The organism is Azospirillum sp. TSH100, from assembly GCF_004923295.1.
Lineage (GTDB): Bacteria > Pseudomonadota > Alphaproteobacteria > Azospirillales > Azospirillaceae > Azospirillum.
Window position 1 is genome coordinate 340,633 of sequence record NZ_CP039637.1, and the last position, 57,671, is coordinate 398,303.

The window sequence follows — 57,671 nt, forward strand, 5'->3', positions numbered from 1 at the left end:
GTCACCCTCGGCACCGGCGGCAACACCGTGATGTTCTCGGCTGTCGAAACGCTGACGGGTGGCGCTGGCGTTGACGTCGCCACGCTGAGCACCTCCGGCAGCACGATACTGGTTTCGGGTCTGGAAACCGTGGTCGGCGGCAGTGGCACCGACGTCATCCTGCTCGGCACTGCGGGCAACTCTCTTACGATCTCGGCGATCGAGACGCTGACAGGTGGTACCGGCACCGACATCCTCACGTTGGGCACCGGCGGCAACACGCTGAACGTCATCGGCATCGAGAGCCTGAGCGGTGGTGGCGGGATCGACATCGTGGCGCTGGGCACCGGCGGCAACACGATGCTGGTCTCGGCCGTCGAAACGCTGACCGGCGGGAGCGGCACCGATATCATCACCCTCGGTACAGCCGGCAACACAATGCTGATCTTGGCCGTCGAGACACTGACGGGTGGTACCGGCACCGACGTCGTGACGCTCGCCTCCGGTGGCAGCACTTTGCTGGTGTCCGACATCGAGACAGTGACCGGCGGGGTCGGGAGCGATGTCATCACACTTGGCACGGCCGGCAGCACAATGCTGGTTTCAGTCGTCGAAACGCTGGTTGGTGCTTCCGGCACCGACGTGATCACGCTTGGCACCGGCGGCAACACCGTGCTGACAGTCGGTATCGACACGCTGGTTGGCAGCACCGGGATCGATGCCGTCACCCTTGGTACTTCCGGCAACACCATGGTGGTGTCGGCCGTCGACACGCTGACGGGCGGGACCGGCACCGATGTCGTCGCGCTCGGTGCCACCGGCAGCACAATGCTGGTGACCAGCATTGAGACGCTTATCGGCGGTACGGGTACCGATGTCGTGACGCTCGGCACCAGCGGCGCCACCTTGCTGGCAACCGGCATCGAGACGCTCGTCGGTGGCTCCGGCACCGATGTCGTCATCATCGGCACCACCGGGGCGACCTTTCACGCCGTCAATATCGAAACCGTCATTGCGACCGGGCAGACTCTTCATCTGAGCGGGCTGGAAACCCTGGTCAATATTCTGAGTGCCGACGTTCTCATTTTGAACGACGGCGGCACCACCGTGTCGGTCTCCACCCAATACAAGACCATTCTCGGATCGTCGGGGTCCGATGTGGTCACGCTTGGAAGCAGCGGCAGCACGGTGCTCGTCGAACGTCTTGAAACCCTGACCGGGTCGAACGCCAGCGATGCCGTGATCCTCGGCACGTCCGGCATGACGTTGTTGGCAACCCTTCTCGAGACGATCATCGGCGGGGTCGGCACCGATGTCATCATGCTGGGCGGCACCGGGAGTACCCTGCTCGTCGATCGGTTGGAGACGTTGAGCGGTGGCAGCGGCAGCGATGCCGTCACGCTGGGGAGCGGCGGCATGACCCTGCTCGTCAATGCCATCGAGACCTTGGTCGGGTCTTCGGGCACCGATGCCGTGACACTCGGTGCGGCCGGCAGCACTCTGCTCGCCAACCTGCTGGAGACGATCGGCGGCGGCACAGGCTCCGACCTGCTCGTCCTCGGTTCGGCCGGCTCGACCGTCTCGGTGTCGGGCATCGACGTCCTGATCGGTGGCATCGGCACCGATGTCGTCACCCTTGGCACGGCCGGCGCCGCTGTACTGCTGCGCGGTATTGAGACACTGGTCGGCAACGGCGGCACCGACATCGTCACGCTTGGCGATACCGGCAGTACCACGCTGGTTGCGGCTCTCGAGACGATCATTGGCGGATCGGCCATCGATCTGATTGTACTCGGCACAACCGGCAGCACCCTGTTTGCAACCGCTCTTGAGACATTGGTCGGGTCTTCGGGCACCGATGCCGTGACACTTGGTTCGGCCGGCAACACCTTGACCGTCTTGGGCTTTGAAACGATCGGCGGTGGCGGCGGCACCGATATCGTCACATTGGGCACGACCGGCAACACCCTGCTGCTCTCGATTGTGGAGACGATCACCGGTGGTGCCGGCACCGATGTCGTGACACTCGGTGCGGCCGGCAGCACTTTGCTCGCCAACCTGCTGGAGACGATCACCGGCGGTATGGGCTCCGAGTTGCTCTTCCTCGGCTCGGCCGGCGGCACGGTCCTGGTGTCCGGTCTGGAACTGCTGATCGGCGGTGCCGGCACCGATATCGTCACGCTGGGTCCGGCAGGCAGCACGCTCGTCGTCCGTGGTCTGGAGAGTTTGACCGGCGGCTTGGGATCCGACGCCATCACCATTGGCGATACCGGCACCACAATGGCGGCTTCGGGCATCGAGACGCTGGTGGGCGGTTCAGGGACTGACTCCATCGTGTTGGGCACGGCAGGCGGCACCCTGCTGGTCCAGGGACTGGAAACCCTTACCGGCGGTAGCGGCACCGATGTGGTTGCCATCGGTTCGGCCGGCGGCACTTTGCTCGCCGACCTGTTGGAGACGATCGCCGGTGGCGTGGGCTCCGATCTGATCCTCCTTGGCTCAGCCGGTTCGACGGTCACGGTCTCGGGCATGGATATCCTGATCGGCGGTGCCGGAACCGACGTGGTCACCTTCGGTTCCGTTGGCAACACCGTCCTGCTGCGCGGCATCGAGACGCTGACCGGCAACAGCGGCATCGATGTTCTGACGCTGGGCGACACCGGCAACACGGCGATGGTGTCGCTGTTCGAGACGATCGTCGGCGGCACCGGCATCGACGCCATCCTGCTCGGCAACGCCGGGAACACGCTCGCGACGTCGGGCCTGGAGACGCTGGTCGGCGGCTCCGGTCTGGATGTGGTGACGCTGCTGGGGTCCGGTGGCGGCACGCTGCTGGCGAGCGGCATCGAGACGCTGATCGGCGGTTCCGGCCTGGACGTGGTGACGCTGGGGACCGGCGGGACGACGGTGCGGATCATCGGGATCGAATCCGTCACCGGCAACAGCGGGCGTGACGTCGTCCACCTGTCGGAGGGTGGCGGCACCTTCGTCGTCAACCTGCTGGAGACGCTGGTCGGCAGTTCCGGCTCCGACGTGGCGGTGGTCGGCGAGCTTGGCGGCGGCTCGACCCTGCTGATCGCCGGGTTGGAGATCCTGGTCGGCAGTTCCGGCTCGGATGTGGTGACGCTCAGCGACGACGGCAACACCACGCTGCTGCGCATGCTGGAGACGCTGACCGGAGGGACCGGTCTGGATGCCATCACCATCGGCAACCGCGGCTCGACCATGGTGGCGTCGAAGCTGGAGACGCTGGTCGGCGGCTTCGCGCTCGACATCATCACACTGGGCACCGGGGGCAACACGCTGCTGGTGTCGCAGCTGGAGACGCTGACCGGCGGGGCGGGGCTGGACATCGTGACGCTCGCCACCGCCGGCTTCGACAATGCTGCGGACATGAACCGGCTGTCGGGCACCAGCGGCAACACGCTGCTGGTCTCCGGGCTGGAGACGCTGATCGGGTCGAGCGGGACGGACGTGGTCTATCTCGGCTCTGCCGGCACCACGCTGCTGGTGTCCGGGCTGGAGATCCTGGTCGGCGGGGCCGGCAACGACGCGGTGACGCTGGGCGACGGCGGCAACACCGTCCTGCTGCGCGGCATCGAGACGCTGACCGGCAACAGCGGCATCGATGTTCTGACGCTGGGCGACACCGGCAACACGGCGATGGTGTCGCTGTTCGAGACGATCGTCGGCGGCACCGGCGTCGACGCCATCCTGCTCGGCAACGCCGGGAACACGCTCGCGACGTCGGGCCTGGAGACGCTGGTCGGCGGCTCCGGTCTGGACGTGGTGACGCTGCTGGGGTCCGGTGGCGGCACGCTGCTGGCGAGCGGCATCGAGACGCTGATCGGCGGTTCCGGCCTGGACGTGGTGACGCTGGGGACCGGCGGGACGACGGTGCGGATCATCGGGATCGAATCCGTCACCGGCAACAGCGGGCGTGACGTCGTCCACCTGTCGGAGGGTGGCGGCACCTTCGTCGTCAACCTGCTGGAGACGCTGGTCGGCAGTTCCGGCTCCGACGTGGCGGTGGTCGGCGAGCTTGGCGGCGGCTCGACCCTGTTGATCGCCGGGTTGGAGATCCTGGTCGGCAGTTCCGGCTCGGACGTGGTGACGCTCAGCGACGACGGCAACACCACGCTGCTGCGCATGCTGGAGACGCTGACCGGAGGGGCCGGTCTGGATGCCATCACCATCGGCAACCGCGGCTCGACCATGGTGGCGTCGAAGCTGGAGACGCTGGTCGGCGGCTTCGCGCTCGACATCATCACGCTGGGCACCGGGGGCAACACGCTGCTGGTGTCGCAGCTGGAGACGCTGACCGGCGGGGCGGGGCTGGACATCGTGACGCTCGCCACCGCCGGCTTCGACAATGCTGCGGACATGAACCGGCTGTCGGGCACCAGCGGCAACACGCTGCTGGTCTCCGGGCTGGAGACGCTGATCGGGTCGAGCGGGACGGACGTGGTCTATCTCGGCTCTGCCGGCACCACGCTGCTGGTGTCCGGGCTGGAGATCCTGGTCGGCGGGGCCGGCAACGACGCGGTGACGCTGGGCGACGGCGGCAACACCGTCCTGCTGCGCGGCATCGAGACGCTGACCGGCAACAGCGGCATCGATGTTCTGACGCTGGGCGACACCGGCAACACGGCGATGGTGTCGCTGTTCGAGACGATCGTCGGCGGCACCGGCGTCGACGCCATCCTGCTCGGCAACGCCGGGAACACGCTCGCGACGTCGGGCCTGGAGACGCTGGTCGGCGGCTCCGGTCTGGACGTGGTGACGCTGCTGGGGTCCGGTGGCGGCACGCTGCTGGCGACCGGCATCGAGACGCTGATCGGCGGTTCCGGCCTGGACGTGGTGACGCTGGGGACCGGCGGCACGACGGTGCGGATCATCGGCATCGAAACCATCATTGGCGGTACTGCAAGCGATGTCATCACCGTGGGGTCTGGAGGCATCACGGTACAGGCCAATGCCCTTGAAACCATTGCCGGCGGCGAAGGCTTCGATCTGGTCTTCCTGGGTAGCGCCGGCAGCACGCTGCTGGCCTCGGCTCTCGATATTCTGGTCGGCGGCGCCGGTCGGGATGTCGTCGCGCTGGGGTCGGACGGCAACACGCTGCTGCTGCGCAGCATCGAAACACTGACCGGCGGAGCGGGCAGCGATACCGTCACCATCGGCGATACAGGCACCACCATGCTGGTGAGCGCGATGGAGACGCTGACCGGCGGGGCCGGTCTGGATGTCATCACATTGGGCTCGGGCGGGAGCACGCTGGTTGCGTCGCTTCTCGAAACGCTGACCGGCGGAGCGGGCAGTGACGTGATCACGGTCGGTACCCTGGGTGCAACCCTGGTGGCGAACGCGCTTGAAACCCTGCTGGGCGGCACTGCATCCGAGCTCGTATTCCTTGGTTCTGGCGGCTCGACGATCACGGTGGCGGGCATCGATACGCTGATCGGCGGCACCGGCACGGATGTCGTGACGTTGGGTTCGTCGGGTAACACGGTGCTGTTGCGCGGCATTGAAACGCTGACCGGCAACAGCGGTGTCGATGTTCTGACGCTGGGCAATACGGGCAACACGGCGACGGTATCGCTGTTCGAGACGTTGATCGGTGGGCTGGGCAGCGATCTGGTCACCCTCGGTTCGGTGGGCAACACGCTGGTGGTGTCGGGCATCGAGACGCTGATCGGCGGCACGGGCACCGACATCGTGACCATCGGCACCGCCGGCGGCACGCTGCTGGCTCTCGGCATCGAGACGCTGATCGGCGGCACGGGCCTTGAGGTGATCTTCACCGGTTCGGCGGGTGCGACCCTGACCGTCTCGGGCGCGGACTTCGTGGTCGGCAACACCGGCACCGACGTCCTGACCCTGGGGGCGACCGGCAACACCACCACGATCCGCGGCATCGAGACGCTGATCGGCGGTGCGGGCACCGACGTCGTGTTCCTGGGCGACACCGGCAACACGATGACGCTCGGCACCGACATCGAGGTCCTGGTCGGGGGCGCCGCGACCGATGTGCTGAGCATCGGCGTGGCGGGCGCCACCCTGCTGACCCGCGGTGTCGAGACCCTGATCGGCGCGGCCGGTACCGACGTGGTCACGCTGGGCGACACGGCGAACACGATCACCGTGTCGGGCATCGACACCCTGACCGGCGGTGCGAGCACCGACATCGTCTTCACCGGCTCGGCCGGCGTGACGATGACGGCTTCGGGCGTCGAGTTCCTGGTCGGCGGCACCGGCACCGACGTCGTCACCCTGGGCTCCTCGGGCAACACCGTCATCACCCGCGGCATCGAGACGCTGTCGGGCGGTGCGGGCGGCGACGTGGTGATCCTGGGGGACACCGGGGACACGATGACGCTGGGCACCGGCGTCGAGATCCTGGTCGGCGGCACCGGCATCGACGTGCTGACCATCAGCGCGTCGGGCGCCACCCTGCTGACCCGCGCGGTCGAGACGCTGGTCGGCGCGGCCGGCACCGACGTGGTCACGCTGGGCGACACGCCGAACACGATCACCGTGTCGGGCATCGACACCCTGACCGGCGGTGCCGGCACCGACATCGTCTTCACCGGCTCTGCCGGCGTGACGATGCTGGCGTCTGGCGTCGAGTTCCTGGTCGGCGGCACCGGTTCGGACGTCGTGACCCTGGGTGCGTCGGGCAACACCGTCATCACCCGCGGCATCGACACCATGATCGGTGGTGCGGGCAGCGATCTGGTCCTGCTGGGTGACACCGGCGTGACCATGCGTGCGGAGAGCGGCATCGAGATCATCGTCGGCGGCGCGGCCACGGATGTGGTCAGCCTCGGCGACGGCGGCTCGACGGTCCTGCTGCGCGGCATCGAGACGCTGGTCGGCGGCACGGGCAACGATGTGATCACCACCGGCAACACCGGCCTGACCATGTCGGTCTCGGGCGTCGAGACGCTGATCGGCGGCCTGGGCACCGATGCGATCACGGTGACCGGCGGGTCGATCCGCTTCCAGGGTGGTACTGGCGACAGCATCAGCCTGGCGTCGGGCAATGGGGGTTCCGGTGGCGGCACCGATACGGTGGTGTACTCGTCCTTCAGCGACATCGCTGCACTGGGCGCGAACACCGGCTTCATCTCGGTGTCGAACTTCCAGTCGGGCACCGACAAGGTGCAGCTGACGGATGCCGCCCGGACGACGGCGGACAGGAATGGCGACGCTTCGCTGACCACGGCGACCGCGGCGACCAACGGGGTGAGCATGACCGACGAACTGGTCAGCCTGTCCTCGGCGGTCAGCGGCAGCCTGACGGATGCGAACCTGGCCAACTTCCGTACGGCTCTGGGTACGCTGACGAACGCGTCGGCTGGTGCGGGCATGCTGGTTCTGGCCAACAACGGCACCAGCTCCGCTCTCTACCAAGTGGTCGACACCAACGGCGACGGCCAGGTGGCCGCGTCCGAGGTGCGTCTGCTCGGCGTCTACAACAGCACGGTGCTCTCGCTCTCCGACATCAACCTCGGTTGATGCCGGTCGGCTTGGGGGCCCTCAGACAAGTCGCCGCTCCGGCCCGCGCCAGCGGGCGGTGCCGTGCAGATGGCTGAAGGCCGCAGCCTGCGACAATGGGGCGGCGGCGGCCAGCAGGCCGGCGAGATGGCCGACGGCGAGGCTGGCGCCGCCCATATGCGGGTTACCGTCCGTCCGGCGCATGCAGGTGCCGAAAGCGTTCGGTAGGACCGAAACCTCGCCGGGGGCGCAGCGGGCGTCGCCGGTGGCGGGGATGACGCCCGGATAGGCGGCGGGCCACACCGGACCGCCGCGGGCCGGTCTGGCGGCGACCAGCAGCAGGCCGTGCGACAGCGCCTCCTCCACCGCCACACGCATAACCGTGCGGTCGGCGGGCAGGCCGAGGCTGAGCGTCGCCAGACGAGCGCCACACCCGATGGCCCAGCGCAGGGCCGCCGCCACCGCGGCGGGGGAGGCGCTGATGCTGTCGTGGAAGATCTGGGCGTCGAGCAGTTCCACCGCAGGAGCCCGTGCCAGGATGGCGGCAGCGACGGCGCTGCCGTGGCCGATGCGGTCGGGCGTGGGCTGGACCTGTTCGACGCCGGGGGCGTCGTCACGGCGGTGGAAAGCCGTGCGGTCGGCGACCGGGAGGCCGGGCAGGGTGATGCCGCTGTCGATCACCGCGATGCGCATGCGGCCTCCGGGGTTGCGGCGACGTGTTCAAGGCGGCCGGCCTCCAGCCGGTACACCGCATCGCAGCCAGCCAACGCCTCTCCGCGGTGGCTGATGACCAGACGGGTGCGGCTGGCGAACAGGTGGTCCACGTCGGCGATCAGCCGCTCCGCTGCCGCCGGGTCGAGGGCGGAAACCGGCTCGTCGAGGATCAGCAGGTCCGGTTTGCGCAGCAGGCATCGCGCGAGCGCGATCCGCTGCCGCTGCCCGCCGGACAAGGCAGAGGCCCAGGCACCGACCGGCGTGTCCAGTCCGCGTGGCAGGCCGGCGATCCAGCCGCTGAGCTGGGCGGCGGCCACCGCCTCGACAAGCGTGTGTCTGTCGAGCGCCGCGCTCTCGGCGGCGGTCAGGCCGAAGCGCAGGTTGTCGGCGATGGTGCCGGGCAGCAGTGGCGCGTCCTGGCTCAGCACCGCCACCCGGCGGCGCAGCAGCGTGGGGTCGAGGTCGCGCAGGTCGACTCCGTCCAGCGTGACGCGGCCCCGCTCGGGGTCGTAATGGCGGTGCAGCAGGTCGGTCAGGGTGGATTTGCCGACGCCGGATGGACCGAGCAGCCCGACCTTGGCCCCCGCCGGGATGGTGAGGGAAAGTCCGTCGAGCACCGGCCGGCCGGTACCATGGCCGAAGACCACGCCATCGACCGCCACCGTGCCACCCCGTCCGGCCGGGGCGACCGGCCGGAGCGGCGCAGGGACAGCGGGGGATTCGGACAGAAGCTCGCCCAGGCGATCCAGCGAGACGCGGGCGCGCTGCGTCCCGACGATCAGGCCGAGAAGGCCCTGCACCGGACCGGTGGCGCGGCCGAGATAGGCGGAGAAGGCGATCAGCGCGCCGAGCGTCAGCTCGCCGTCGATCACCCGCAGGCCGCCCCACAGGAACACTGCGGCGGTCCCCGCGGATCCCAGCAGGCCCGGCACGCCGCCGGTGACGATGCCGACCATCTGCTGGCGCAGAAGCTGGTCCAGGCAGTCGCGGTCGAGGGCGGCGAGGCGGTCGGCCTCCTGCCGCTCGGCGCCCAGCGACTGGATCAGCTTCATCGCGGACAGGCGTTGCACGAAGAAGCCGGTGAGCGCGGACATGGAGTCGCGGAGCGCGCGGGCGCTGCCCTCCACCCAGGGGCGGGTGCCGCGCAGGAACACCGCCTGCGCCGGCAGCAGCAGGAAGGCGATCAAAGTCAGCGCTGGGTCAATCAGCAACATCAGCGCCACCGCCCCGGCCAGGGTCAGCAGCGCATTCAGGGCCGACAGCGGAGCGTCGACGGCGAAGCGCTGCACCTCCGCCAGATCGCCGTCGAGCCGGCCCAGCACGTCGCCCGCCGACCAGCGGGCATAGAAGCGTGGTGGCAGCGTTTGCAGGTGGCCGTACACATGCTCCCGCATCGCGAACAGCACGCCGGCCGACGCGCGGGTGTAGACCAGCCGGTTCGCCCCCGACAGCAGGGTCGAGACCAACCCCGCAGCCATCATGCCCAGTGTCAGCAGCACCAGCAGCCGGGCGTCGCCCGCCGCAAGACCATCGTCGACGATGCGCTTGGTCAGCCAGGGCTGCGCCAACCCGATCCCGGTTCCGGCCAGCGACAGGGTGACGCAGACGACCAGGCGGTGCCGGTGTGGCCGGACGAAGCCACCTACCCAGCGCAGGGAATAGGGCATGGGGGAGCCTGTGGGTGAGGGTATGAACATCGCGCCCTCTTCCCGCCCCGGGAGAGGGCATTTGTCTAGCGCCGGATCACCCGCAGCGACGCGATGCCCTGGTCGGGGCAGCCGGCGATCTCCACCTGACCGACGCGGTCGAGCGTGTCGGTGCCGTAGACGCCGATGTCGCAGGCGGTGCCGCCGACATAGACCTCCTTGCCGTCGCTGGAGACGTTGATCGAATAGTAGGTGTGCGGCAGGTCCACCCGCTTCACCAGCTTGCCGCCGTCGGTGTCGATCTTCGACAGCTGGGTGTAGACGGAATAGGCCTCCGTCCGTTTCACCGGGCTGACGACGGATGAGAAGATCACCGCGCTGGTGTCCTCGAAATCCCGCATGTCCATGCGGCCTGTGGCGAGGTCCAGCGTCATCAGGCCGGTGCGGAAGGCCCCCGGATCGGTCGCCGCCAGATCGGTGCGGGTGGTGAAATAGGGGGTGGAGAGGGTCGCCGCCTGCTCGAACTGCGGCCAGATGTCCAACACGTCGGGCGGGCTGTGATTGGCGCGGGTCCAGTTCAGCACCTTGTGCGTCTCCTTCACCGCCCCCGTCTTCGGATCGAGCCCGTAGAGATCCCAGCCGAGCGCCCACAGAGTCCCGCCATCCTTGGAGAAGGCGAGCACGGCGACGCGACGGGGCGCCGGCAGCAGGCGCACCGGCTTGGCGCCGACGCCGTCGCCGGTGTTGTAGACGGCGATGCGGGTGTCCTCCACCCGGTACTCGCCGGGCAGGATGCGCACCGGCGCCTGGAAGACGTACAACTCCTTGCCGTCGGGGCTGACATCCATGCCGAACAGGCTGCGGACGCGAAGATCCGCGCTGGAGAAATCGGCGCGGAAGACCTGCCTACCGCTGTCCAGCTCGATGCCGGAAACGCTGCCCATGTGGTTGTTGACGACATAGGCGACGCGGCCGTCCGGCGAGGGCACGATGGTGCCGGGCGCCACCCCGCCGCCGGGGATGGTCAGCACCCGCTTCACCTTGCGGGCGGCGGCGTCGACCAGCACCAGCTTGTCGGGCTTGGCGCCGGTCAGCAGATAGTCCTTGGCCGCGGCGGGACAGGCGGCGAGCAGCAGGACGGCAAGAACACCGTCCAGACGGGATGCGGTGCGGCGGCTTTTCATCGGACGGACTCGGTTTGCATGGGGCTTCATGGCGCTCAGTCCTTCGGGAACACCGACTGGAGGGCGCGCCAGTCGTTCTGGGCGGAGGCCGCCTTGGCGTTCCAGTCCGGGTAGCTGTTGATGGTGTCGGGCACCTGCGCCGGCCACCAGCACGGGTCGGAGCAGCCGTAGAGGTCGGCCTCCATCGGCGCACAGAGGGCGGCGACGCTGCCGAAGGGATCCACCTCCCAGCCGGGATCCATGGTGGAGGCGCAGCCGACCACCACCTGCATCGCCACCACCTCGTCCAGATGGCCGTCCTCGACGGCCTGATCGACCAGACGGGCCTTTTTGTTGATGGGCGTCAGATGCTTCATTTGATCCCCCTGCGCGGTGCGACGTGGCGTTCGATGAACTGCGGATTGGCGACCATGATTTCCGCATAGGCGCGGATGCCGAAGTCGATCCAGTCGCGCATCAGGTTGCAGTAGTGATAGGCCGGGTGGGCCGGATCGGCGTAGCGGGCGTAGGATTCGTGATAGCAGCCGCCGGCGCACAGCTTGCGGATCCAGCAGGTCTCGCAATCGGTGCCGGTCCGGTTCGCCATCCCTTCCAGGAAGCTGCCCAGGCTGTCCTTGGCGATGCCGTCATCGACATTGCCGTAGGTCGGCTGCGACGATCCGGTGAAGCGGTGGCACAGATGCAGGTCGCCCTCCTTGTCCACCGCCAGCATGCCGAGCCCGGCACCGCAGGGTAGCGACTTGGTGGTTCCCTCCGCCAGATCGGTCATCAACTGGTGCATGTTGGAGAAGCCGGTGTTGACGCCGCGCTTCGCCGCCTCGACATAGGCCAGCCCCAGCATCTTCATGTTGTCGAAGACGGTCGCCAGCTCGTCGCCGGTCAGGTTGAAGGCCGACATCGCGCCGGAGGTCACGGGAGAGAATCCCACCTCGAAGAAGCCCAGATCGGTCTTCAGATGGTCGTGGATCGCCACCACGTCGGTGACGCCGGCGGTCAGCGTCACCCGCGCGCCCACCGGGCGGGAACGGTAGCGGGACAGAAGCATCCGCGCCTTCGCCGCCACCACGTCGTAAGAGCCTTTGCCGCCGACTGTGCGGCGGTTGCGGTCGTGCAGTGGCTTCGGCCCGTCCATGCTGATGGTGATACCGAAGCGGTGGGCGTCGAGCCAGTCGACGATCTCCTCCGTCAGCAGGACGCCGTTGGTGGTCAGCGAGAAGTCCATGCGGACGCCGGTCTCCCGCCCGCGCTGTTCGGCATAATCGACCACCTGACGGATCAGCGGCAGGTTGGTCAGCGGCTCCCCGCCGAAGAAGACGACATTGACGCTGTCGCGGCCCTTGGCCTCCTGCAGCAGCAGATCGACGCTGCGGGCGGCGGTGTCGAACTCCATCCGCTCGCCCTTGGCGGGGGTGGTCAGATCCTCCTTGTAGCAGTAGGTGCAGCTCAGGTTGCAGCCGGTGTTGACGTTCAGCACCACGGTGCTGAACGGGAACTCGCTGATGGTCACCGGCGGCTTCGTCCGCTTGACGGCGGGGCCGCTTTCGACGACGCGCAGCGTGATCAGCTCGCGCAGGCTGTCGATCACCTCGGCCGGATCGGCGACGCCGTCGAAGCGGCGGCGGACATCCTCCTCGCCGACCTCGCCTAGCTCGGCGAACAGGTCGATCAGGGCACCACCGACGCGGTCCAGCTCGAACAGGCCGCTGGTCGGGACATGGAACAGGACACGCCGGTCGCCGACCGTCACGTCGCGCAGGTCGTCGCGAACCAGATGAAGGGTTGCCATGGCTCTGCTCCTCAATGGATGGGCGGGTCGTTCCAGCGCTGGACCGTACTGATGAGGCGGCCGGTGCCGGTCAGCGTCGTGGAGCCGTCAACCACCGTGCCGACGACCTTCAGGTCGCCGATGTTGTTGGTGCCAAACTGGCGCTGCGGGTTGGGGCCGGCGCCGGTGGGGCTGAACAGACCGTTCCGGCCCATGGTGCCGGCGAACTTCACGTCCTCCATCTGCGCGGCGGCGTCGTTGAAGGGCTCGACGCTCCAGCTTGCCGGCATCGGGCCGACGCGCACGTCGTCCTCGGTGCCGGGCTTGCCGTCCGGGCCGTTGAGGTAGCCGACCGCCTCGAACTGCGCGGTCATCGGCGGCACCGCCCCGCCATTGCCGCCGACGCGGGCGATGGTGAAGTCCGGCTCCACCCGGACGCTGTCGAGCTTGGTGTAAACCGCGAAGCCGTCCGACTTCGCCTTGCCGACCGTCAGGCTGCGCGCACCGGGGGTGGCGTCCACCGTGGCAGTCGCCTCCACCGTCACGGAGGTCGGGCCGCGCGACAGGATCTTCGCCGAGACGCCGGGGCCGAAGCCGACCTCGCCACGGTCGAGCCCGCTGCCCCACAGGGTGATGCGGGCGGAGGTTCCGGCCTTCAGGAAGCTCTGGCTGGCGCCGAGAATCCTGCTGTCGTTGCCGCCGACCCGAACCGCGTGAAGGGTGCCGCCGACCTCGTCCTGCCTGGTCAGGAACCAGCGCCCGTCGAGGCGGCCGCCGTCGCGCGACGCGGCCAACACCTCGCGCACCGGCTTGCCGTCCAGCGTGCCGGTGCCGCGCCATTCATAGCCGGTGTAGACCACCGACGTGCCTTCGCCTTTCAGCGGCTTGCCGGCGGCGTCGGTCAGGTCGTAGGTGATGCGATAGCCGCCATCCGCCTTGGCGATGGTCGCGGTGCCGCCATAGGACCCGATCCCGGCCCGATGCCCGGCGACCGCCCAGCGGCCCGACAGGTCGGGCTTGGGTGCCGCCTGCCAGCTGGTCCAGGCGTCGGTCTTGAAGGGGAACTTGCCTCCCAGCGTCTGCGGAATTTCGGTGGAGGCGATCTCCCACCATTTACGGTCGCGGCCCTGGGCGGAATATTCGATGGTCGGCCATTGGCCGAGATGGAAGTTGACCAGACGGCGCCATTCGTCGGCGTCGCGGCGCTGAAGCCCGATACGGGCGACGCTGTGGCAGCGGGCGCACATGACCGTGAGATCGCCGTCGTTCACCGGTTCCTCCACCACCGACGGACGGCGTTCGAGGACATAGCGGTAGGGGGCGGACTCCTCCGGCGCCAGACCCTGACGGTCGGCGAAGTGGCGCACCAGCGTGCGCTGTTCCTCGTCCGACAACGCCACGCCGTGGAACTGACGCATACGGAACAGCGTCATCGTCCAGCCTTCGGGCGTCTTGCGCACATGGTCGATGCGGTGCAGAGACCCGTCGGCCTCCTTCTGATGGCAGGCGGAGCAGCGCTCCTCCACCAGGGCTTGGCCGTCGGCGGCAAGCCCGTCCTTCGCCGTCGCCACCGCGCCGCCGAAGACGACGCCACCTGCAATGGCACCCAGCAGAACGCCCAAGGGTCTATAGTGCCGGGGGCCGGCATTTCTTCGCTTGTGTCCCATCGATACTCCCCCGTTCTTGCCAGTTGGTGTTCTTCATCGTTGTCGTGATTGGCCGGGGCGGCTTTTGGCGCCCGGCAAGTCTCTGGGCAGGAACCCGTTGGTCGCCAGCCAAGCAAGGGCGACCGCCACGTGTCCCGCCGGCTGGCCGAGCTGCCGGCCGCAGCGATCGGCCAGATCACCGCCGAGGCTCGGCTCGATCGCCACGCTTTCCAGCAGTGGCGAGAGCTCGATCCCGGCGATGGCCAGCACGCCGCGCGGCAAGGCGGGCGTGACCAGGACCCGGCGCTCCTCGATCCGGTCGTTCACCACCACGGCGCGGCTGTGAATGCCGCGGTCTGCTGATGGCAGTGGGGCAGGCGGCCATGCGGCGCGGTGGCGCCAGAAGGGGCGGTCGACCCAGCGTTCCTCGGCGCGATAGAACTGGTTGCCGGCCTCGGCGGCATGGGCGAACAGCTCGGCACAGCGATCATCGACGAAGCGCCCGACGACCGGCAGCGCGGCGGGATCGGTCGCCAAGGTGTCGATGGCGGCAGCGGCGGCGAAGGCCCAGGCGACCGCGGCAAAGACGCCGTGGCCGGACAGCGGATCGACGGCGAAGGCTGCATCGCCGATCCGCAACCTGTCGACCTCCAGCCCGGGCGAGCGCCTGATTGCGGTGGCGTCGCTCACCTCGGCGTCACCGATCGGGGTGCAGTCCGCAATCCAGCCCGTCGCCTGCGGCAGCGATGCGACCATTGCCGCATGCCAGGCTGTCAGGTCGGCGCGGGCCGGGATGGCGGCACCATCGATGAAGAGCTGCACGACCCGCCGCCCGTCGGGCAAGGCGGCCAGCCATGCCCAGCCGTCGGCAAAGGAGAAGGCGGCGCTGCCGGCTCTCCTGGCGGAACCCTGATAGACTCTGCCGATTGCCAGCGTGCGGGGACCGGACTCCCGTGCCGGAGCGTTCGGTGCGCGGCGGCCGCGGGCTTCCACCAGGAAGCGGCCGGACCCCAGCGTCACCCCGGTGGTATCGACGACCCGCCAGCCCTCCGTTCCACGCTCGATCGCTGCCGCCGTGCCGTGGCACAGGATGGCACCGCCATCCGCCGCGTCGCGCAGCAGGGCGTCGTCGAGGTGGCCGCGGTCGACCAGATGTTCGCCGTTCAGCGCGGTGTGTTGCCCATTCCATTCGACCCGACGTGCCGCCGGCCTGCCGGCCACCGTGACCGCTTGCAGGCAGCCGGCGCGGCGCAGTCCTTCGACGGCGCGCAGGGAGAGTCCCTCGATCGCCCGACGGCGGGCACAGGTCACCAGCGTCACGACATGCCCCAGGGCCGTCAGGCGACGGGCGAGCACGGTTCCCGCCGGTCCGCCGCCCAGGATCAGCACATCCGTCATGCCGGGCCCTCCCTGCCGTTCTTAATATTCCCTGGGGTGGCTTTCGTCTGCCGGACACGCCTCGGCAACGTAGTGGCCGACCGCGATCGTGCAATGACGGTCGGGTTCTGATCTATCCGATCTGCGAAAAATTAGATGAGCTGGCGAATTTTTCTGGGATTCCCTCAGTGGAAATAAGAGCCATGCGGCAATAAAGTTCGAATAAGCTCAAGAAGAGCATTTATGGAACTGGATGATATCTTCTGTAGTCATTCTCAAAAACAAGGGGATCGATAATTTCATTTTCTGCGTATGGGATTTTACAGGTATTCTTGCAAAGGCTATGGGCGGCGGCGATAATTTGTTTGTTCATCGTATTGTTCTGGAGTGACGGTAATGGCGCTCTCCTGCAACTGCCTGCCAGTGTTTGAAAACCACAAATAAGGTCGCGGTGTCGGTAAGCGGAGGAGAGCGTTAAAATTTTTAAACCCAGTCGGCACTTTTATTGATTCACGCCTTTAGTCAGAAAATGCAGATGTATTTGATGAAATGCTCGCGGTTTCGGCAGGTTGTATTTTCAATTGGCAGCAAAATGTCTAAAAAATAGCCCTATCCGTTTTGCGAAATGGCAGAAATCATCCTTATCTGTGTTTGACATCTTCTTTAAAACGCGGAACATGATCGATCAGGCATGACCGTTGCCTGGAAATTGCCGCAATAGCCACACGAACCGGTCCAATCGGGCCGTGCCTGGAGCAACAGCGGATGGTGGAGACCAACACACTCCGGCTGGAGACCGACATCGCGGAAGATGTGTGGGAGCAGGAAAAGGCTCTCGTCGGTTGGACCCAGCATTACCGCCAGCTACAGCCCGGACGCTTCCTCGGCCGGCTGAAGGAGGTCGCGGCTCCCGGCATCAGCGTGTTCCGGGAAGACACCAATCTGCGCCTGCATCAGCATACGGCGCCACCGTCCGACACGCTGGTGATCGCCGTCCCGCTGCCGGGTTCGGCCCCGGCCCGGCTGGACGGCCGTCCGGTCGGCGAGAATGACGTTCTGCTGCTGCGCGGCGGCACCCTGTCGGAGTTTCTGTGCAACGGCCCGATGTCGGTGCTGGCGCTCGCCATCGACCGCCGGCGGGCGGAGCAGCTGCGGGTCACGATCCCGGATGCGGCGGAGGTGCCCGCCAGTGCCTTCTCCTATTGTCGCAGTGGCGAGCTGAGGGCCGTGCTGCAATGCGTGCTCGCCGCCTCGCCCGTGTTGCTGGACCAGAGCGAAGTCCTGCTCCCGCTGCTGGACCAATGCGTGTCGGTGATCGAGGCCGGCATCATGCAGGCGGTCCACCCGCCCACGATCGGCCATTCGCAGCGCCAGAAATTCGTCCGTCAGTTCCGCGACCATGTGGAGGCCCACCCGGACGACCGGCTGTCGGTGGCCCAGGTGGCGCAGGCCATCGGGGTGACGACGCGGATGTTGGAATACAGCTTTGCCGACGTCATGGGCGTTTCTCCCAAGGATTACCTGAAGATGGTCAGGCTGAACGCGGCGCGCCGGGCCCTGCGCGTCGCCGATCCGCGGACGACGACGGTGGCTGAGATCGCGATGGACCATGGATTCTGGCATCTGGGCCGCTTTTCCGCCTATTACAGCGAGATGTTCGGGGAAAAGCCGTCCGACACCCTGCGGGCGAATGCCTCGGCCGGTTGAGGCCGGCGGAACTGTCGATGCGTTCATTCGAGCAAACCGCTGTTGCCATTATTCATGGTGCGCGGCTTTTATCAAAAGTTGAGTCGCCGTATAGTGTCCGCCGTCTGTGGTCTTGAGGGGGCATGAAATGGTGGAGCCCGGTGGCGCGCCAGCGGATGCGCGGCATCTGACGATCGACACGCGGTTGAGCAAGGTGCCCCTGTTGACGGGCTTTTCCGATGAGAACATCCGGCAGCTGCTTGCCATCATGGACGGCCCCATCCGCGTTCCGCAGGGTCAAATCCTGTTCGAGGAAGGGGCGGCCGGCGATGCCCTCTACTTCATCCTGTCCGGCGGCTTCGAGGTTCTGAAGCGGGATGCCGGCGGCGGCGCTCTCCATCGGCTGGCCCTGCTGACTGCGGGACAGTCGATCGGCGAGGTATCGCTGCTGGACAGCGGCCCGCGCTCCGGCGCGGTGCGCGCGGTCGAGGACAGCGAGGTCATGGCGGTTCCCATCGCCCGCCTGCGCGAGCGGCCGGATTCGCCGCTCGACGTCGACAGCCGCCTGAAGATCAACATGGCCTATGAGCTGGCCGCCCGCCTGCGCCGCACCAACGAGGTGACGGTCGAGACCCTGCGCCGCCAATTGAGCGAGGCGGAAAACCGGGTGGAGATGAGCAAGTTCATCTTCCGCCTGCTGGTCGGCCTGTGTTTCTACATGTTCGCGCTGGGCGTCACCACGGCTCTGAGCAAGGTGGTTCCGGACACCTCGCTGATCAGCCTGCCGATCCTGACCGGCTTCGCCTTCGGTGTCTACCGCACCGTCAAGACCAGCCCCTGGCCGCCCAGCACCTATGGCTTCACCTTGGCGAACTGGCGGGGCAACGCGCTGGAAGGCGTGCTGCTGTCCATTCCGGTGGCGCTGCTGATCGTGCTGCTGAAATGGATCGGCGTGACTTTCCTCCCGGCCTTGCAGGGGCAGCCCGTCTTCGATCTCGCCCGCTCCACCGGCCTGTCGCTGGGCGAGATCCTGCTGTATGGCGGCGCCTATTGCGCCTTCACCCCCATTCAGGAGACCATCGCCCGCGGCACCCAGGCGTCGTTCCAGCTGTTCCTGACCAGCAAGTACAAGACGCTGGAAGCCATCATCCTGTCCAACATGCTGTTCAGCGCGACCCATCTGCATGTGTCGATCATCCTGGCGCTGGCGGTGTTCCCCTTCGGCCTCTATTGGGGCTGGATCTTCGCCCGCCAGGGATCGCTGGTCGGCAGCAGCGTGTCCCATGCCATCCTGGGCGTCTTCGGGCTGATGGTCGTCGGCATTCCCGTTTTCTGACCTCCGGCTATCGGGCAAGAAACCAGCCGGCGAGCGCGGACAGCCACGGATCGCTTTCGCCCGCCGCCTCGCCCGCCGCGATCCGGCGGGCGAGGCGCGCCAGCGGGCGGTCCGGCGGGATCGCGGTCAGTACCGCCTGCAAGATCGCCGCGCGGGGTGGGGACAGGCCGCGTGCCGAGGTCAGCGCCTTCGCCGAGGCGTCGAACGCGGGGCGCGGATCGTTGGGGGCCTCGCCGGCCAAGGCGGGACCGACCCCGTTGATGGCGTCGAGCACGGTCTTCTTGCGCTCCGCCAGCGGCAGGCTCGCCAGTTCCTCCGGCCACAGCGGCCGGCCGATGTGGATGTCCTGGCGGGCGAAGCCGAGAGGGAAGTCCAGCCGTTCGGCGGCTGGTTCGATCGGCAGGGCGCCGGCGAAGCGGACCGGCACGATGGGGATGTCCAGCCTTGCCGCCAGATCGAGGAAGACCCCGGACAGGCGCGTCACCGGGGTCCGGCAGGACAGCGAGCGCGTCCCCTCGGCATGGACCATGATCGACAGGCCGTCCCGCGTCACCGCGTCCCGCGCCTGTTCCATCAGCCCCAGCATGGCGGCGGGGTCGTCGCGGTCGAACAGCATCATCATGCGCGGCAGGCGCAGCTCCGGCGCGCCGCCGAGCAGAGCCAGCAGGCTTCCCAGCCAGGTGTCGCGGTGTTCGGCCTTGGCGACGGTCAGGATCGGCCGGCCGGTCAGGGCGGCGGCGACAAGCGTGAAGGTGAGGGATTCCACCGCCACCTGATGGTTGCCGAGGAACAGCGCGCCGCGCGACCGGATGTCGGCGAGCCGGTCGGGAGCGGCGACGCGGATCTGTCCGACGAACTCGCCGGCCAGCGCCAGGAACAGATCCTCGACCGGCCAGTCGCCGGTTCCCAGATGCGTGCGCCAGAAGGCCGGCAATGGGGCGAGATCGGGGGCGGCCGACGGTCGGCCCGTCACCAGCCAGTCGGCACCATCCTGCCGGATTGACAGCTTGACCGGGGTGAGCGGTAGGGCCGGGCAGCGGGCGATGAGGTCTTCCCCGATCGTCACGCTGCCGGGATGGACGCCCAGCTGGGCGGCGGCATGTTCCTTGGCGGCGATGGAGCGGGCCATCCCGGCGGGGGTGCCGGAGACGGCGTAGATGGCCTCCAGCGTTCCCGGCAGCCAGTTGCTCGCCGCCACCTCGCGGGCGCTCAGGCGGGTGATGCCGTCCTCCGACCGGGACAGCCGCAAGCCGGGGGCGGCCTCGCGGTCGCGCAGGAAGGACTGCCGGGCCAGGGCGGGCGCCTTGCCGAGCGCACCCTTGGGAAACAGCGCGTCGGCCAGCTCCATCTCCGCCCACACCCGATCACCGGCCAGCCATTGCAGGCGGGAGCGGGCGTGGCCCTGGGCGTCGGGCGGCAGGGCGCGCACCTCGATGCGGACCCGGCCGTCGCGCGGCGTCGGGCCGAAGAGGCTCAGCCGTTCGATGACGCTGGGATAGGCCAGCATTCCCGCCGCCCGGTCGCCCCACCACAGTTCGGGGGCATGACGGGGCATGGCATGGAGCCCGGCATCCAGCAGCGCCGGACCGATCGGCCCCGGCACCCGTGCCGCCTTCGCGGCGTCGAGCATGGCGGAGGCGCCGTGGGGGCCGGTGCGCAGGTCGCTCAGGATCCGGAAGGCGGGTCCGTGGAACAGCTCGCCGGCGGTGTAGGGGCAGGGGGTGGGGCTGGCATCGTCCAGCGGGGCGAAGGGCGCTGGCGGAGCCGGCCAGTCCGCCGCCCGGATCACCCGGCCGCCCGCGACGGCAGCGCCGCCGTCCCGCAGGGTGACGCGGCCATCCGGCGCGGCTTCCGGGACCAGCGTCACCGGCAGCGTCACCCAGCGTTGGACCCGCACATCCTCAAGGGCCACCACCTGACCGCCCCGACCGGCGGCGGCGATGATGTCGGCGAGGCAGGTGAGGGGGACCGCCGGGGCGGTGTGGGTCGGGCGATGATCGCCGAGCCACGGCGCGCTGTCCAGATCCAGGCGGATCCCTTTGCTGTCGCCGCCGTCACCGCTGGGCACGAGCCGTGCGGCGAGCCCGTCCACCTCATAGATGCGCAACTCGTCGGCCCACAGGCTGCCGCGGGCGACGGCGAGGATGCCACGCTCGTCCCGCTCGATCCGGGTGATCTCGATCTCGGTGGTGACGGCGCAGTTGGTGGGGACGACCTGACCGCGATATTTCCAGCGGAGAGGCTCGTTCAGCGCCGCCCCTTCGAAACGGGCGGACGGCAATTCGTTGTCGAGCCCCGCCAGCCGCATGGCGCGTTCGAGCAATTGCAGCAATGCCTCGACACCCAAGGAGCCGGGCTGGACCGGATCCTGGAAGAAGTGGGCCTTGAAGTACCAGGATTCTGGATCAACCACCTGTCTGCCGCGGGCAAGGCCCAGGCCGGCGGCACCGCCCTGCGGCCACCAGCCCGTTACCTCGTCCACCATGCGCAGCATGCCCTCCGCGACCTTCGTGCGGCGGGGTTCCTCCACCGGCCTTGCGGGTGGGATGCCACGCGCCTCGTCGGTGGGCAGGGGCGGCAGGCCGTTCTGCTTCGCCAGGGCGACGGCGGCGAAGAAGCCGAAGGCGGTCTCCAACTCCATCAGCGGCCGGTCGTCCACCCAGGCGCGAACCTTGAAGGCGATCAGCGTGATGCCGCCGGCGCGGGAGAAGCGGGCCAGCGTCGCCTCGGTGCGGACGCGGGCATCGGCCGGTGTCACCTCGGCGAACACGCGGGCGGCGTCGCCGTCGAGGTTGCGGATCGCCAGTTCCTCGGTCGAGGCCAGCGCGAAGCCCATGAAGGAGGCCAGCCAGCCGCAGGGCTGGAGCAGCACCTCCATCAGCACGCAGAAGGGCATCACCGGCGCGGGGTTCTCAGCGAAGTACCAGGCGTGGGGTTCCACCGCGTAATCGACCAGGATGGTGCCGTCGACGGTCGGTTCCCCGGCCGGGCAATTCACCGAGACGACGCTGGTCATGAAGTGATAGGGCGGGCCGGGCAGGCGCGGTACCCGGCCGGCGTCGAAGCGCGCATACATGCTGCCGAAGGCGGCGGACGGCGCTCCCCAGGCGCAGGCCAGCAGCGCCTCGTAATCGCCGCGCACGTCACCGCGGGTGCCGACGATGCGCGGCGCCTCCAACCGCGCGGGCAGGACATGGCGGCCCTGGCCAAGCGGCCAGTCGGGAACCAGCCTGACGGCAAAGGCGCGGCAGTGGAAGACCTTGAAGCCGTCGGCGCTGCACAGCAGGGCAGCGCGGACGATGGGGGTGGGGCCGTCCTCGATCTCCTCGACGAAGACCTCGTAGGCCAGATGGTGGCTGGCGTCAGGGATCACCTGACCACGGCAGACAAAGCGGGCGGGCTCGTCCGGCACTGGCTCGAACCGCCAGGAATCGCGGCCGATGGTGAAGCCGCTGGCCGCCATGAAGGTCGCCACCGCCTGCACCGCGCCCTCGGCCATCAGGGTGCCGGGCATGCAGGGGTCGTTCTTGAAGTGGCCGGCATAGAACCACGCATCGGCCGGAACATGGCTTTCGGCACGCAGATAGCCGCGGCCCCAGGGCCCACCCTGTGGCTCGAACGCGGTCACGTTGTCGATCAGGCGCATGCGGCCCTGCGGAATCGCCGGTGTCCGCTGATGGCAGCCGGCCAACTCGAACCCCTCGCCGAAGCAGGCGAAGGCGCGGCCGGCGGTCCAGAGATCGAGCTGTTCGGCGGAGAAGGAGTGGTGGCGCGACGGGCAGGGCAGCGGATCGAGGCGGGCGCCGTCCCTGGGCCGGTCCTCTTCTGCGCTCCACAGCACGCCGCCCGAATTGGCGAGTTCCAGGTCGGTGAAGAAGCCGGCTTGACCATTGCGGACCGACAGCACCAGCCGATCGCCGATGCGGCAGTCGTAATGGAAGAAGAACAGCCCGACCTCGCCCATGCGGGCATGGCCGTCGACATGGATTTCGTAGCGCAGGGTGTCGCCCACCTTGGGCAGGCCGCCTGCGTGGTAGGTCATCTCGCACCCGAGCAGGCGGTAGACACGCTCGCCCCTGTTGCGGAAATCGGCGCCCAGCCAGGAGATCAGCAGCAGATCGGCCTGCCCGGATTCGATGGCGAGACCCACCGGCATGCGGCCGTTGTGCAGATACCAGACGTCGGGCGTCACGTCGGTTTCGGTGACGATGGAGCCCAGCCCCATGCTGCCCGGCTCGCCGGTGATGGAGAGGACGCGGTCCACCAGCAGCAGCGGCGGCTCCGGCATGCGGACCTGACGGGCATAGCCGTCCTGCCGAGTGAACAGCGGGCCGAAGATGTCGGACACCTTGCCCGCCGCCAGGGTTTCCAGCTGGCCGCGGTTCCAGAGGGGAAGACGTTCCCTCTTCCCCCCGGGGAGAGGGTTAGGGTGAGGTGGTTCCGCGGCGGCAGCTTCCCTGGAATCCACCCCCTGCATCCCCCTTACCCCGACCCTTTCCACGGGGGGAGGATGGAGAGCGCCCAGCCCCGCCACGCCGAACCCATGCAGATAGGTCCGGTGCAGATCCGACGCGGTTTTCAGATAGCCGGTGTGAAGCTCCGCCGTGCGGGCGAGGATGCGGGCGAGCGGACTGTCCGCCACCGGTGCGGAGGCCGGTGCCGCCACTGCCGCCTCCGGTTCCGGCGCCTCGCCCACGGGGCAGCGGGCGGCCAGATCCGGAGGTGGCAGGTCCGCGACCGGCGGCAGGGGGGGCGCGGGCGGCATCGGCTGTCTCAGTGTCACCACCACGGGGGCGGCATGGGCGGGGAAGGTCAGCGGCTGGGCCGGTGGTGGCGCGGCGGGCCGCTCCAGCCGGCGGGCGACCTCCGGCATGGCGGGGTCGAGGCCGGCGGCGAACAGCTCGGCCGCGACATGGGCGAGCTGTTCCAGCGGCGCGCGGCCGGGATGGTCCAAGCTGACCGCCAGATGGTCGCGCCCGGCCAGGGTGGCGGCGATGGCGCGGGTGAGCGCGCTGCGCGGGCCATGCTCGACGAAGATGCGCACGCCGTCGTCATGGGCGCGGCGGACGGTGCGGGGAAAATCCACCCGCTCCAGCGCCTGCCGGGTCAGCGCCTCGGCGCACAGTTCGGCGGATGGCGGGTAGGATTGGCCGAAGGTGTTCCCATAGACGGCGATGCCCGCCGGCGGCGTGGTTTTCCGGCTGTGGATGCGGCGCCAGACCGGGGCGCAGGGTTCCATCTCCGCGCAATGCACCACCATGTCCTGGCCGAGCGGCAGGGCGCGGTGCGTCCCGACACGGGCGATCACCTGCCGGCAGGCCTCGGCGTCGCCGCCGATCACGCAGTCCTGCGGCGCGTTGACGATGGTGATCGAGACGCGGGAGATACCGGACAGCGCCTGCTCCACATCCGCGACAGGGGCGAGCAGGCGCCAGTTGCGCCAGTCGGCGGCGCCATCCTGTCTCCAATACTGGGCGGCGGCGAGGCAATCGCCGGTCAGATGGCGGCCATAGATGCCGGACGCGTCGATCTCCGCGAACATGGCGCCCATGTCGCTCCAGACGCCGGCGGCGAACAGCGCGTTGGTCTCGCCGGAAGACAGGCCGAGCATCGCCTGGGGCCGCAGCCCGAGGACGCTGCGGCTGACTTCCGCATGGGTCTGGCAGATCAGCGCGCAGGTCTGCAATTGCGCCATCGCGTCCAGCGGAGCGGCGGAGCCGTAGAGACGGTCGGCGGCCTGGGCCAGGACGGGGAAACGGACGGTGACGGACCTGCCGATGTCCGGCATCGACAGGAACAGCTCGCGGCCCATGCCCTCGTAGGCCGCCGCCGCACCGGTGAAGGCGAAGGCCAGGACGCCGGCCAGCGGCGTCTCGCGGAAATGGATGCCTTCCGCGCTGACCTTGCGGCCTTCCACGAGGGCGCGCGCGCGCGACAGGGTGTCGGCTTGGGTCTTGGCCGGGCAGGCGAAGGACAGGCGGACGGGACCTTCACCGCCATCCTCGCCGCGCCGGATGCGCGCGCGCAGTTCGGCCCGGCTTCCGGCGGCGAACCAGCGCAGGCGCACCGGCGGCGGCGGCAGGGCCGGCGCGGTGACGCCGCCGCTTTCGACCATGAGACTGTCGGCGGCACCGCCCAGCGCATCGACCGAGACACCGGTGCGCAGGACGCCGGCGCTCAGCCGGGGGCGGGCGGGGCCGTCGGTGGGTTGCATGCGCCCACGGCAGGCGACGATGGCGGCGGCGACATGCAGCAGGCCGGAGGCCGCATGGGCGTGGCCGAAACGGCTGGTGATGGGGCTGGCGGCCTGTGGGCCATCATTCGGGCCTGTGATGGTGAACCCGGCATCGCTGGGGGCGGACAGGTCGAGGATGGCGTGGATCGGTTCGCCGGCGGCCTCGGCGCAGTCGACCCGGCGCAGCACCAGGGTGACGGCGGCATCACCGGCCGTAGCAAGGTCGGGGCGGAGCGCGGCGAGCGCGTTGCGGTGGACCGGCTCGCAGGACAGATCGACCGCGCCGACGACCGCGGCGTCAAGTTCGCCCGTCACCAGGGCGCGGGCGGCAACGCGCAGGCCGGCGAGACCCGACAGTTCCTCGGCCGACACCGCATAGCTGGGGCCACGCCAGTCGAACTGGGCGTTGAACCGGTTGGCGACGATGTTGGGCATGGTGCCGATGACGCCGGCCGCGTTCAGCGGCGGGCCGAGATCGACGGCGGCGTCCTGGCCGCAGAGGTCGGCAAGGCGCACCCCCAGGCCGCGCCGCGCCACCTCTGCGTCGCAGCCCATGCCCATCAGCACGCCGGTGGTCGCCGGTGGCAGGGGCGGAGAGCCGGCGACCGCCTGCGCCACCGCCTTCATCGCCAGCAATTGCTGCGGCAAAGCGTGATGCAGGTCGGCGGGCGGCACGCGGGCGGCAGAGAGGTCCAGCGTGATGCTGTCCAGGGCGCGTGGGGCGTCTGTCGCCGGTGGAGCGGCCAGGGTGGCGGCGAAATCATCGGCGGCGGTGACGACGGAAAGGCCGACCACCGCCACGCGCAGGGGCGGCGGTGCGACGGTGGCCGCTCGGACGGACAGGGTGGCGGGCTGCCATTCCTCCAGCAGCAGATGCGCGTTGTTGCCGCCGAAGCCGAAGGCGCTGATCGCGGCGCGGCGGGGGGCGTCTCCCTCCCATGGTTCTGCGTGGTTCAGCAGACGGAAGGGGGTAGCGGCGATACCGTCCAGCGGTGCGGTGTCGGCATGCAGGGTGGGCGGACGGATGCCGGCCGCCATCGCCTGGATCACCTTGACCATGCCTGCCAGACCGGCGGCGGCGATCAGGTGGCCCAGGTTGGACTTCAGCGAGCCGATGGGGATGCCCGTCAGCCCGCCGAAGATCCGGCCCATGCTGGCGATCTCGGTCGCGTCGCCCAGCGCGGTTCCGGTCGCATGGCATTCGACCAGGGACACCGCGTCCGGGCCGAAGCCGGCCTGGGCATAGGCGGCGGCCATGGCGCGCTCCTGCCCCCCGGCGTCGGGAACCAGGAAGCCGCGGCTGCGCCCGTCGTTGGACAGGCCGATGCCGCGGATCACGCCCAGGATGTGGTCGCCGTCGCGCACCGCGTCGTCCAGCCGCTTCAGCACGATGCAGGCGGCGCCTTCGGCCGGGATCAGCCCGTCGGCCTCGCGGTGGAACGGGCGGCTGCGGCCGGTCGGGCTCAGCGCGCCGAGGGCGGTGAAGCCCATGTGCAGGAACAGGTCGTCGCCACGGTTGACGCCCGCCGCGATCATCAGGTCGGCATGGCCGTCGCGCAGCTGGTCGCAGGCCAGCTTGACCGCATAGAGCGAGGAGGCGCAGGCGGCGTCCAGGCAGAAGGCCGGACCGTCGAGGCCGAGCGCGCGGGCGGCCAGCCGGGCCGGCAGGCCGGAGGAGAAGCGGTTGGCCGGGTTGGGCCGCTCCCGGTCCAGCCACACCGCCTCGGCATAGGCGCTGAGGCTGGCGGTGGGGTAGGACAGGTTGCCGGCGATCAGGCCGCAACGCCGGGGTGGAGCGACGTCCAGACCGGCTTCGCGCAGCGCCTCCCGCCCGCAATGGGCCAGCCAGAGCACCACCGGATCCAGCCCGGCTAGATCCTCCGGCGGACAGGCGAAGCCGCCGGGGTCGAACACGGCGTCGAAGCCCTGGACATAGCCGCCACGGTCGGTGGCGGAGCGTTCGGGCGCCTGCGTCGACAGCGCCCGCGCGGTGTCGACGCGCCAGACGCCGGGCGGCACCGGGCGCAGCAGATCCCGCCCCTCGACGACGGCCCGCCACAGCTCCGCCGGGCTGAGGGCGCCCGGCAGCACGCAGCCGTGGCCGATGATGGCGATGGGCGGGACGGTGCTCATGCGCTGCGGCCGATGCAGGAGACGACGCTCTCTCCGGCCGGCGGCTGGGCCAGTTCGCGCAGCATGAAGGCGGCTCCGTCCTCGGGGGCGATCAGCTCGACGGCCATGCGGCGGAAATGCTCTTTCAGCGCCGCTCCGACCATGCCGCCGTCCCACGGCCCCCAGGCGATCGCCTTGACCGTGCAGTCCGGGCGCCGCGCCGCCTCGGCCCGCGCCACCGCATTCAGGACGGCGTTGGCCATGGCGTAGTCGCACTGCCCGGTATTGCCGTGCAGGGACGCAATGGACGAGAACAGGCAGATGATCCGCAAGGGATCCTGGCGGGTGGCTTCCAGCAGGTTGGCGATGCCGGCCACCTTGGTGCCGAAGACGGCGTCGAACTGGTCGCGGGTCTTGTCGCCGATCCGCTTGTCGGCCAACACCCCGGCGCCATGGATGATGCCGGCGATCGGACCGGCCTCCGTCCTGACCGTCGCCAACGCCTGGGCGACGGAGGCGGCGTCGCGCACGTCGGCGCGGCAATAGCGGATGCGGGCGCCGGCCGCCTCCAGCCGGCGCAGCGTGGCGCGGGCCTCGTTGGCGGAGAGGATGGTTTTGACCATCGCCTCGATCTCGCGCGGCGGCTTGCCGGCACCGGGACCGGCGATCACCGCCCGGCGCACCGTCGCCTCGTCCGCATCCTGGCCGAGGCCGGGCAGGACCGGGGCGGTCGAGGGATCGCTGCGGCCGAGGATGACCAGGGTCGGGCGGATGCGGCGGGACAGCTGTTCCAACGCCACGGCGGTCACGCCGCGCGCACCGCCGGACACGACGATCACGGCGCCCTCTGGCAGCGGCAGTGGCCCATCGGTGGCATCCTCCTGGCGGAGGCTGCGCACGAGGCGCCTGCCGTCGGCGGTCAGCCGGACCTCGGCGTCGCCATCGCCGCCGGTGATCTCGGCGGCCAGGATCCGCGCCAGTTCGGCGGCTGGACGGCCGCCCGGCTCCAGATCGATGGCCTTGAGCCGTGCCGCCGGCCATTCACGCGCCGCCGTCAGGACGAGGCCGCCGAGCCCAAGCCACCCGCCATCGCCGGTCTGGACGGTGACGAAGGCTCCCCCCGTCTCGCCCCCCGTCTCGCCGAATCGGGGAGCGACGGCCTTGGCCGCGGCAAGAGCACGCCAATGCAGGTCGGCGCTCGCCGCGGCGTCGGCACCATCGAGGCCGGCCAGGAACAGCACGGCGTCATCCTGCGCGTTCGGCTGCCCGTCGATGCGGGCGTGGATGCCCCTCGCGGACAGCAGCGTCACCAGTTCGGCGGCGACGCCAGCCGAATCCGGGATGACGGCGACGCTGGTCAGGCCGCGCAGCATGTCGGCGTCTGGGGCCTTCCGGTCCTCCAGAACCGAACAGCTGCGGATGGTGCCGGCCGATAACGCGGGCAGGCTCCGGGTTTGGGGGGCCTGTGTTTGGATGGAGGCGGGCCCGCCCTTGATGCGGTCGATCACGGCGCCGACGGTCTTCAGCGCGGTCAGTTCGCGCATCTCGACCGAGGCGAGTTCGGGCAGGCGCTCGACCAGGGCGGAGAAGATCTCGACCTGCTTGATGGAATCGATGCCGAGACCGGCTTCCAATTCCATCTCCGGGCCGAGCATCTCCATGGGATAGCCGGTCTTTTCGGCGACCAGACCCATGAACAGCGCGCCGACATCGACGGACGGGGCGGGTGCCGCTGCGGGCGGGGGCGCCGCCCTGACCGGTGCTGGTGCCGGCGCCGAAGCGTCGCCGCGGCTGTCTGCCATGGCGAGGATCTGGCCGATGGTCTTCAGCGCGTTCAATTCACGCATGTCGGCGTCGCCCAGCGCGGGGATGCGCTCCTGCAAGGTGGAGAAGATCTCCACCTGTTTGATGGAATCGATGCCGAGACCGGCTTCCAGTTCCATCTCCGCGCTCAACATGTTCACCGGATAGCCGGTCTTGTCGGCGATCACCGCCAGCACGATGTCGCGGGCGCTCCCGCTGGGCTGTGCCACAACGGGAGCGGCTGAGGCTGCCACCGGCTGCGGCTTGGGTGGGGCGACGGGCCATGGGATGACGGGTTGCGCCGCCGCCGTGGCAGGGGCTTGCCACTGGACCGGCGGGGTTGGCTGCGCCACGGCCATGGGAGCACGCACCGGCATCGGCTGGGCGGCGATGGCTGGCGCGGTCGGCATGATCGGCGCCGGTGGAGCGAGCGTAGCGGCATGATGGGCCGGAACGCCGCTCAGGCTCTGGATCGCCTGGCCGGCGACGGCCAGGAAGGCTTGGTGGCTCTCAGCGATGGCGCGCTGGAAGGCGGCGTGGGCATCGGCGACATGGTGATAGATCGTCTCCACCGACGCGGTGGCGACGGGGGTGGGCGCCGGCTGCGGAGCGGGGGAGTTCGTGACCATGATTGAGGCTTCTGTGATGGAGGCGGAGGGGGTGGGCACGGATGCCGGTACGGCTGGACGCGGCGCGTTCGGTTTGGGCAAGGCGGCGGCACCACCCTGGGGCGGATAGATCTTGCCGAAATTGGCGCCGGAGATTTGGACGGCGGCCGGCGATGGCTTCCTGGGCTTGCGCTCCTCGGCGAAGCCGGCCCACAGCGCGCCGAAGTCGATCCTCACGCCCTGGACCGCCAAGGCGCCAAGCCCGTCCAGCAGGCTGACGACGCCGTTGGCTCCACACCGGTCGAGCGGCACGGCAAGATGTGGGCGGTCATCCAGGCATTGCGCCACCAGACCGGTCAGAACGGCGCCGGGGCCGACCTCCACGAAGGTGCGGACGCCATCGGCGTACAGCGCCTGCACCGTCTCGCGGAAGCGGACCGTGCCGGCGATCTGCCCGGCCAGCAGATCGCGAATGTCCCCATCGCCGTAGGGGGAGCCGGTGAGATTGGCATAGACCGGGACGGTGGGGGGAGCGAACCGCGTGTCCGCAAGGACGGCGCGGAAGCTTTGGGCGGCCTCCGCCACCACCGGCGAGTGGAAGGCGCTGGCGACCTTCAGCCGGACCACACGCAGGCCCTCGGCCTCCAACCGGTCGGCGGCGTCCTCGACGGCGGCGCGTGTGCCGGACAGGACCACCTGTTCCGGGCCGTTGTCATTGGCGAGAGCCACCTCCAGCCCGTGCAGGAGCGGGGTGACGCGCTCATGGCCGGCGGCGACCGCGATCATGGCGCCGTCGGTTCCGGCCGCGGCGGCCTCCATGCAGCGGGCGCGCTCGCCGGCCAGGGTCAGGGCGGTGTCGCGGCCGATGGCCCCGGCGGCGCAGAGCGCGGTGATTTCGCCGAAGGAATGTCCGGCGACGGCATCGGCGCGGAGGCCGGCACGCTCCAGCACCGCCAGCAGGGCGAGGCTCGCCGTGCCGATGGCGGGCTGGGCGTGGATCATCCGGGTGAGGGCGGCGTCCTGGGCGTCGGCCGCCTCACGGGTGAAGGCGGGCGGTGGGAAGACCACCCGGTGCAGCGGCGGCTGGCCCGGTCGGGTTGGCAGCGATGCCTGGAAATCCCAGACGGCTCTCGCCTCGTCGAAGGCGATGGCCAGATCGGCGCCCATGCCGACATATTGACTTCCCTGACCAGGGAACAGGAAGGCGACCCTGCCGCCCACCGGCTCGCCCACCGCCAGATGAATGCCGGGCGCGTCCAAGGCACCGGTCTGTTTCAGTGCCGTCTCAAGACGCGCCTCGAACTGCGCGGCATCGGCGGCGACGATGGCGAGGCGGTGATGGGCGGTGGGATCGAAGGCGGATTGGCTGTCGCGGGCGACCGCCTCCAGCCCTTCCGATTTCACGCGGTCTGCCAACGCGCGGGCCGCATCGGCGAGAGCCCGTACATCGGCACCGCAGGCCAGCATCAGCGCGCCACCGGCCCACAGCCGGCAGGCGGCATGGGAGCCGCTGTATTCCTCCAGAGCCACGTGATAATTGCTGCCGCCGAAGCCGAAGGAGCTGACGGAGGCGCGGCGGGGCCCATCCGCCTTCACCCAGGGCCGGGCGCTTGTGTTGAGATAGAAGGGACTGCTTTCCAGATCGAGTCGGCTGTCGGGCCGCTCCACCTTGATGGTCGGCGGCAGGACCTTCTGGTGCAACGACAGCGTCGCCTTCAGCAGACCGGCGGAGCCGGCAGCGGCCTTGGTGTGGCCGATCTGCGACTTGATCGAGCCGATGGCGCACCAGGATTTCGCGTCCGCATCCGCTTCGCGGAACACCTGTGTCAGGGCGGTGAATTCGGCCAGATCACCGGCACGGGTCCCGGTGCCATGGGCCTCCACCAGTTCGACGTTGCGGGGCCCATAGCCGGCATCGGCATAGGCGCGGCGCAGGGCGACCGCCTGTCCCTCCGGGCGCGGAGCATAGACGCTGGTGGCGCGCCCGTCCGACGACGAGCCGATGCCGCGGATCAAGGCGTAGATGCGGTTGCCGTCGCGTTCGGCATCCTCCAGCCGGCGCAGGGCGAACAGTCCCAGTCCCTCGCCGACGATGGTGCCATCGGATGCATCGGAGAATGGGCGGCAGTCACCGCTCTTGGACAGGGCCGGCGTCTTGCTGAAACACATATACATGAAGATGTCGTTCAGTGCGTCGACGCCGCCGCTGATGACCATGTCGGAATGGCCCAGCTCCAGCTCGTTCATCGCCATCAGCAGGGCCGACAGCGAACTGGCGCAGGCGGCATCCACCACGCAGTTGGTGCCGCCGAGGTCGAGCCGGTTGGCGATGCGCCCCGCGACCACATTGCCGAGCACGCCGGGGAAGGTGCTTTCCTGCCATTCCACATAGTGCGAGGCGATGCGGTCGCAGACGGCGGTGACTTCCGCTTCCGGCAGGCCGGCTTCGCGCAGGGCCTTGACCCAGACCGGCCTTTGCAGCCGCGCCCCCATGGTGCCGACCAGTTCAGTGGCCGACGCCACGCCGAGCACGATGCTGGTCCGGCCGCGGTCGATGTCGCGGAACCGGGTACGGCAGGCCTCGTCCAGCACTTCCCTGGCGACGATCAGCGCCAGCAACTGCGCCGTGTCGGTGGCAGCCAGCGCCTGGGGCGGGATGCCGAACTCCAGCGGGTCCAGCGTGGCGGGGGGCAGGAAGGCGCCGCGTCGGCAATAGGTCTTGTCCCGCGCCGTCGGATCGGGGTCGTAGTAATCCTCCACCAGCCAATGGGTGGCCGGCACGTCGCCGATGCAATCCCGGCCGGCGAGGATGTCGCGCCAGAAGCCGTGCGTGGTGCCGGAGCCGGGGAACATGGCGCCGATGCCGACGATCGCGATGGGGTGGCGGTTCTTCAAGGCCGTCTCGGGGTTCGGAGGATTGGAGCGGGAAGGGCGGCCCGGTGGCTCAGGCAAGCCGGCGGGGGATCCAGGTGAAGGCGGCGGCCGGGACCGGGAGGCCAGCCGTGCGCATCTGCTGGGCGCGGGTCACCACGGCGGCGCCCTCCAGCAGATTGCGGGCGATCTGCTCGACGGTGCGGTTCTCCGCCGCCTGCAGGAAGCTGCCCTTCACCCAGTCGTTGAATGCGCCCATCGCCGGGCCGCACCAGACCTGGAAATCATGACGGCGGGTTGCGTCGTCCAACATCGGCCAGCGGGCGGCGTTGAACAGGTACCAGCGGAAGACCAGCGCCATGCGGTGGCGGGGATCGGCCTCGGCACGGGTCACCTCTGCCTGATCGCGGACGGTGAAATGCTCGCGCGTCTGGCGCCAGATCTCCTCAAGCGGGGCCTGGAAGACGTCCCGTTCCAGCATCGCGCGCTCGGTCGCCGGCAGGTCGTCCAGGCCGGAATGGCGGCAGTACAGATCGTACAGTCGCTGGGCGCGGAAGGGGAACATGGTGCCCCGCTTCATCACCTGGACCTTCACGCCCATCTCGAACATGTCGGCGGCGGGCGCCATCGTCACGTCGGTGCTGGCGAGTTCAGCCAGCATGCGTCGGACCGACAGCGGCTGCCCGGATTCCGCCGCCGACTGGTTCACCGACCCGACCACGACATAGGCGGCCCCCATGGCAAAGGCCCCGGCCAGAGCGGCGGGGGTGCCGAGCCCGCCGGCGGCGCCGACGCGGATGTTGCGGCCATAGCCATGGCCGGCCACCAGCTCGTCGCGCAACTGCTGGATGATCGGGAACAGGACGGACAGCGGACGGTTGTCAGTGTGGCCGCCGGAATCGGCCTCCACCGTAATGTCCTCCGCCACCGGGATGGTGGTGGCCAGTTCGGCCTCTTCGGCGGTGAGGATGCCCTGCGCCACCAGATCGGCGAGCATGCGCTGCGGCGCCGGGGTCATGAACTGACGGGCGACTTCGGCGCGCGAGACCTTGGCGAAGATGTGCGTCAGGCGGCGGACCGTGCCGGTGGCTGGATCGCGACTCAGGCCCTTGGCGGCCAGTTCGACGACCAACGGGGTCAGCGCCATGAAGGCGGAGGCCGAGACGCGGCGCACACCCCGCTGCTGGAACAGGCGGCAGACCGCGGTTTCCAGGGCGGGGTCGTTGGGGCTGTGGATCAGGTTGGCGCCCCAGTTCGGCGCCTGTGTGCCCAGCGCCGATTGAATTTCGGCGATCCCTTCATGCACCCGCTGCGGCGACAGGCCGGCGCTGCCGTAGAAGCCGACCAGCCCGGCGCGGGCGGCGGCCACCGCCATCGACGGCGTGGCGATGCCGCGCGCCATCTCGCCGGCCACGTAGGCAAAGCGGCAACCATGGGTTTCCTGGAAGGCGCGGTCCCCCAGCCATTCCGGATAAAGCGGCGGCAGCGTGGCGACAGCATGAAGATCGCCGCCGGAAAGATTTGGAGGAAGAGTTGATGCTCCCAGCCGGCCATCGCTGCTCCGGACAATGTAAAGTGGTTCCCGTGTTTTTTGGCTCAACTCCAGAAATGGGGAGGGGGCGAAGCTTGCAGTCGGGATTGCCGTCGGCGGCACTCCCGGGTCCAGGAACGGTATGTCCACATCAACCCCTGACTATTTCTCTGCCGGGTTTTGGGTCAGGAGATCTGCCACAACCTCTTTGGTGACGAAACCGGTCTTGCACGAACGGCACAACCAAACGGACAGGATCGTCGGGGGGAGTAGGGCTGATTGGGGTGATCGACAAACCATTAGGGGTGCCTAATTGAAGTCTGCTACGCAATCTTTTGTTACTTGCTGCACGCTTCGATTGACAAGCACGAATATGTCGCATCAACGAAAGCTGATTATTTCAACTCGGAAATGATCTGTCGAGTTTTGTGGTGCGTGTTGCGGTTCGATGGTGGAACCAAGCCTGCCTCTAACACCGCAACTTTATGCTGCATGCCATGGTTCCGTTCCCGTTCCGGAGGCTCACCCGCGGCCCAACGAGGCCCGCGCCCCGGACGGGCCGGATGATGGCGCCGGGATGGCGGCCGAGCAGGGTCTCTCCGGTTTCAAAGGCGGCGTCAGTTGCGCTCTCGGTGCTAATTCGTGTTTGTCCTTCAGCAGCGTCCTGCTCTGCGCGCCCCAGGCGGCATGGTGATCTGTCCTGCAAGGCTCCTTGGCAGACAAAGCGGAAAGTCGTGATCCACTTCCCTTGTCCTGACTCGACAGCGAACAGCCTTGCAAATGAGAATCAGTATCATTATGCAGAGTGGGTGTTTGCACTGCGCGCGGCCCCGCCGGCGCATTCGCTGGGGGACCATCACGATGAAGACTGCCGGGCAAACCGGACGCCCTGGGGGCGGGAAGACGGAACCGTCGCGCCTGCGCATGGCGGCACGGGTGACGGCTGCCGTGTTCGGCGCCTATGGCTTCGCCTGGGGCCTTGCCGCGTCCGGGGCGGAACTGGGCGCCATGGCCGGTTTAGCGCCGGCGGAGGCGGTCACCGCCTCCAGCCTTCTTGCCTTGGTGGTTCTGCCGGTGGCGTCATTGTGGGCCTTCGCAGTGCCGCGGGTCACGGTCGGCTGGGCGGTGCTCGGCGGCGGCGGGCTGCTGCTGATCGCGGCATCGCAATTTGTCGGGATGGTGGCGCCATGACGGCCAAGACGCGCAAGTTGATCAGCCCGGCCCTGCGCGCCGCCATGCTGTGGCCGCACACCTGGGCCGGGGTCACGCTCGGTGGGCTGCTGATGCTGATCTTCTTCATGGGATCGCTGGCTGTCTTCGCCTCCGAGATCGACCGCTGGATGATGCCCGCTACCCGTGTCGGCACGGCGGAGGTCGGGCCGGTCTCGCTCGACCATGCGGTGGTGCCGGTGGTGGAGAAGCTTGCCGCCGGCCGGGCGGTGCGCGACTGGTTCGTCCAGTTGCCGGACGAGCGGCGGCCGGTGATGGCGCTGCGGGTGCGGACGGAGAGCGGCAATGCCGGAGGGGTTGCGACCGCCGATGGCACGCTGCTGCCGCCGGTGGGGACGCTCGGCGCCGGATCCTTCTTCTATCCGCTGCATTACAGCCTGCTTCTGAAGACGGGCTTCGTCGGCTATTGGATCGTCTGCTTCGCGTCGGTGGCGATGCTGGCCGGGCTGATCTCCGGCGTCATCATCCATGCGCGGATCTTCAAGGACTTCTTCACCTTCCGCAGCTGGGGACAGTTCCGCCGCTCGCTGCTCGACCTGCACAACCTGACCGGCGTGCTGGTTCTGCCCTTCCATCTGATGATCACGATCACCGGCATCGTGATCGTCCTGCCCATCGTGCTGCCGGCCGGTGTGCAGGCGCTCTATGGCGGCGATCTGATGCGTTTCTACGACGATGCGCTCGGCAACTACAGCCGGCCGCGCAGCGGTATTGCCGCTCCACTGGCGCCGCTCGATCCGATGATGGCGGAGGCCAAGCGGCTGTGGGGTGGCGGCGAGCCGGCCGTGGTGTTCGTCTACAATGCCGGCGACGCCGCCGCAGTCGTCCGCGTCAACCGCGACACCAGCGACCGCATCAGCCTGAACGTCCAGCCGGTCTTCTTCGACGGCGTCACGGGTGCCCTTTTGAAGTATCAGGCTCCGGGGCCGATCGTTGCGACGCACCGCGTCCTGTCCGGCCTGCATGTCGCCGCCTTCGACCATTGGCCGTTGCGCTGGCTGTATTTCCTGTTCGGACTGTCCGGCTGCATGCTGATCGGCACCGGGATGCTCTATTGGATGGAGAAACGGCGGGTCGCCCATGGCGTGAAGCCCGGGGTCGGCTGGCGCAGTGTCGCCGCCCTGGCCTGCGGCAGCACCACCGGCCTGCTGATCGCCACGCTGGCGATGATGGCGGCCAACCGGCTGCTGCCGGCTGGAATCCCCTCGCGGGAACTGGTGGAGGTCGGCATCTTCTTCCTGGCCTGGATCGCCAGCGCCATCCATGCCGCGATTCTCACCCGGACCGATCCCCCGTGGAGTGCGCAATGCACCGCGGTCGCTTTGCTGGCGGGGGCATGCGTGGCGCTGAACTGGATAACGACGGGGGAGCATCCCGGCCGTGCCGTGGCCGCCGCCGACTGGGCGGTGCTGGGCGTCGATCTGGTGCTGGCGTTGACCGCCGTTGGCGCCTGGCGGGTGTCGCGGCGGCTGGTCCGGCGGCCGTCTCCCGAACTTTCAACCCTGGCGAAGGTCACCGACCATGCCTGATGCCCCCATGCTTGATGCGCTGTCGCTGCCCGGACTGTTCGGGCTTTGCTACCTCGCCTTTGCAGCACTTGCCCTGTCTGTGGAGCGGCATTGGCGCGATCTGATCGACACCCGGCGAGCGCCGCCGCGCCGGACGGTGTTCCGCTTGCGGCTGGCGGCACTGCTGTGTCTGGCGGCGGCGCTGTCGGTCGCTGTGCGCCACGACGGGACCGGCTTCGGCATTCTGCTGTGGGTGCTCGCCTTGAGCGCAGGGGCGCTGGGGGTCGTCGCAACCGTCACCTGGAGGACGCGGTCCGCCCGCGGCTGACCGGCGGAGGTCCCGCGCCTCACATCCGCATCATGCGGAAAATGGCGATGAACATCACGACCACCCCCACCTCGGCGGCGGTGGCGAGCCAGGCCGGGTGGAACACGATGCCGAACGGCATGATCAGCAGCAGGATCAGCGACGGGAACACGATGTAGGGAGATTCGAACCGGCGGGACTCTGTTTCCGCCGGGGTGCCTTCCTCTTCGAGCAGGGACGGCTGGGTCAGTTGCATGGACATCGGATCGGAACCCTTGCGCCTTGGTTGGGGAGTGGGGCGGCGACCCGCCGGCACAGACGCCGAGAGGCATTCACCGCTCATGCCGCCGATCCTAGGCAGGGCCATTCATCGCAAAAAGCGAAATTAACCGATGGTTTCCATCGATGTTGTCGAACTTAATCTCGCCACTCCGCCGGGCTTAGGTCCGCCGAGGCGCCCAGGATCGCTTTCAGTCCGGTCAGCGCGGGATCGATGATGGTTGCATCGGCGTCGGTCGGATAGGCGGCGTAGATGGGCAGGCTGAGCGGCCGCGCTTCCGGCAGGATCTCTCCCTTGCCGGCATCGATCAGCGGCTGGACCAGTTGACGGGGGAAATGCCCGGTGCCGCCGCATTGTTTGACATAATCGAGCCCAAGCGTGCCGACGCCGATCGACACCGGAGCCGACTGCACGTCGGGACGGTGCAGGCGCACGTTGCGGCGGAACTCGTCGCCCCAGTCGATGTGGACATATGGCTCCTCCAGGCATCCCTCGGCAACGGGCATGCGGAAGAGGACCAACTCCTCCTCCAGCAGCAGGCGGATGGTCAGGCCGGGCAGGGCGCGCGGCGAATAGAGGACGGCGACGTCCAGCGTACCGTCCTGAAGGCCTTGCAGCAGCCCGTTCGGCAGGCCGACGTCGCAGCGCAGGGCGATGTCATTGGCGTTGCGCCGCATCCAGGGGATCCAGCGGTGCAGCAGGCGGTTCCACAATCCGGCCTCGCTGCCGATCCGCAGCAGCGCCTTGTGTCCGGCGGGAAGGGTGGCTTCCTGCCGGGCCTGTTCCCACAGGCGGAGGATCGCCGCGGCATGGCGCTGGAACCGCAGGCCGGCCGTAGTCAGGGTGGCGCCGGTCTTGTTGCGCACGAACAGGCGACAGCCAAGCTGCTGCTCCAACTGCTGGATGCGCGTGCTGACCGTCGACTGGGTCACATGAAGCCGGTCGGCCGCCGCCATGAAACTGCCCGCCGCCGTGACTTCCAGAAATGTCCGGGCCATTTCCGTATCCATGACACCTCGCTCGAATGCCCACCTGTACGGTCGGGCGCAAGACCTACGCCATCGGCGGCTTGATCGCGACCGGCGGGTGTGAGACGATTCGTCGCATCCCTTGGATGCGGCCGCGACCCACGGTTCCCCTAATGCGGCAGGATCGTATCGGAAAAACCGATGACAACCATCGGGTAAATTCGCTTCCTGGCCTCCTGGGCCGCCATTAGCTTCCGCTTGCTCGCCGGAAGGAAGCCCGACCAATTTCCTCAGTTGGCCGGAGACAACGTTGAAATGGGAGTTCCGCTGTGTCCGTCATGCGCAAAATTCTGTTGGCGTCCGTCATTCTGATCTCCGGTGGAACCGTCGCCGCGCAGGCGGCGGACGGCGACGCCGCGTCGGGCAAGACGGTGTTCAACGCCTGCAAGGCCTGCCACACCATCGAGGCCGGCGGCCCCAACCGGGTCGGCCCGAACCTGCATGGCATCGTTGGCCGCAAGGCGGGTAGCGCCGATGGCTTCAGCTATTCGGCGGCGGTCAAGGATGCCGGCTATGTCTGGGACGAGCAGAAGCTTGACACCTATCTGAAGGATCCCAAGGCGGCGCTGCCCGGCAACAAGATGGCCTTCGCCGGCGTCAAGGACGATGCGAAGCGTGCCGATCTGATCGCCTATCTGAAAAGCGAGTCCAAGTAACGGCCGACCTTCCGGATGATCGTCCTGTTGGTTGCCACAGCCCCGCTGCTGCTGCGGGGCTGTGGCTTTTTGCAGGCCTGACGCATCAGGAGGGGCGCGCCAGCAGCCCTTCGGCCAAGGCTCTGAACGCCGCGACGGCTTTGGCGAGGACATCCTGCTGATCGGCGCTGGCTGCCACCCAGAGCGCGGCGTTCAATGCCGCTCCATTCAAAAGCCGGGCCGCTGCTTCGGGGTCGAGCGGCCGGACAATGCCCTGCGCGATCAGCCGTTCCACCGTCTGCCGGGTCATCTGGAGGCAGCCGTTCTGGCTCGGCCATTGCGAGGGATCGCCAAGGAAGGCCGGCCCGTCGAGCAGCACGATCCGCTGTACCTCCGGTTCCAGTGCCATCTCGATATAGGCGACGCCTTCGGCCAGCAATCCATCCCAGTCGTTTCCGGCCCGGGCACCTATGTCATGCGCGCGCCTCGCCATCTCGGTGTCGAGTTGGTCGATCACAGCCTGGAGGAGACCGCGCTTGTCCCCGAAATTGTGATAGAGGGCGCCCCGCGTTAGCCCGGCCTCGGCCGTCAGGTCATCCATCGAGGCGGCGGCAAATCCGTTTTCAGCAAAGGCCTTCCGCGCGGACGCGATCAACTTGGCGCGGGTTTCCTCCATCATTTCAGACCGCTTCCTGCCGGCCATGTCCCTTCTCCGTCATTTGAACATACGATCCGCATGCGGCTTGACATACGCCCCGTATGTGTGTTGCCGTTCACATACGTAGCGTATATCAAACTGCGCCTGCACTGTGAAGCGAGACGCCGGTCATTCCGGCATTCAAAGGAGGAACAGGACCATGGCCCAACGCCAAGCGATCGCTCCGGCCAACCGGCACGCACTTTACGAACGGCATCGCTATTCGGCGGCGATACGCTCAGGCGACCTTCTGTTCGTCTCGGGGCAGGTCGGCAGCCGCGCGGACGGATCTCCGGAACCCGACTTCGAGCGGCAGGTGCAGCAGGCTTTCGACAATCTCGCCAATGTGCTGAAGGCCGCCGGCTGCAGTTTCGACGATGTCGTCGATGTCATCACCTTCCACACCGATCCGGCGAACCAGATCGAGACCGTCATGGCGGTGCGTGAAAAGGTGATCGGCGATCCGCCCTATCCGAACTGGACCGCGGTCGGGGTGACTTGGCTGGCTGGGTTCGATTTCGAAATCAAGGTCATTGCACGCATCCCTGAGGGAGCATGAGCAATCGCAGCTTTTCGATCGCCGCTTTCTGAACGCAACTGTGGCTCGGGTCACAGCGGACGGCGGACGGGGTGCGCCAGGATGGGGCCTTGCCACATTCGGCCCTGTACGCGGAGGAATCCCCCGATGCGCCGCCCTGCCGCCGTCATTCTTTGCCTTTCCATTTTTGCCCCGGTCACCGCCATTGTCCGGCCGGCGGCCGCGTTCGAGGTGCAGTCCGGCGGTGTTCCGCTGTCGACCGCGGTCGTGTCCGTGCTTGCGAGCCGGGTAGGCAGCGCGCCGCCCGCCGCGACCGGCCCCGGTGCGGCCTTTCCGCCCTGGATGGGCGGCGGCCGGACCGCCACTCCGCTTATGGGGAGCGGGCCCATGGGCGGCGGATTGCCGTCGCTGGGGCGGCCGACCGGTGTAGCGGCGGCGGACCGGGCGGCGATGAACGAGCAACTGTTCGGGATCAAGCGCTGAAAAGGGCGCCTGCCGGTCCTGCCTGTGCCGGCCTCCCCCGCAATGATGGGGAAGGCGATGTCGATCATCCGCCTAATGGGAAGGAGATGGCGCGGAGCGGGACTTTCTCCCAACGGGATGGGATTACCCAAGAATTCGGGGGAACCCTGCTTCCCGGTCGAAGACTAAGATCGATGCCATCCGACAAAGAGCGATCAAGAGAACAGGGGGAAACCATGCTGCGGACTGCCGTGATCGCAGTCGGCGCCCTGCTGCTTCTGCCGCTGTTTCTGGCTGGGCAGGGAATGGCCGACCGGGCGAAAGCGCCCGATGACGCGCGTGCCTACATCCTATGGCCTTCCAGCGGGACGGTCATCATCGGCGGAAAATTCTGGGTCCGCATGGGGCTTCAGAACATGGGGATTGCACCGGCCGGCGTCAGCCATGCCGACACCGGGCACCATCACCTGCTGATCGACACCGAACTGACGAACCCGGACGAACCGATCCCCAACGACAAGCAGCATTTGCATTTCGGCGCCGGCCAGACCGAAGCCCGGCTGGAGCTTCCGCCCGGAACCCACACGCTGCAGATGGTGCTGGGCGATGCCGACCATATTCCGCACAACCCGCCGGTGATGTCGGAGAAGGTGACCATCACCGTCCGCTGACCGGAGTCGCTCGGTTCATCTCCGCCAGGGAGGACGTCATGACGTCAGGAACAGCCGTGCTTACCAGCCGCCCCGGCCGGCACACTGCCTTGGGTGCAGCATCCGGTGCGGTGCTGTGGGGACTGCTTTCGATCGTGCCGTTTCTCACCACGGCGACGCCGGTCGCAGCGGCGGAGGCATCTGCCGACCAGAAGGCCGATCAGCGGAAGGGAGCCGACAGCGCGCAGCGCACGCCCGGCCGAAAGGATGCGTGGCTCTACATCGGCTGGCCCAACAACGGCCAAGTGGTGGGATCCCGGTTCAAGGTGTGGTTCGGGTTGCGTAATTTCGGCGTGGCGCCGGCCGGCGTGCGCAAGGACGGCACTGGACACCATCATCTGCTGATCGACACGGACCTGAAGAATTTCGACGAACCAATCCCCAGCGACAAGCAGCACCTGCATTTCGGCAAGGGCCAGACCGAAACGGTGCTGGAACTGCCGCCCGGCCGGCACACGCTGCAACTGGTTCTGGCCGATGCCGACCATGTGCCGCACGACCCGCCGATCATGTCTAAGAAGATCACCATCACGGTTCGCGCCGACCGCATCCCGCAATTGTCGGCGCGGTGACCGGCTCCAGACCGCCCTGACGATGCGGACACGGAGCCGGACCCGCCAAACCACAGGAGACAGCGCCGATGAGCATGGTCCGGTTCCTTGGTTCCGTCACGGTTTCCGCCGGCCTGACGCTGGCGCTGGGCGGCTGTTTCACCTCCGGTGAGATGGCGCGCGTGGTGCAGCAGCCGAAGACGCCGGCCGTCCGCACCATCAGCAGCTTCAGCGAGGCGCTGCGCTGCATGGACACGCTGCTGTGGACCCACGGCAAGCGCGACATCTACATCACCGCCAACGGCCTGCCCGACGCCACCGGCCGGGTGGCTGGCGGCACGAAGGAAATGCTGATCACCGCCGTCTCCCGCATGTCGGAGACCTCCAACGCCTTCCGCTTCGTGGATTTTGAGCCGGCGCTGGACGACGTCAACGCGCTGTACTGGATGATCGGCGTGCAGCCGAACTTCCGCGCGCCGTCCTATTATATCCGCGGTGCCATCACTCAGTTGGACGACAATGTGGTCAGCGAGGCGGCGTCGGCCGGGCTGTCGCTGCCCAAGCTGGATCTCGGCGTGTCGGCCGATCAGGTGGTGTCGATGGTGTCGGTCGACCTCAATGTCGGGGAGTTGGTGACGCGCCAGATCATCCCCGGCATGTCGGCGTCCAACACGCTGGCGGTGGTGTCGTCGGGGCGCGGGGCGGATGCCGGCGGGGTGATCGGCAAGGCCGGGCTGTCCTTCAACATCTCGCTGAACCGCTCGGAAGGGCTGCACCAGGGCGTGCGCACGCTGGTCGAACTCAGCACCATCGAGGTGCTGGGCAAGCTGACCCGCGTGCCCTACTGGCAATGCCTGGGCATCGACCAGACCAACCCCGCCTTCATGGCGGAGGCGCGCGGCTGGTTCGACGGCATGGCTCCGTCGGAGCGCGTCACCTTCAGCCAGCGCGCGCTGTCGGCGCAAGGCTATTACGATGGGCCGGTCAACGGCCAACTCGACCAGCGCACCGCCGAGGCGGTCGGCCGTTTCCAGGCGGACAACGACCTGATCGCCACAGGACGCATCGATTTCGACCTCTACCAGCGCCTGCTCGCCAAGCCGCCCGGCCAAGGCAGCCAGGGCGGCGGAGCGCCGCCGGCCCGCTTGCAGAGCGTCAGCAATGCCGGTGGCGAGGGGTTGCCGCGCGCCCGGCCGTCACCGTCCCGGCTCGACCTGCTGCTGTCGTCGGATCGCGGGCCAACACCGCGCTATCGTGCCGGCGAGGCGCTGGTGGTGCGGATGCAGCCGACGGCGGACGGCTTCGTCTATTGCTATTACCGCGATGCCGCCGGGACGGTCTCCCGCATCTTCCCCAACCGCTTCCAGCCCGACGCCTTCGTCGAGGCCAACCGCCAAGTGGAAATCCCTCCCGGCGTGCAGAAGCCCTTCAACCTGCGCATGGACCGCCCGAATGCCGAGGAGACGGTCGCCTGCGTCCTCTCGCATGACGAGATCGGATTGCGGATCCCGGAGGCGTTCAAGAGCGAGGATTTGCAGCCCATTCCCGGCGCCGCCCTGGACGACGTCATCAACGCCTTCGCGACGGCCAAGGGCAGCGATGCCCGCGCCAAGCGGCTGACGGTGAAGGTGCTGCCCGGCACTCTGGCGCAGGGAGAGTGACGCCGGGAAAACTGGAGCCGACTGTTGGCCGGCTCACAGCGGGGAAACGGGGGATGGCGATAGAACCGGGGGCAACGCCGTTCCTTCTCCTGCCCATGGAGCCTCAGATGACCAAATCCGTCCTGTCTTATGCCCTTCCCCGTGCCCTGCCCTGTGCCCTGATTGCCACCCTGCCGATGCTGGCCGCGGCCTGGACCGGTTCCGTGTCCGCCCAGACGGTCGAAGGGTCAGGATCCTCGAAGGTGATGATGTTCGACCGGCCGCCCAGCGTGGAGGAACTGCGCGAGGTGGTGGCGCCTGAACCGAAACTTCGCACCCGCAGCATCGAGATCATCGGCGGTGCGGCCGGTGCCGCCGCCAAGCGGCCCCGGCCTGTCGACGAGATCAATTACGGCTCGGCACCCATCCCACCGGCTGCCCAGCCCGCTCCGCAGACGGCGCCGAGCCGCCCCGTCCACAAGCAGCGCCGGCAGGAGGTGCGGATGGAGGCACCGGCCGCCGAGATGGCCGCCGCCCCGCCGCCTGCCGCGGCTCCTGCCCCAGCACCAGAAGCGGCGCCGCAGGCCTTCGGCTTCCGCATCAACTTCGCCCTTAATTCCGCCGAGATTCCGGCCGAGTCCGCCTCCTACATCGACGCCGTCGGGGCACTGATGAAGGAGGACCCGACCCTGGGGCTGACGGTGGAGGGCCACACCGACGCCACCGGCAGCCTTCCCTACAATATGCTGCTGTCGCAGCGCCGTGCGGTGTCGGTGGGCGAGTATCTGGTCCGTGTCCACCAGATCGATCCCAAGCGCATCACCGTCGACGGCAAGGGTCCGACCGTGCCGCTCGCCGCCAACCCGTATGACGGCCGCAACCGGCGCGTTGAATTCAAGCCGACCCATTGACCGCTGGCCGGAATGGAGGGGATGCTATGAAACACGCCCTGATCCTTGCCGCCTGCCTGGGCTTGGCTGCCGTCGCCCCGGCTGATGCCACGGTGGTACGTGGCAAGAGTTCCGACAGCTCCGGCGCCACCAGCGGCGGTGCCGCGGGCGGGGTGGACGTCGTCCCGGCCGGCAAGCGGGTCCGGGTCCAGTGCTGGCAGGACGGCCACAAGATCATCGACGAAGAGGATCTCGCCGTCGTCTCGCTCAGCATCGCCAGCCAGATGAACGGGCTGCGCTTCCGCCGCAACGGTGGGACGGACAGCGCTGTGTCGGTTGTGACGCAATCCCGCACCGCCTGCCTTCTCGCCCCCGATGAGGGTAAGGGCCGGGACCGGGAGTGATCCTTTCAATTCGATGTCTGTAGGTGACGATCATGCCGAAGAGACGTTACTCATATCTGCTGGCCCAAAATCTGCTGTGTGCCGCCGCCGTTCTTGCCCTGGGCTGCGGTCAGGCCGCCGCGGTGGAGGCCGTGGTCGTGGCGTCCAGTGCGCCTGGCTATGTCCAGGGCCAACTCGTCGGCGACGGGCAGTCGGTCCGGCTTCCTGACGGGGCGAACGCGACGCTGCTGTTTGCCAACGGCCGTCTGCTGCGGTTGCGTGGCCCCTATGACGGTGTGCCCGGCGAGATGGCGGACGGTGCCGTTTCGGCCCGTGCTGGCCCCGCCGACGACCGTTTCATGCAGAGCGACCTTGGGGCGGCGCGTGCGTTGGGAAATCCGCTGGATGTGGCGTTGGAGAAGACGCTGGCGATCGACCCGTCGGTTTCGGGCACCCAGTGCATCAAGGCCGGAGGCACGCCGCTGCTGCGCCGCCCGACGGAACCAGGGTTGGACCGCCTGCTGTTGCAGGCCGGCGGGGAGCGTGTGGAAATTACCTGGACCGATGCTGCTGCGGTACCCTGGCCGCGGGGATTGCCGCTGGCGGATGGGGCGGACATCGGCGTCCTGCGGCGGGATGGGACGCCGGTCGGCAGGCTGCATCTTCGCATGGTGGAGGCAACGGGTGGCGCGGCGCTGGCGGTCGGCATGGCGTCGGCCGGCTGTGCCGGGCAGATCGGCGCTGTGATGGCCTCCCTGCGCGAAGCGGCGGTGCCGCTCGATCTCTTTCTTTCCGCTGATCCGGCTGCCGGCCCCGCCTACCGGCCGGGCGAGGACATCCGGCTGCTGGTCCAGACCGATCGCGATGCCAATCTTTATTGCTATCTGCGCAACGCGCGTGCCCAGTTGATCCCCATCTTCCCAGCGGGTGCCACGATGAGCGCCCGGGTGATGGGCAATGTGCCGATCAGCCTGTCCGGCGACCGCATGCCGCTGCGTGCCGGTGACGGTCCGGCCGATCTGGAGGTGCGCTGCATCGCCACCAGCCGCAATCTCGACAACGAGATGCCCGGTCGTGCCGCCGCCTTCCGTCCGCTGCCGGAGGAGGCTGCTATGCAGTTGGACCGCGCGGTGTCTCGCCTGCGCGAAACGGAAGTGGCGTCGGCCCAGCTGATCCTGAAGGTCCGGTGAGGGACGGATGGACGGTCCGCCGGCGAACCCAAGGGAAGGTCCGGAGGCTCCCGCCGTCGTGAGGCCGGCGGTGCGCGACCCGCCGCCGAGCCATCGCGGATGGTCGCGCAGGTGGCTGGCGGTCGCCATCATGCTGGGCAGCGCTGTGCTGGCGCTTGTTGCCGTGCGGCTGGTGCCGCCGCTGCGCACCGCCGACGAGAGTCTGGGCGACCGGCTGATCGCCGCAGCAACCCCTGCGCAGCCACAGCATCCCGCCATCGCACTGGTGCTGTTCGGGGAAGACAGTTTCGCCGGGCTGGCCTGCCGGTCGCCGGTGGATCGCGGCATGCTGGCCGACATCATCGGTCTGCTGGCGTCGGCCGGGGTGCGCGCCATCGGCATCGACGTGCTGTTCGACCAGCCGAGCCTGCCGGCTGTGGATGAGCGGTTGCGCCGGGCCATGCTGAACGCGGCGGTTCCGGTGGTGGCGATCACCGCATTGGCTCAAACCCCCCTGACCGAACGGCAGCGCCGTTTCCTCGACGTGTTCACCGAGGGAATGCCTCGCGGGCATGCCAATCTGGCGAAGGACCGGCTGGACGCCGCGGTGCGCTGGCACGTTCCCTTCGGTGGGGACGGCACACCCAGCCTGCCGGTGCAGCTTGCCCATCTCGGTGGGGTGTCGGCCGTACCGGCGGAACCCTTCCGTATCGACTGGCATGGCCGGCCGGATGGCTCGACCACCCCGTTCCCGATCTATCCTGCCGAAACCCTCGCCGTTCTGCCGAAAAACTGGCTCGCCGAGCGGATCGTCCTGGTGGGCACCGCGCTTGCCGGGATCGATCAGCACCGCACCCCGCTGTCGTCGGCTGGCGCGTCAACACCGGGCGTCGAGATCGAGGCACATGTGCTGGCCCAACTTCTCGATGGGCGGAGCAGTCCGCGTTTGCCTTTCGCCGGGGAGGCGGCGCTGGCGCTGCTGATGGCAGTGGCCGGGGTGGGAGTGGCGCTGGTCGGACTGCCACTGTGGCTGCTGGCGGTAGCGGGGGTGCTGGTGCCGATGGCGGGCGGGACCGGGGCCTCCGCGCTGTTCGCGGCGGGCGGGCCGCTGGTGCCGCTGGTGGCCCCGGCGCTGGCCTGGGGGGCGGGCATCGCCGCGATGACCGTGCAGATGTCGCTGCGCGAACGGGCCGACCGGCGCGTCATGATGCTGCTGTTCGCCAACCATGTATCCCAGCCGGTGGCCGAAGAGATCTGGCGGGAACGCGCCACCTTCATGGCCGGCAACCGCCCGCGCCCGCAGCAGCTGACCGCCACCGTGCTGTTCTCCGACATCGAAGGCTTTACCACCATCTGCGAAGCGCTGGAGCCGGAGCCGCTGATCCGCTGGCTGGAGGGTTATCTGGACGCCATGGTGCAGATCGTCGCCGCCCATGATGGGGTGGTGCTGCGCTTCGTCGGCGATGCGATCCTGGCGGTCTTCGGCGCGCCGGTCGCCCGCAACACGCAGGAGGAGATCGACGCAGACGCCGGCCGGGCCGTCCGTTGCGCCTTGCAGATGGGCCGGGAACTGGTGGCGCTGAACCGGCGTTGGCAGGCGGAAGGGTTGCCGATGGTCGGCATCCGTGTCGGCGTGCATACCGGGCCTCTGGTTGCCGGCAGCCTGGGCGGGTTGCGGCACAGCGAATACTCGCTGCTGGGCGACACCGCCAACACCGCCGCCCGGCTGGAGGCCTACGGCAAGATGGTCGATGCGCGCTCCTCCCGCCATTGCCGGATCATCGTCGGCGATCCGACTTGGCAGGCGGTGCGGTCGGCGTTGCACGGCCACTGCACGGTGCTGCCGGTGGGGGAGGTGGCGTTGAAGGGCAAGGTCAGAGCGGTGCGGATCTGGCTGCTGATCGACGATGAAGATGCTGATGGCCGTGGGTGATAATCGTTGTAAGTTCTGCTCGATACAGGAAGTAATCACTTCGGCGTGGCATCCCCTCTTTTGCCGGATTCGGGCTGATGGGGCCGCTTGGCATCGATTCGAGCCATGGTATGCTTCTTCCATCCATGGCGGGCTGCCGGCAATTTCCGAAATCACTTCGAACAGCCATCCGCTATGCGCCGTAAGCTTCGCCGGCGACCGTTCTGGTCGATTGTCAGCCGACGAAATGCGGCGCCTCTTTGCACGGGTACGGAGGCGGGGATGGTGGGACCGGTCAGACCCTGCCGCACGATGGTCGCGGTGCTGCTTCTGGTGCTGGTTGTCGGGGCGCCATGGGCGCATGCGGCCGGACCTGCCAATGGCGGCCAGCCGTCCGGTGCCGCGGAAAGCCGTCTGGCGCTGGTGATCGGGGTCAGCAACTACCGCAACGCGCCGGAACTGGTGAATCCGCGCAACGACGCGAAAGCGATCGGCGAGGCGTTGCGGGCGCTGAACTTCACGGTCGACGAGCAGTACGACCTCGATGCCCGCGGCTTTGCCACTGCCTTGCGCCAGTTCGGCCTGAAGGCCTCGCAGGCGGATGTCGCGGTGATCTTCTATGCCGGGCACGGCATCCAGGTGAACGGCGTCAACTATCTGCTGCCGGCCGATGCCCAGCTGGAGCGGGAGCGCGATCTGGTCTATGAGGCGATCCCGCTGAACCTGCCGATGGGCGAGCTGGCCGGTGCGCGCAAGCTCGGCATCCTCATCCTCGATGCCTGCCGCAACAACCCCTTCGTCGACCGCCTGACCCGCAGCGGGTCGAACCGCAACCAGGCGCACCCCGGCTTCGGCAGCGTCGACGATACGCCGAGCGACACGCTGGTTGCGATGGCGACCCGCGCCGATCAATTGGCGGAGGACGGTACCGGCGACCACAGCCCCTTCAGCGCGGCGCTGCTCCAGCATCTCCAGACGCCGGGACTGGAGCTGAGCCTGTTCTTCCGCAATGTGCGCGATACGGTGAAGCAGGCCACCAACGGCCGGCAGGAGCCGTTCGTCTACGGCTCGCTCGGCGCGACACCCTTCTACTTCAACCCGCGTCCGCCCAACCGGCCGCCGGTGCTGGGGGAATTGCGGGCGCTGACAGTTCTCGACCGTGCAGGGGCGGAGCCGCTGGCGACCGGCAAGCCGACGGATCCGGACGACGACCAGATGTACGCCCGCGTCACCGGGCTGCCGCGTGGCGGCACCGTCCGCGTCGGGGAGCGCAGCGTGCTGATCGGCGACTACCTGACGGTGGAGCAACTGGCGGCTACCAGCTTCAAGCCCGACGGCAGCTTCCGCGGCGACGCCGGCGCCTTCGAATTCCTGGTGGCCGACGGCCGCGGCGGCATGACAACCGGCGCCATCCCGGTGACGATCAAGCCGAGCAACCAGCCGCCGGCCCTGGTGGCGGAACGCAAGCTGCGCGTCGTCGGCAATCCGATGGGGATCGATGCCCCGTCCGACCCGGACGGTGATCCCCTGAGCATCACCATCATCGGGGTGCCAGAGCGTGGCAGCGTCCACAATGGTGCGGCGGTGGTGAAGCCGGGCGACCGGCTGACCGTCCAGACCCTGACCGCCCTGACCTTCGATCCGGAGGCCGCCGCCCCCGGATCGGCCGGCAACCTGCGCTACAGCGTCGATGACGGCCGGGGCGGCACTGCCACGGCGAGCGTCAGCGTGGAGATCGCCGCCCCCGGCACCCCGCCGGTGGCGGAGCTTGAGGACAGTTTGTGGAAGAAGATTCAGGGCAGCAGGGAGCCCGGCGATTACCAAGCTTTCCTGCAACTGTTCGGCAGCGGCAGCTATGCCCCGATGGCCCGCGGCCAGCTTGAGTCTTTGACGGTCACCGGGAAGACGGCTGAACCACCGCCGAGAGCGGAAGCGAAGCCGGAGATAGGACCCGGATTGGAACCGGCCGAACCCGGACGCTACACCGTCACGGTCGACGGTACCCTGCGGGCGACACCGACCAACGGCGGTGCACGGGTCGGACGGGTGGTACGCGGGGCATCGGTGCAGGTGCTGGGCCGCGTGCCGCAGGGCGGATGGTACCGCATTGCGCTGGAGGATGGAACCCAAGGCTTCGTCGCCGCTACGCTGTTGAAGCACGAGCCTCCCCCTGCGCCATCACAGGCCGCGACGCCGCCGCCGGCCGATCCGCAGGTGGCGGCGACGGCACCGACGGTGCCGGGCAACGGAGGCGCGCGCAACCATGGTACGGGCAACAGCTTCCAGGATTGCCCAACCTGTCCGGTGCTGGTGCGTGTGCCGGCCGGCAGCTTCATGATGGGGAACGACAAGGGCGATCCATCGGAGCGGCCGGTCCACCGCGTTACCATCGCCAAGCCCTTCGCACTCGGCATGTATGAGGTGACGGTTAGCGAGTGGCGTGCCTGCATCCAGGAGGGCGGCTGCACAGACATGCCGCGCATGACCAATCCGACGGACGGAACACCCGTCCACAATCTGCATTGGCAGGATGCCCAGGCCTATGTTTCCTGGCTCAGCCGCAAGACGGGACAGCGTTATCGTCTGCCGAGCGAGGCGGAATGGGAATTCGCCGCGCGGGCGGGAACAACCACTCCCTACTGGTGGGGAACCGAGCAGGGGAACCACGCCGATTGCGACAATTGCGGTGGTCCGCACGAACATTTGACCCCGGCCGCGGTGGGCAGCTACAAGGCCAATCCCTTCGGCCTGCATGACATGAATGGCGGCGTGGCGGAATGGATGGCCGACTGCTGGAACAAGAATTACCAGGGCGCCCCGGCCGACGGTGGTGCCTGGACCCAGGGCAACTGCCGCAAGCGGGTGCTGCGCGGCGGGTCCTGGCGCGACAAGCTGGAGGCCATCAACGGCACGATGCGCAACAGCTACGACATCGACGTGCGTTATTTCACCAACGGCTTCCGGGTGGCGCGCGAGGTGAACTGACGCGGGTCAGCGCTGGACCGTGACGGTCGTCTGGGTCGCCCGGTTGCCCTTGCCGACGGCGGTGTTGGTCGTGGTGTTCACGTTGTTGACCTTTACGCCGCCATGGGCCAGCGCCGCGGGCAGATACGGCAGCGGTCCGGCCGTGCTCATCAGCATGTCCAACGTCGATGGCCCGGCGGGCTTGGCGACCGGGGTGGGGGCAGTCGGCGGGGCCGCTTCTTGCGCCGGTGCCGGGGTGGTTGTCTCCACCGGCCCGGTGGTACTCGTCGCGGTTCCGTCACCGAGCTGCTGCTGGCTGATGTTGCCGTCGCCGAAGGCGAAGTTCAGCGCGCTGTTGAAGTTGTTCACGATGAAGGGCGCGTCGATGATGGTGAAGCTGGGGTCGGCCGGCTGCACCGGGGGCTGGCGGCTGGCGGCCAGCGGCTGTCCCTTGTTGAAGCCGGCGAGATAGCCGGCGTCGCCGCGGATGCGGGTGATCGCCTGCTGGTTCATGGTGGACCGGCGTACCGACGGGTTGGTGACCATTGCACCGGGAGGCGCGCCGCGGGGCGTCGGATTGACCGATACCGGGAGGCGCGGCGTCTGGGGGAAGGCCTGCGCCATCGCCGCACCGGGGATCGGGCCGGGCGGAAAGGCGATGCCGCCGGTGACCTGGGCGGCAGCGGTCCCGGCGGTCAGCAGCAGGACGGCGACGGTGGGCAGCAGGACGGTTCGGGGCGAGGTCATCGCGGGCTCCCTCAAGGCTGGCGGCCGGGTGTGGGAGCATGATGGCAACGTCCGGGATCAGGCGCTGTGGCGCGGCTCACATGGCAGGCTCACAAGGCGGGTCGGTTTGGCGCTTCAGCCGCAGGAATCTGCAATGTCGTCCAGCGCATCGGTGTCGCGGATCACGATGTAGCCAGTATCCATTTCGATCACACCGGCACGCTGCCACTCGTTCAGCAGCTTGTTGACGCTCTCTCGCGAGACGCCGATGAGGCAGCCCAGCTGCTGCTGAGACAGCTTGATGTCCAGTCGCAGTCCCTCCGGCCCCGGCTTGCCGAAGGCGTCGCCCAGCCTTTTCAGGGCACGGGCGAAGCGGGAGGACGCCTCCAGGAAGAGCGTGTCCTCCAGGTGCTCGCTGGTCTGGCGCAGGCGCTTGCACAGCACGCTGATGACGCGGAAGGCCAGATCCGGCCTCGCCGTCAGCACCGGCATCAACTGCGACCGGTCCAGCACCAGCAGGTCGGTTTCCTCCAGCGCCACCGCGTCGGCGGTGCGCGGCTCGCCATCCAGGAGCGCGATCTCGCCGAACAAGCCGCCCTTGTTGATGATGCTCAGCACCAATTCCTTGCCGTCCATCGAATGGCAGCAGATCTTCACGCGGCCGCGGATGACCGCCATCATGCTGTCGCCCGGATCGCCCTTCTGAAAGATCATGGCACCACGCGGGTGGTGGGACAGCCGGGCGGCGGTCGCGAGACGGTGCCGTTCCTCCCGCTCCAGATGCTTGAGCAGGAAATGCCCGGCGAGGACAAGGTCCTTGTCGAAGTTGATCCGTATCGCGGTCACGGTTGTCCCCCGGCTGAGCTTCGGCTGAAGACGTGGGCGGTATTGTCCGGGGTATGGTACGCCGGCAACCGAACCGACCTCAGGTGTCAATGGCGGTAGGCCGTCGTTGGCGCTTCTGCTCCGTTCGTATGTGGGCCGGACATAAAGAAGGGCGGCCGGCGGTGACCGGTCGCCCTTCGATGGCGTTATGGAGGTGTTGTACCATTGCCCGCGGGAAATTTCTCAGGGTGGCAGCGGCTGCGGGTTCAGCGCTCGGCCCAGATTGTCGGTGGAGGCGGATGTAAGTTCCGGCGGGAGAATCTGCGGGTTGGGCGTGGTGGTCTGCATTCCGGACGGGGACGGTGATGCGGCGAAGGCCGGTGCCGCAACGACGGTGGCGAGCGTCAGCGACAGGATCAGGAGGCGGGACATTGCGTTGTCTCCGGTTTGGGATTTGCGGTTCGGTTGCGGGATCAGTCGATGTCCGGGTCGTCGTCCAGGGGTAGGGAGTGGGCCTGATGGCCGAAGGGGAAGCCTCTGTGATCGACGACGGGACCATGCGGATCGGGGGACGCCGGACGGGAAAGCTGCTGAAATTCCACGTCGGGAACGACTTCGGACTCCGGGCCGGACGGGGTGGTCGTACAACGTGTCCGACCGTTGTGTGTCACGCAGTTCAGCGTTCCCGAGCCCCGCATGCAGACGGTCCTGCCGTTGACCGTTTGACAGGCAAGGGTGTCGGCTAGCACCGGTGTCGCCACTGCCGTGCAAAGCAGCATTGGCGCGACGACGGCGAGAAGTGTCGGGAACTTCGGCATCGGTGGCCTCCCGGATTGGAAGGAAATGAAATGCTTAGCGGCGCAGGCCGGTGAGCGATTGGGTGGCGCTGTTGCCGAGGCCGGCGATGACGTTGGTGCCGATACCGACATTGGTGCTGACCAGCGGGCCGCGGCCGCTGAAGTTGAGCCCGACCTGGACGCCGCTGCCCTGGACGCCCAGCAGCTTCTGCCCGGCGCTGTTGCCGATCCCGGCGGCGACGTTGGTGGCGGTGCCGACATTGGTACTGACCAGAGGGCCGACGCCGTGGATGGGCGAGCCGCCCCCGCCCTGGAGGAAGACACCCTGCTGCTGTGCCGAGTTGCCGATCCCGGCGCCGACATTTGTGGCGTTGCCGACATTGGTGCTGACCAGCCCCGGCACTGCCATCATCGATGGCATGGCGGGTCCGGTGCCGGGCTTGGTTTGTGCCAGGGCGGGAGTGGCGAGCAGAAAGGCGGCGATGGTGCCGAGAACATAAGTGCGGATCATGGCGGGAGTTCCTTGCATGGGAGATGAGGTTTCGGGCTTCCGCGCCCTGGCTGTGTTCTTGAGAGAAGCTTAGGGACGCGCCCGGAAAGCTTCTGTGAGCTGCGCCACAACCGCGGGCGGATTTTCAGAGCGGTTCCGGCTGGAAATCCTGGGTAAAGCAATGCCGGGCAAGAAAATGCTCCGGCCGTTGCCGGCCGGAGCGAGGTCAGGAAGGAAGCCGGGAGGAGGGAAAGGTCAGCGCTGCTTCACCAGGGCGCTCTGTCCGGCGAAGTTGCCGATGCCGGCCGACAGGTTCTGCATGGAACTGCGGTTGGAGGGGCCGAGCAGACCGCCAGACCGCTGCAACACGGTGCCGCTCTGCAGGGCGGTGTTGCCGATGCCCGCCGCTGCGTTGCCGACATTGGCGACCGAACCGCCGCTCAGCAGGCCGCCGCTTCGCTGCATCACCGTCGCCATCTGGCCGGCGTTGTTGCCGATGCCCGCCGCGGTATTCCCGATGGTGGCCGCCGAGCCGCCGTTGAACAGGCCGCCGCTCCGCTGCTTCACAAAGGCGCCCTGTTCGGCCGTATTGCCGATGCCGGCGGCGAGGTTGGACACGGCGGCGGTGTTCGGACCGGCGAAGGCGCCCTTGGACTTCTGCATGACCAGCGCGCTCTGGTTGGCGGTGTTGCCGATGCCGGCTGCGGTGTTGGAGATGTCGGAGATGTTCTGGGCCATCGCCGGGGCGGCGAACAGGGCGAGTGAAGCGAAGCCGGTCAGCAGGGAGGTGCGGATCATGGTCTGTCTCCTGTTTCGGGGCCGCGGTGTGCGGCGTGTTGCCGATGGGCAGACCCTACCCAAGCGCCCGATTCCCGGATGTGAGCCGCGCCACAAACCTCCGTCTTTTGTCGGGTGGCGGTGTGTTTCCCGGATTTTCCCTGACAAACGCGAACGGCGCGCCGCTGATGCCAGCTGGCGCGCCGTACGGATGCACTGCGGAACCGCGGCGGAGCGCGATCCGCCCGTTCCCTGGATTTACTCGGCTGCGGTCATTACCCGCGTTGCGGATTGCGCCTGTGCGCCGGACCGGAAGACCAGAACGGTGAACAGGCCGAGCGAGCCGAGCAGCAGCAGCGCGCTGACCGCGGCCACCGGCTCGAACGCGGCATGGCCGAGATGCAGCGCCGCGACCGCGACCGTAAGGAAAGTCGTGCCGACGCTCCACACCACGATCTGCGTCATGGCGAGCCTGCTGGTTTCCAGTGCCGGATGCAGACGGTAGTAGACGCCGAACAGGAACAGCGACACCCAGCCCAGAAGGTTTAGATGCGCATGGGCCGGCATCAGGGTGTGGTCCTGCGATGCCGCCATTCCGATCCCCATGCCGAGACCGGCAAGTGCGAACAGGCAAGCTGCCTTGAAACTTGTGGATGAGGTTTTCATTGCCCTGATCTCCGATTGCCCGCCCTGAAAAGGTTAGATTTCGAACGATGTCAGAGCACGGAGCGGGAGTCTATGGAAAATCTTCTTATAACCATTCAGATATCACTGACAGTTATTTTAAAAAATCCCGGATATCAAGCGCGATACTGTCTGCTCCCAAGTTGTTTCTCGCCATAACAACTTACTCTGATGCGCCTGATGGCGACCTGGGGCGGTACAGTGATCCGGGACGTGCAAGGGCAACTGCGGTTGGTCCCAATTGCGGGACCGGCATATCGGTGGGCATGGTTCCTAATGAACGCTGTGCGATACGGGGCGCCATGAAGCGGGTATGGGTCGCTACGACCCTCGGACTGATCCTCCTGTTGAACGGCGTGCTCGGCGGCCTGCTCTCGGCTGAACGCCAGGCCAGTGTCCAGTCCATGGAGGATGTGGCTTCGCTTGCCACGGCGCACAGCGCCGAGCACATGGACGAATTGATGGAGATCGCCGACCGCACGATATCGGTGGTGTCGGAATTCCTACGGGTTTCTGACAGGATCAAGGATCTCGAAGAAGTCGAGATCCACCGGCTTCTGGTCCATCAGCACCGGATTTCCCCTTTTCTGCGAAGCCTTTTCATCGCCTCGCCGGATGGGCGTTTGAAATACGACTCACGCACGCCGCGACCGGCCGCAGTCGACCTGTCTGATCGGGACTATGTTCAACATCATCTGACCGGCGGTGCGGACATCCTGTTCATCGGAAAGCCTGTGGTCAGCCGGATAACCGGCGAATGGGGCGTGCCTGTCAGTCGCCGCGTCGAGGACCGGTTCGGACGCCTCGTCGGGATCGTCACCGCCGCACTCGATCCGGAGATATTTTCTTCGATGCTGGAAGCCTCACCGTTGCCGGAAGGGATGCGGGCGGCGATCGTCTCGCCGTCCGGCTTCGTGTTCAGCTGCCTGCCAAGCCTGGACTGCCTCGGCCGATCGGCCGCCGACTGGCCACTGTTTCTCCAGCATATTCAGGATCCCGGGATGACCGCCAGCACCATGCGGGGCTCCATCCTGCCGGGTGTGGCCGGCCCCGGCGCCTATCAGGTCAGCCCCCGCTACGGCATCATCGCGGCGGCCAACATCGAAACGCGGGAGGCGATCGCCGGCTGGCTTAGCCGCCTGCCCGTCTATTTCGCGCTGGATCTGGTGCTGAGCGGCGGTGGGGCGGCGCTGTCCGTCGTTCTGTACCGGCAGGTCATCCGGCGGCGGCGGGCCATGCACGAGCTTGCGGAGGCGAACGCCCAACTGGAACAGCGCGTGGCGGAGCGCACGGCCGCCTTGCAGCGCAGCGAAGAAAGGTTGACCGCCTTCGTGACCACCGCGCGCGACGCCATGCTGGTGGTCGATGGTTCCGGTAGCATCCAGTTTTTCAACCCGGCCGCGACAGTCCTGTTCGGCTATGCCGCCGAAGACGTGATCGGCCGGACCATCGACCTGCTGCTGCCGGGGCAACTGAGCGACCAACAGGATCTGGGCCGGTTTGCGAGCCATGGATGGGGGCGGCAGGACGCCGTCCGCGAACTGGTCGCGCGTCATCGCAGCGGCGTGGAGTTCCCGGTCGAACTCACGCTCGGGGCATCCCACAGTGGTGGAGAGTCGATCTACGTCGGTGTTCTTCGCGACATCCGCGAGCGCAAGCTGCAGGAGGAGAGGCTGTGGCAGCTTGCCAACCTGGATCCGCTGACCGGGCTGCTGAACCGCCGCGCCTTCATGGAGCGCGGTGCCGCCCTGCTTGAGGAGGGATGGCGCTTGAGCCGGCCGGTCAGCGTCCTGATGGTCGACGCTGATCATTTCAAAGCGGTCAATGACGGCTTCGGTCATCAGGCCGGTGACGATGTGTTGCGCACGCTTGCCGACATTTTGAAATCGGCGGTGCGCGGTGGCGATCTGATCGGGCGGCTGGGCGGTGAAGAGTTCGCCATCATCCTGCCGGGTGCCGATGGTGCGGACGCCGACCGCATAGCCGAGCGCCTGCTGGCGGACGTCCGTCAGGCCCAGGTGCCAGTGGCAGGCCGGATGCTCGCCATCACCGTCAGTATCGGCATCAGCGTGACGCGGCGGCGCAGCACGCTGGACGATCTGCTGGCGGCGGCCGATCGGGCGCTGTATGCGGCCAAGACCGCGGGTCGCGACCGGCGGGCCATGGCAGCCTGAGGAAGCCGAGCCCCGTAGGCTGTCGGAAGGTGCAGTCCGAAAGCGCCGGATGCGGCGATCCGGGCCCGAGCGCAGACGGTGCGGGAACGCGGGTGGGGGGCGTGGGGTTACCCTCGGGCGACCTCAACGAACGGACCCCCGATGACCCTTCAGCAGTTCATGTCCTTCGCGCTGGTGGGCATCGTGGTGGCGATGCTGGTCTGGAACAGGTGGCGGTTCGATGTGGTTGCGGTGCTGGCCCTGCTGGCCGGCGTGTTCCTCGGGCTGATCCCGGCGAAGGACGCCTTTTCCGGCTTCGCCG

General features: G+C 68.2%; 39 protein-coding genes (2 of these 39 only partly in view). 19 read left to right on the plus strand and 20 right to left on the minus strand.

The features are described 5' to 3' along the window. Positions 1-7,500 carry the 3' portion of a calcium-binding protein gene (locus tag E6C72_RS23140; protein ID WP_169055279.1) on the plus strand. It extends 4,788 nt beyond the left edge of the window, so only the last 7,500 of its 12,288 coding nucleotides appear in the window; its start codon lies beyond the left edge, outside the window; it ends in the stop codon at positions 7,498-7,500. Between the two features lie 21 nt (positions 7,501-7,521). On the opposite strand, the gene E6C72_RS23145 is transcribed toward E6C72_RS23140, so the two are convergent. From E6C72_RS23145 to E6C72_RS23175, 7 genes are all read right to left on the minus strand, one after another. Beyond that, positions 7,522-8,172: a S8/S53 family peptidase gene (locus E6C72_RS23145; protein ID WP_109084277.1), complete on the minus strand. Its 651-nt coding sequence runs from the start codon at positions 8,170-8,172 to the stop codon at positions 7,522-7,524. After that, entirely contained in the window at positions 8,157-9,860 is a 1,704-nt protein-coding gene (locus E6C72_RS23150) for an ABC transporter ATP-binding protein (RefSeq protein WP_199228674.1), read from the minus strand. The genes E6C72_RS23145 and E6C72_RS23150 overlap by 16 nt, the downstream gene beginning before the upstream one ends. Positions 9,861-9,925: 65 nt before the next feature. After that, positions 9,926-11,023 carry a quinohemoprotein amine dehydrogenase subunit beta gene (gene peaD, locus E6C72_RS23155; protein WP_109084312.1) on the minus strand — a complete coding sequence of 366 codons (1,098 nt, stop codon included), beginning with the start codon at positions 11,021-11,023 and terminating at the stop codon, positions 9,926-9,928. Between the two features lie 35 nt (positions 11,024-11,058). Then, positions 11,059-11,379 (minus strand): quinohemoprotein amine dehydrogenase subunit gamma, encoded by a 321-nt coding sequence (gene qhpC / locus E6C72_RS23160; protein WP_109084275.1) that lies wholly within the window; start codon positions 11,377-11,379, stop codon positions 11,059-11,061. Continuing rightward, positions 11,376-12,809, minus strand: a complete 1,434-nt coding sequence (gene peaB, locus E6C72_RS23165; RefSeq protein ID WP_109084274.1) for a quinohemoprotein amine dehydrogenase maturation protein — start codon at positions 12,807-12,809, stop codon at positions 11,376-11,378. The genes qhpC and peaB overlap by 4 nt, the downstream gene beginning before the upstream one ends. 11 nt (positions 12,810-12,820) lie before the next feature. Then, positions 12,821-14,410, minus strand: coding sequence for a quinohemoprotein amine dehydrogenase subunit alpha (gene peaA / locus E6C72_RS23170; protein ID WP_158280115.1), 1,590 nt, complete (start codon positions 14,408-14,410; stop codon positions 12,821-12,823). Positions 14,411-14,488: 78 nt separating this feature from the next. Then, positions 14,489-15,832, minus strand: coding sequence for an NAD(P)/FAD-dependent oxidoreductase (locus tag E6C72_RS23175; RefSeq protein WP_109084272.1), 1,344 nt, complete (start codon positions 15,830-15,832; stop codon positions 14,489-14,491). A 744-nt stretch (positions 15,833-16,576) separates the two neighbouring features. Here E6C72_RS23175 and E6C72_RS23180 point away from each other — a divergent pair. Both E6C72_RS23180 and E6C72_RS23185 read left to right on the plus strand, forming a co-directional pair. Then, on the plus strand, positions 16,577-17,518 hold the full coding sequence (locus tag E6C72_RS23180; RefSeq protein ID WP_109084271.1) for a helix-turn-helix domain-containing protein: 942 nt from the start codon (positions 16,577-16,579) through the stop codon (positions 17,516-17,518). A 127-nt stretch (positions 17,519-17,645) separates the two neighbouring features. Further along, positions 17,646-18,833 (plus strand): cyclic nucleotide-binding domain-containing protein, encoded by a 1,188-nt coding sequence (locus E6C72_RS23185; RefSeq protein WP_109084270.1) that lies wholly within the window; start codon positions 17,646-17,648, stop codon positions 18,831-18,833. Positions 18,834-18,840: 7 nt separating this feature from the next. On the opposite strand, the gene E6C72_RS23190 is transcribed toward E6C72_RS23185, so the two are convergent. Genes E6C72_RS23190 through E6C72_RS23200 form a run of 3 tightly spaced genes read right to left on the minus strand, consistent with a single transcriptional unit; the run spans position 18,841 to position 34,143 of the window. Next, positions 18,841-27,201: a type I polyketide synthase gene (locus E6C72_RS23190; protein ID WP_109084269.1), complete on the minus strand. Its 8,361-nt coding sequence runs from the start codon at positions 27,199-27,201 to the stop codon at positions 18,841-18,843. Continuing rightward, positions 27,198-32,486, minus strand: a complete 5,289-nt coding sequence (locus tag E6C72_RS23195) for a type I polyketide synthase (protein WP_109084268.1) — start codon at positions 32,484-32,486, stop codon at positions 27,198-27,200. The genes E6C72_RS23190 and E6C72_RS23195 overlap by 4 nt, the downstream gene beginning before the upstream one ends. 49 nt (positions 32,487-32,535) lie before the next feature. Then, a complete protein-coding gene (locus E6C72_RS23200) occupies positions 32,536-34,143 on the minus strand; it encodes a PfaD family polyunsaturated fatty acid/polyketide biosynthesis protein (protein WP_371298450.1) in 1,608 nt (535 codons plus the stop codon). A gap of 711 nt (positions 34,144-34,854) precedes the next feature. Here E6C72_RS23200 and E6C72_RS31855 point away from each other — a divergent pair. Genes E6C72_RS31855 through E6C72_RS23210 form a run of 3 tightly spaced genes read left to right on the plus strand, consistent with a single transcriptional unit; the run spans position 34,855 to position 37,059 of the window. Continuing rightward, positions 34,855-35,184 carry an iron uptake protein gene (locus tag E6C72_RS31855; RefSeq protein ID WP_158280114.1) on the plus strand — a complete coding sequence of 110 codons (330 nt, stop codon included), beginning with the start codon at positions 34,855-34,857 and terminating at the stop codon, positions 35,182-35,184. Further along, positions 35,181-36,752, plus strand: a complete 1,572-nt coding sequence (locus tag E6C72_RS23205) for a PepSY domain-containing protein (protein WP_158280113.1) — start codon at positions 35,181-35,183, stop codon at positions 36,750-36,752. The genes E6C72_RS31855 and E6C72_RS23205 overlap by 4 nt, the downstream gene beginning before the upstream one ends. Beyond that, on the plus strand, positions 36,745-37,059 hold the full coding sequence (locus E6C72_RS23210; protein WP_109084266.1) for a DUF3325 domain-containing protein: 315 nt from the start codon (positions 36,745-36,747) through the stop codon (positions 37,057-37,059). The genes E6C72_RS23205 and E6C72_RS23210 overlap by 8 nt, the downstream gene beginning before the upstream one ends. A gap of 19 nt (positions 37,060-37,078) precedes the next feature. Here E6C72_RS23210 and E6C72_RS23215 read toward each other — a convergent pair whose 3' ends face one another. Together E6C72_RS23215 and E6C72_RS23220 are read right to left on the minus strand one after the other, a co-directional pair. Continuing rightward, complete coding sequence (locus E6C72_RS23215; RefSeq protein WP_109084265.1) at positions 37,079-37,300, minus strand: hypothetical protein; 222 nt, start codon at positions 37,298-37,300, stop codon at positions 37,079-37,081. 155 nt (positions 37,301-37,455) lie between these two features. Beyond that, on the minus strand, positions 37,456-38,316 hold the full coding sequence (locus E6C72_RS23220; protein WP_158280112.1) for a LysR family transcriptional regulator: 861 nt from the start codon (positions 38,314-38,316) through the stop codon (positions 37,456-37,458). Between the two features lie 323 nt (positions 38,317-38,639). On the opposite strand from E6C72_RS23220, the gene E6C72_RS23225 reads away from it, so the two are divergent. After that, the gene (locus E6C72_RS23225) at positions 38,640-39,002 is read left to right on the plus strand and encodes a cytochrome c family protein (protein WP_348981118.1); all 363 of its coding nucleotides are present in this window, start codon (positions 38,640-38,642) and stop codon (positions 39,000-39,002) included. Positions 39,003-39,087: 85 nt separating this feature from the next. Here E6C72_RS23225 and E6C72_RS23230 read toward each other — a convergent pair whose 3' ends face one another. Continuing rightward, positions 39,088-39,684 (minus strand): TetR/AcrR family transcriptional regulator, encoded by a 597-nt coding sequence (locus E6C72_RS23230; protein WP_109084262.1) that lies wholly within the window; start codon positions 39,682-39,684, stop codon positions 39,088-39,090. A gap of 154 nt (positions 39,685-39,838) precedes the next feature. Between E6C72_RS23230 and E6C72_RS23235 the strand changes: the two genes are divergently transcribed. From E6C72_RS23235 to E6C72_RS23280, 10 genes are all read left to right on the plus strand, one after another. Next, a complete protein-coding gene (locus E6C72_RS23235; RefSeq protein ID WP_109084261.1) occupies positions 39,839-40,237 on the plus strand; it encodes a RidA family protein in 399 nt (132 codons plus the stop codon). A 126-nt stretch (positions 40,238-40,363) separates the two neighbouring features. Next, positions 40,364-40,699, plus strand: a complete 336-nt coding sequence (locus E6C72_RS23240) for a hypothetical protein (protein WP_109084260.1) — start codon at positions 40,364-40,366, stop codon at positions 40,697-40,699. A 215-nt stretch (positions 40,700-40,914) separates the two neighbouring features. Beyond that, a complete protein-coding gene (locus tag E6C72_RS23245) occupies positions 40,915-41,349 on the plus strand; it encodes a DUF4399 domain-containing protein (protein WP_109084259.1) in 435 nt (144 codons plus the stop codon). Between the two features lie 38 nt (positions 41,350-41,387). Beyond that, complete coding sequence (locus tag E6C72_RS23250) at positions 41,388-41,960, plus strand: DUF4399 domain-containing protein (RefSeq protein WP_109084258.1); 573 nt, start codon at positions 41,388-41,390, stop codon at positions 41,958-41,960. A 68-nt stretch (positions 41,961-42,028) separates the two neighbouring features. Then, on the plus strand, positions 42,029-43,600 hold the full coding sequence (locus E6C72_RS23255) for a DUF4384 domain-containing protein (RefSeq protein WP_109084257.1): 1,572 nt from the start codon (positions 42,029-42,031) through the stop codon (positions 43,598-43,600). A 107-nt stretch (positions 43,601-43,707) separates the two neighbouring features. After that, on the plus strand, positions 43,708-44,490 hold the full coding sequence (locus E6C72_RS23260; protein ID WP_136700835.1) for an OmpA family protein: 783 nt from the start codon (positions 43,708-43,710) through the stop codon (positions 44,488-44,490). Between the two features lie 26 nt (positions 44,491-44,516). Further along, complete coding sequence (locus E6C72_RS23265; RefSeq protein ID WP_109084255.1) at positions 44,517-44,873, plus strand: hypothetical protein; 357 nt, start codon at positions 44,517-44,519, stop codon at positions 44,871-44,873. A gap of 32 nt (positions 44,874-44,905) precedes the next feature. Next, a complete protein-coding gene (locus E6C72_RS23270; protein WP_136700836.1) occupies positions 44,906-46,042 on the plus strand; it encodes a DUF4384 domain-containing protein in 1,137 nt (378 codons plus the stop codon). A 58-nt stretch (positions 46,043-46,100) separates the two neighbouring features. Continuing rightward, the gene (locus E6C72_RS23275) at positions 46,101-47,954 is read left to right on the plus strand and encodes an adenylate/guanylate cyclase domain-containing protein (RefSeq protein WP_169055280.1); all 1,854 of its coding nucleotides are present in this window, start codon (positions 46,101-46,103) and stop codon (positions 47,952-47,954) included. 261 nt (positions 47,955-48,215) lie between these two features. Continuing rightward, on the plus strand, positions 48,216-50,918 hold the full coding sequence (locus tag E6C72_RS23280; protein ID WP_158280110.1) for an SUMF1/EgtB/PvdO family nonheme iron enzyme: 2,703 nt from the start codon (positions 48,216-48,218) through the stop codon (positions 50,916-50,918). Positions 50,919-50,924: 6 nt separating this feature from the next. On the opposite strand, the gene E6C72_RS23285 is transcribed toward E6C72_RS23280, so the two are convergent. The 7 genes from E6C72_RS23285 to E6C72_RS23315 form a co-directional block, all read right to left on the minus strand. Next, the gene (locus E6C72_RS23285; protein WP_109084251.1) at positions 50,925-51,644 is read right to left on the minus strand and encodes a hypothetical protein; all 720 of its coding nucleotides are present in this window, start codon (positions 51,642-51,644) and stop codon (positions 50,925-50,927) included. Positions 51,645-51,758: 114 nt separating this feature from the next. Further along, a complete protein-coding gene (locus E6C72_RS23290; protein WP_109084250.1) occupies positions 51,759-52,469 on the minus strand; it encodes a Crp/Fnr family transcriptional regulator in 711 nt (236 codons plus the stop codon). 222 nt (positions 52,470-52,691) lie between these two features. Beyond that, positions 52,692-52,880 carry a hypothetical protein gene (locus E6C72_RS23295; protein ID WP_109084249.1) on the minus strand — a complete coding sequence of 63 codons (189 nt, stop codon included), beginning with the start codon at positions 52,878-52,880 and terminating at the stop codon, positions 52,692-52,694. Between the two features lie 41 nt (positions 52,881-52,921). Further along, positions 52,922-53,266 carry a hypothetical protein gene (locus E6C72_RS23300; protein ID WP_136700837.1) on the minus strand — a complete coding sequence of 115 codons (345 nt, stop codon included), beginning with the start codon at positions 53,264-53,266 and terminating at the stop codon, positions 52,922-52,924. 34 nt (positions 53,267-53,300) lie between these two features. Further along, on the minus strand, positions 53,301-53,756 hold the full coding sequence (locus E6C72_RS23305) for a hypothetical protein (RefSeq protein ID WP_109084248.1): 456 nt from the start codon (positions 53,754-53,756) through the stop codon (positions 53,301-53,303). Positions 53,757-53,990: 234 nt separating this feature from the next. Next, the gene (locus E6C72_RS23310) at positions 53,991-54,533 is read right to left on the minus strand and encodes a hypothetical protein (RefSeq protein ID WP_109084247.1); all 543 of its coding nucleotides are present in this window, start codon (positions 54,531-54,533) and stop codon (positions 53,991-53,993) included. 237 nt (positions 54,534-54,770) lie between these two features. Further along, a complete protein-coding gene (locus tag E6C72_RS23315; RefSeq protein WP_109084246.1) occupies positions 54,771-55,178 on the minus strand; it encodes a hypothetical protein in 408 nt (135 codons plus the stop codon). 320 nt (positions 55,179-55,498) lie between these two features. On the opposite strand from E6C72_RS23315, the gene E6C72_RS23320 reads away from it, so the two are divergent. After that, on the plus strand, positions 55,499-57,370 hold the full coding sequence (locus E6C72_RS23320) for a diguanylate cyclase (RefSeq protein ID WP_109084245.1): 1,872 nt from the start codon (positions 55,499-55,501) through the stop codon (positions 57,368-57,370). A 141-nt stretch (positions 57,371-57,511) separates the two neighbouring features. After that, positions 57,512-57,671: the 5' portion of an SLC13 family permease gene (locus tag E6C72_RS23325; RefSeq protein WP_109084244.1), read on the plus strand. The gene runs 1,607 nt beyond the window's last position; 160 of the gene's 1,767 nt are visible here — the first part of the coding sequence; the start codon lies at positions 57,512-57,514; the stop codon falls past the right edge of the window.

Excerpts from the sequence above, each read along its gene's own strand:
- E6C72_RS23185 (WP_109084270.1), top strand. The coding sequence starts at position 17,646 with ATGGTGGAGCCCGGTGGCGCGCCAGCGGATGCGCGGCATCTGACGATC.
- E6C72_RS23270 (WP_136700836.1), top strand. The coding sequence starts at position 44,906 with ATGCCGAAGAGACGTTACTCATATCTGCTGGCCCAAAATCTGCTGTGT.
- E6C72_RS23260 (WP_136700835.1), top strand. The coding sequence starts at position 43,708 with ATGACCAAATCCGTCCTGTCTTATGCCCTTCCCCGTGCCCTGCCCTGT.
- E6C72_RS23230 (WP_109084262.1), bottom strand. The coding sequence starts at position 39,684 with ATGGCCGGCAGGAAGCGGTCTGAAATGATGGAGGAAACCCGCGCCAAG.
- peaD (WP_109084312.1), bottom strand. The coding sequence starts at position 11,023 with ATGAAAAGCCGCCGCACCGCATCCCGTCTGGACGGTGTTCTTGCCGTC.
- E6C72_RS23320 (WP_109084245.1), top strand. The coding sequence starts at position 55,499 with ATGAAGCGGGTATGGGTCGCTACGACCCTCGGACTGATCCTCCTGTTG.
- E6C72_RS23215 (WP_109084265.1), bottom strand. The coding sequence starts at position 37,300 with ATGTCCATGCAACTGACCCAGCCGTCCCTGCTCGAAGAGGAAGGCACC.
- qhpC (WP_109084275.1), bottom strand. The coding sequence starts at position 11,379 with ATGAAGCATCTGACGCCCATCAACAAAAAGGCCCGTCTGGTCGATCAG.
- E6C72_RS23265 (WP_109084255.1), top strand. The coding sequence starts at position 44,517 with ATGAAACACGCCCTGATCCTTGCCGCCTGCCTGGGCTTGGCTGCCGTC.
- E6C72_RS23205 (WP_158280113.1), top strand. The coding sequence starts at position 35,181 with ATGACGGCCAAGACGCGCAAGTTGATCAGCCCGGCCCTGCGCGCCGCC.
- E6C72_RS23210 (WP_109084266.1), top strand. The coding sequence starts at position 36,745 with ATGCCTGATGCCCCCATGCTTGATGCGCTGTCGCTGCCCGGACTGTTC.
- E6C72_RS23250 (WP_109084258.1), top strand. The coding sequence starts at position 41,388 with ATGACGTCAGGAACAGCCGTGCTTACCAGCCGCCCCGGCCGGCACACT.
- E6C72_RS23180 (WP_109084271.1), top strand. The coding sequence starts at position 16,577 with ATGGTGGAGACCAACACACTCCGGCTGGAGACCGACATCGCGGAAGAT.
- E6C72_RS23245 (WP_109084259.1), top strand. The coding sequence starts at position 40,915 with ATGCTGCGGACTGCCGTGATCGCAGTCGGCGCCCTGCTGCTTCTGCCG.
- E6C72_RS23145 (WP_109084277.1), bottom strand. The coding sequence starts at position 8,172 with ATGCGCATCGCGGTGATCGACAGCGGCATCACCCTGCCCGGCCTCCCG.
- E6C72_RS23190 (WP_109084269.1), bottom strand. The coding sequence starts at position 27,201 with ATGAGCACCGTCCCGCCCATCGCCATCATCGGCCACGGCTGCGTGCTG.
- E6C72_RS23305 (WP_109084248.1), bottom strand. The coding sequence starts at position 53,756 with ATGATCCGCACTTATGTTCTCGGCACCATCGCCGCCTTTCTGCTCGCC.
- E6C72_RS23150 (WP_199228674.1), bottom strand. The coding sequence starts at position 9,860 with ATGCCCTATTCCCTGCGCTGGGTAGGTGGCTTCGTCCGGCCACACCGG.
- peaB (WP_109084274.1), bottom strand. The coding sequence starts at position 12,809 with ATGGCAACCCTTCATCTGGTTCGCGACGACCTGCGCGACGTGACGGTC.
- E6C72_RS23315 (WP_109084246.1), bottom strand. The coding sequence starts at position 55,178 with ATGAAAACCTCATCCACAAGTTTCAAGGCAGCTTGCCTGTTCGCACTT.
- E6C72_RS23280 (WP_158280110.1), top strand. The coding sequence starts at position 48,216 with ATGGTGGGACCGGTCAGACCCTGCCGCACGATGGTCGCGGTGCTGCTT.
- E6C72_RS23300 (WP_136700837.1), bottom strand. The coding sequence starts at position 53,266 with ATGCCGAAGTTCCCGACACTTCTCGCCGTCGTCGCGCCAATGCTGCTT.
- E6C72_RS23220 (WP_158280112.1), bottom strand. The coding sequence starts at position 38,316 with ATGGCCCGGACATTTCTGGAAGTCACGGCGGCGGGCAGTTTCATGGCG.
- E6C72_RS31855 (WP_158280114.1), top strand. The coding sequence starts at position 34,855 with ATGAAGACTGCCGGGCAAACCGGACGCCCTGGGGGCGGGAAGACGGAA.
- E6C72_RS23240 (WP_109084260.1), top strand. The coding sequence starts at position 40,364 with ATGCGCCGCCCTGCCGCCGTCATTCTTTGCCTTTCCATTTTTGCCCCG.
- E6C72_RS23175 (WP_109084272.1), bottom strand. The coding sequence starts at position 15,832 with ATGACGGATGTGCTGATCCTGGGCGGCGGACCGGCGGGAACCGTGCTC.
- E6C72_RS23255 (WP_109084257.1), top strand. The coding sequence starts at position 42,029 with ATGAGCATGGTCCGGTTCCTTGGTTCCGTCACGGTTTCCGCCGGCCTG.
- E6C72_RS23295 (WP_109084249.1), bottom strand. The coding sequence starts at position 52,880 with ATGTCCCGCCTCCTGATCCTGTCGCTGACGCTCGCCACCGTCGTTGCG.
- E6C72_RS23285 (WP_109084251.1), bottom strand. The coding sequence starts at position 51,644 with ATGACCTCGCCCCGAACCGTCCTGCTGCCCACCGTCGCCGTCCTGCTG.
- E6C72_RS23310 (WP_109084247.1), bottom strand. The coding sequence starts at position 54,533 with ATGATCCGCACCTCCCTGCTGACCGGCTTCGCTTCACTCGCCCTGTTC.
- E6C72_RS23235 (WP_109084261.1), top strand. The coding sequence starts at position 39,839 with ATGGCCCAACGCCAAGCGATCGCTCCGGCCAACCGGCACGCACTTTAC.